Annotated in this window: 54 protein-coding genes and 2 pseudogenes (2 of these 56 only partly in view); 29 read left to right on the top strand and 27 right to left on the bottom strand. The window is 66.4% G+C overall.

Annotation, left to right across the window (positions count from 1 at the left end):
• A protein-coding gene (locus P0Y59_14175; protein ID WEJ98098.1) for an AbrB family transcriptional regulator crosses the window boundary here: on the bottom strand, positions 1-1,028 show its 5' portion. The gene continues 40 nt to the left of window position 1, outside the view; only the first 1,028 of its 1,068 coding nucleotides appear in the window; the start codon lies at positions 1,026-1,028; its stop codon lies off the left edge, out of view.
• A gap of 200 nt (positions 1,029-1,228) precedes the next feature.
• Here P0Y59_14175 and P0Y59_14170 point away from each other — a divergent pair, with 200 nt between their 5' ends.
• The gene (locus tag P0Y59_14170; protein WEJ98097.1) at positions 1,229-2,716 is read left to right on the top strand and encodes a class I SAM-dependent methyltransferase; all 1,488 of its coding nucleotides are present in this window, start codon (positions 1,229-1,231) and stop codon (positions 2,714-2,716) included.
• A 58-nt stretch (positions 2,717-2,774) separates the two neighbouring features.
• On the opposite strand, the gene P0Y59_14165 is transcribed toward P0Y59_14170, so the two are convergent.
• Positions 2,775-4,817 carry a M13 family metallopeptidase gene (locus P0Y59_14165; GenBank protein WEJ98096.1) on the bottom strand — a complete coding sequence of 681 codons (2,043 nt, stop codon included), beginning with the start codon at positions 4,815-4,817 and terminating at the stop codon, positions 2,775-2,777.
• Between the two features lie 73 nt (positions 4,818-4,890).
• Positions 4,891-6,831, bottom strand: coding sequence for an acetate--CoA ligase (acs, locus tag P0Y59_14160; protein WEJ98095.1), 1,941 nt, complete (start codon positions 6,829-6,831; stop codon positions 4,891-4,893).
• Between the two features lie 110 nt (positions 6,832-6,941).
• Here acs and P0Y59_14155 point away from each other — a divergent pair, with 110 nt between their 5' ends.
• Entirely contained in the window at positions 6,942-7,958 is a 1,017-nt protein-coding gene (locus tag P0Y59_14155) for an aldehyde reductase (protein WEJ98094.1), read from the top strand.
• Here P0Y59_14155 and P0Y59_14150 read toward each other — a convergent pair whose 3' ends face one another.
• The 9 genes from P0Y59_14150 to P0Y59_14110 form a co-directional block, all read right to left on the bottom strand.
• Entirely contained in the window at positions 7,959-8,663 is a 705-nt protein-coding gene (locus P0Y59_14150; protein WEJ98093.1) for a Stf0 family sulfotransferase, read from the bottom strand. It abuts the gene before it with no gap.
• Positions 8,664-8,666: 3 nt separating this feature from the next.
• Complete coding sequence (locus P0Y59_14145; protein ID WEJ98092.1) at positions 8,667-9,305, bottom strand: 2OG-Fe(II) oxygenase; 639 nt, start codon at positions 9,303-9,305, stop codon at positions 8,667-8,669.
• Positions 9,302-10,021 carry a hypothetical protein gene (locus P0Y59_14140; protein ID WEJ98091.1) on the bottom strand — a complete coding sequence of 240 codons (720 nt, stop codon included), beginning with the start codon at positions 10,019-10,021 and terminating at the stop codon, positions 9,302-9,304. Before P0Y59_14140 ends, P0Y59_14145 begins: the two co-directional genes overlap by 4 nt.
• Positions 10,018-10,902 carry a hypothetical protein gene (locus P0Y59_14135; protein WEJ98090.1) on the bottom strand — a complete coding sequence of 295 codons (885 nt, stop codon included), beginning with the start codon at positions 10,900-10,902 and terminating at the stop codon, positions 10,018-10,020. The genes P0Y59_14140 and P0Y59_14135 overlap by 4 nt, the downstream gene beginning before the upstream one ends.
• Positions 10,899-11,720, bottom strand: a complete 822-nt coding sequence (locus P0Y59_14130) for a hypothetical protein (GenBank protein WEJ98089.1) — start codon at positions 11,718-11,720, stop codon at positions 10,899-10,901. Before P0Y59_14130 ends, P0Y59_14135 begins: the two co-directional genes overlap by 4 nt.
• Entirely contained in the window at positions 11,704-12,213 is a 510-nt protein-coding gene (locus tag P0Y59_14125) for a hypothetical protein (protein ID WEJ98088.1), read from the bottom strand. Before P0Y59_14125 ends, P0Y59_14130 begins: the two co-directional genes overlap by 17 nt.
• An 11-nt stretch (positions 12,214-12,224) precedes the next feature.
• Positions 12,225-12,536, bottom strand: coding sequence for a pentapeptide repeat-containing protein (locus P0Y59_14120; protein ID WEJ98087.1), 312 nt, complete (start codon positions 12,534-12,536; stop codon positions 12,225-12,227).
• A 210-nt stretch (positions 12,537-12,746) separates the two neighbouring features.
• Positions 12,747-13,673 carry a DMT family transporter gene (locus tag P0Y59_14115; GenBank protein WEJ98086.1) on the bottom strand — a complete coding sequence of 309 codons (927 nt, stop codon included), beginning with the start codon at positions 13,671-13,673 and terminating at the stop codon, positions 12,747-12,749.
• 219 nt (positions 13,674-13,892) lie between these two features.
• Positions 13,893-15,281, bottom strand: a complete 1,389-nt coding sequence (locus P0Y59_14110; GenBank protein ID WEJ98085.1) for a short-chain fatty acyl-CoA regulator family protein — start codon at positions 15,279-15,281, stop codon at positions 13,893-13,895.
• A gap of 212 nt (positions 15,282-15,493) precedes the next feature.
• Here P0Y59_14110 and P0Y59_14105 point away from each other — a divergent pair, with 212 nt between their 5' ends.
• The 12 genes and pseudogenes from P0Y59_14105 to P0Y59_14050 all read left to right on the top strand — a co-directional run bounded on the left by P0Y59_14105 (position 15,494) and on the right by P0Y59_14050 (position 29,856).
• Positions 15,494-17,020, top strand: a complete 1,527-nt coding sequence (locus P0Y59_14105; GenBank protein ID WEJ98084.1) for an acyl-CoA carboxylase subunit beta — start codon at positions 15,494-15,496, stop codon at positions 17,018-17,020.
• An 80-nt stretch (positions 17,021-17,100) separates the two neighbouring features.
• Positions 17,101-17,634: a hypothetical protein gene (locus P0Y59_14100; protein WEJ98083.1), complete on the top strand. Its 534-nt coding sequence runs from the start codon at positions 17,101-17,103 to the stop codon at positions 17,632-17,634.
• Entirely contained in the window at positions 17,631-18,056 is a 426-nt protein-coding gene (mce, locus tag P0Y59_14095; GenBank protein WEJ98082.1) for a methylmalonyl-CoA epimerase, read from the top strand. The genes P0Y59_14100 and mce overlap by 4 nt, the downstream gene beginning before the upstream one ends.
• Positions 18,056-18,838, top strand: a complete 783-nt coding sequence (locus P0Y59_14090; GenBank protein WEJ98081.1) for an enoyl-CoA hydratase-related protein — start codon at positions 18,056-18,058, stop codon at positions 18,836-18,838. The genes mce and P0Y59_14090 overlap by 1 nt, the downstream gene beginning before the upstream one ends.
• Before the next feature lie 88 nt (positions 18,839-18,926).
• Positions 18,927-21,085: pseudogene (gene scpA / locus P0Y59_14085) on the top strand (methylmalonyl-CoA mutase).
• Positions 21,082-22,209, top strand: a complete 1,128-nt coding sequence (gene bioB / locus P0Y59_14080; protein WEJ98080.1) for a biotin synthase BioB — start codon at positions 21,082-21,084, stop codon at positions 22,207-22,209. Before scpA ends, bioB begins: the two are co-directional and overlap by 4 nt.
• Complete coding sequence (locus P0Y59_14075; GenBank protein WEJ98079.1) at positions 22,200-22,556, top strand: lysozyme inhibitor LprI family protein; 357 nt, start codon at positions 22,200-22,202, stop codon at positions 22,554-22,556. Before bioB ends, P0Y59_14075 begins: the two co-directional genes overlap by 10 nt.
• A gap of 150 nt (positions 22,557-22,706) precedes the next feature.
• The gene (locus tag P0Y59_14070) at positions 22,707-24,728 is read left to right on the top strand and encodes an acetyl/propionyl/methylcrotonyl-CoA carboxylase subunit alpha (GenBank protein WEK02579.1); all 2,022 of its coding nucleotides are present in this window, start codon (positions 22,707-22,709) and stop codon (positions 24,726-24,728) included.
• Positions 24,729-24,995: 267 nt separating this feature from the next.
• Complete coding sequence (locus P0Y59_14065; protein ID WEJ98078.1) at positions 24,996-26,414, top strand: efflux transporter outer membrane subunit; 1,419 nt, start codon at positions 24,996-24,998, stop codon at positions 26,412-26,414.
• 2 nt (positions 26,415-26,416) lie between these two features.
• Positions 26,417-27,808, top strand: coding sequence for an efflux RND transporter periplasmic adaptor subunit (locus P0Y59_14060; GenBank protein WEJ98077.1), 1,392 nt, complete (start codon positions 26,417-26,419; stop codon positions 27,806-27,808).
• Positions 27,774-28,505, top strand: a pseudogene (locus P0Y59_14055) (ABC transporter ATP-binding protein). Before P0Y59_14060 ends, P0Y59_14055 begins: the two are co-directional and overlap by 35 nt.
• 142 nt (positions 28,506-28,647) lie before the next feature.
• A complete protein-coding gene (locus tag P0Y59_14050) occupies positions 28,648-29,856 on the top strand; it encodes an ABC transporter permease (protein WEJ98076.1) in 1,209 nt (402 codons plus the stop codon).
• A 28-nt stretch (positions 29,857-29,884) separates the two neighbouring features.
• Here the strand turns inward: P0Y59_14050 and P0Y59_14045 are convergent, their stop codons facing one another.
• The 5 genes from P0Y59_14045 to P0Y59_14025 form a co-directional block, all read right to left on the bottom strand.
• Positions 29,885-30,469 carry a nucleotidyltransferase family protein gene (locus tag P0Y59_14045; GenBank protein ID WEJ98075.1) on the bottom strand — a complete coding sequence of 195 codons (585 nt, stop codon included), beginning with the start codon at positions 30,467-30,469 and terminating at the stop codon, positions 29,885-29,887.
• Positions 30,466-31,404 carry an XdhC family protein gene (locus P0Y59_14040; GenBank protein WEJ98074.1) on the bottom strand — a complete coding sequence of 313 codons (939 nt, stop codon included), beginning with the start codon at positions 31,402-31,404 and terminating at the stop codon, positions 30,466-30,468. The genes P0Y59_14045 and P0Y59_14040 overlap by 4 nt, the downstream gene beginning before the upstream one ends.
• Before the next feature lie 129 nt (positions 31,405-31,533).
• Entirely contained in the window at positions 31,534-33,738 is a 2,205-nt protein-coding gene (locus P0Y59_14035) for a xanthine dehydrogenase family protein molybdopterin-binding subunit (GenBank protein WEJ98073.1), read from the bottom strand.
• Positions 33,735-34,709: a xanthine dehydrogenase family protein subunit M gene (locus P0Y59_14030; protein ID WEJ98072.1), complete on the bottom strand. Its 975-nt coding sequence runs from the start codon at positions 34,707-34,709 to the stop codon at positions 33,735-33,737. Before P0Y59_14030 ends, P0Y59_14035 begins: the two co-directional genes overlap by 4 nt.
• Complete coding sequence (locus tag P0Y59_14025) at positions 34,706-35,227, bottom strand: 2Fe-2S iron-sulfur cluster-binding protein (protein ID WEJ98071.1); 522 nt, start codon at positions 35,225-35,227, stop codon at positions 34,706-34,708. Before P0Y59_14025 ends, P0Y59_14030 begins: the two co-directional genes overlap by 4 nt.
• Positions 35,228-35,371: 144 nt before the next feature.
• Between P0Y59_14025 and P0Y59_14020 the strand changes: the two genes are divergently transcribed.
• From P0Y59_14020 to P0Y59_14005, 4 genes are all read left to right on the top strand, one after another.
• On the top strand, positions 35,372-36,385 hold the full coding sequence (locus P0Y59_14020; GenBank protein ID WEK02578.1) for a glycerophosphodiester phosphodiesterase: 1,014 nt from the start codon (positions 35,372-35,374) through the stop codon (positions 36,383-36,385).
• Between the two features lie 13 nt (positions 36,386-36,398).
• The gene (locus P0Y59_14015; GenBank protein ID WEJ98070.1) at positions 36,399-36,659 is read left to right on the top strand and encodes a hypothetical protein; all 261 of its coding nucleotides are present in this window, start codon (positions 36,399-36,401) and stop codon (positions 36,657-36,659) included.
• Positions 36,660-36,829: 170 nt separating this feature from the next.
• Positions 36,830-37,327, top strand: coding sequence for a DUF2844 domain-containing protein (locus tag P0Y59_14010; protein ID WEK02577.1), 498 nt, complete (start codon positions 36,830-36,832; stop codon positions 37,325-37,327).
• Positions 37,324-38,664 carry a DUF3443 family protein gene (locus P0Y59_14005; GenBank protein WEJ98069.1) on the top strand — a complete coding sequence of 447 codons (1,341 nt, stop codon included), beginning with the start codon at positions 37,324-37,326 and terminating at the stop codon, positions 38,662-38,664. The genes P0Y59_14010 and P0Y59_14005 overlap by 4 nt, the downstream gene beginning before the upstream one ends.
• A gap of 168 nt (positions 38,665-38,832) precedes the next feature.
• On the opposite strand, the gene P0Y59_14000 is transcribed toward P0Y59_14005, so the two are convergent.
• Both P0Y59_14000 and P0Y59_13995 read right to left on the bottom strand, forming a co-directional pair.
• On the bottom strand, positions 38,833-39,528 hold the full coding sequence (locus P0Y59_14000; protein WEJ98068.1) for an alpha/beta hydrolase: 696 nt from the start codon (positions 39,526-39,528) through the stop codon (positions 38,833-38,835).
• On the bottom strand, positions 39,528-40,232 hold the full coding sequence (locus P0Y59_13995; protein ID WEJ98067.1) for a TIGR02117 family protein: 705 nt from the start codon (positions 40,230-40,232) through the stop codon (positions 39,528-39,530). The genes P0Y59_14000 and P0Y59_13995 overlap by 1 nt, the downstream gene beginning before the upstream one ends.
• Before the next feature lie 23 nt (positions 40,233-40,255).
• Here P0Y59_13995 and phhA point away from each other — a divergent pair, with 23 nt between their 5' ends.
• Positions 40,256-41,128 carry a phenylalanine 4-monooxygenase gene (phhA, locus tag P0Y59_13990; GenBank protein WEJ98066.1) on the top strand — a complete coding sequence of 291 codons (873 nt, stop codon included), beginning with the start codon at positions 40,256-40,258 and terminating at the stop codon, positions 41,126-41,128.
• A 28-nt stretch (positions 41,129-41,156) separates the two neighbouring features.
• Here the strand turns inward: phhA and P0Y59_13985 are convergent, their stop codons facing one another.
• Positions 41,157-42,134: a 50S ribosomal protein L11 methyltransferase gene (locus P0Y59_13985; protein ID WEJ98065.1), complete on the bottom strand. Its 978-nt coding sequence runs from the start codon at positions 42,132-42,134 to the stop codon at positions 41,157-41,159.
• 87 nt (positions 42,135-42,221) lie between these two features.
• Positions 42,222-43,091, bottom strand: coding sequence for an SDR family oxidoreductase (locus P0Y59_13980; protein ID WEJ98064.1), 870 nt, complete (start codon positions 43,089-43,091; stop codon positions 42,222-42,224).
• A 102-nt stretch (positions 43,092-43,193) separates the two neighbouring features.
• Here P0Y59_13980 and P0Y59_13975 point away from each other — a divergent pair, with 102 nt between their 5' ends.
• Positions 43,194-43,607, top strand: a complete 414-nt coding sequence (locus P0Y59_13975) for a helix-turn-helix domain-containing protein (protein ID WEJ98063.1) — start codon at positions 43,194-43,196, stop codon at positions 43,605-43,607.
• 46 nt (positions 43,608-43,653) lie between these two features.
• Here P0Y59_13975 and P0Y59_13970 read toward each other — a convergent pair whose 3' ends face one another.
• Positions 43,654-44,352 carry an SDR family NAD(P)-dependent oxidoreductase gene (locus tag P0Y59_13970; GenBank protein ID WEJ98062.1) on the bottom strand — a complete coding sequence of 233 codons (699 nt, stop codon included), beginning with the start codon at positions 44,350-44,352 and terminating at the stop codon, positions 43,654-43,656.
• 297 nt (positions 44,353-44,649) lie between these two features.
• On the opposite strand from P0Y59_13970, the gene P0Y59_13965 reads away from it, so the two are divergent.
• Complete coding sequence (locus P0Y59_13965; protein WEJ98061.1) at positions 44,650-45,720, top strand: phosphatase PAP2 family protein; 1,071 nt, start codon at positions 44,650-44,652, stop codon at positions 45,718-45,720.
• Positions 45,721-45,761: 41 nt separating this feature from the next.
• Here P0Y59_13965 and P0Y59_13960 read toward each other — a convergent pair whose 3' ends face one another.
• Positions 45,762-46,886, bottom strand: coding sequence for an alpha/beta fold hydrolase (locus tag P0Y59_13960; protein WEJ98060.1), 1,125 nt, complete (start codon positions 46,884-46,886; stop codon positions 45,762-45,764).
• Here P0Y59_13960 and P0Y59_13955 point away from each other — a divergent pair.
• Positions 46,873-47,409, top strand: coding sequence for a septal ring lytic transglycosylase RlpA family protein (locus P0Y59_13955; protein WEJ98059.1), 537 nt, complete (start codon positions 46,873-46,875; stop codon positions 47,407-47,409). The two genes, P0Y59_13960 and P0Y59_13955, sit on opposite strands and share 14 nt — an antisense overlap.
• A gap of 77 nt (positions 47,410-47,486) precedes the next feature.
• Entirely contained in the window at positions 47,487-48,353 is an 867-nt protein-coding gene (locus P0Y59_13950; protein WEJ98058.1) for a hypothetical protein, read from the top strand.
• 24 nt (positions 48,354-48,377) lie between these two features.
• On the opposite strand, the gene P0Y59_13945 is transcribed toward P0Y59_13950, so the two are convergent.
• Complete coding sequence (locus P0Y59_13945) at positions 48,378-49,358, bottom strand: phosphoribosylaminoimidazolesuccinocarboxamide synthase (GenBank protein ID WEJ98057.1); 981 nt, start codon at positions 49,356-49,358, stop codon at positions 48,378-48,380.
• Between the two features lie 71 nt (positions 49,359-49,429).
• Positions 49,430-50,131, bottom strand: coding sequence for an HAD family hydrolase (locus P0Y59_13940; protein WEJ98056.1), 702 nt, complete (start codon positions 50,129-50,131; stop codon positions 49,430-49,432).
• Between the two features lie 103 nt (positions 50,132-50,234).
• Here P0Y59_13940 and P0Y59_13935 point away from each other — a divergent pair, with 103 nt between their 5' ends.
• From P0Y59_13935 to P0Y59_13925, 3 genes are all read left to right on the top strand, one after another.
• A complete protein-coding gene (locus P0Y59_13935; GenBank protein WEJ98055.1) occupies positions 50,235-50,549 on the top strand; it encodes an N-acetyltransferase in 315 nt (104 codons plus the stop codon).
• Positions 50,550-50,889: 340 nt separating this feature from the next.
• Complete coding sequence (locus tag P0Y59_13930) at positions 50,890-51,885, top strand: alpha/beta hydrolase (GenBank protein ID WEJ98054.1); 996 nt, start codon at positions 50,890-50,892, stop codon at positions 51,883-51,885.
• 132 nt (positions 51,886-52,017) lie between these two features.
• Positions 52,018-52,254 (top strand): hypothetical protein, encoded by a 237-nt coding sequence (locus tag P0Y59_13925; GenBank protein ID WEJ98053.1) that lies wholly within the window; start codon positions 52,018-52,020, stop codon positions 52,252-52,254.
• Between the two features lie 67 nt (positions 52,255-52,321).
• Here the strand turns inward: P0Y59_13925 and P0Y59_13920 are convergent, their stop codons facing one another.
• A complete protein-coding gene (locus P0Y59_13920) occupies positions 52,322-53,692 on the bottom strand; it encodes a methyl-accepting chemotaxis protein (GenBank protein ID WEJ98052.1) in 1,371 nt (456 codons plus the stop codon).
• A gap of 36 nt (positions 53,693-53,728) precedes the next feature.
• The gene (locus P0Y59_13915; GenBank protein WEK02576.1) at positions 53,729-55,072 is read right to left on the bottom strand and encodes a methyl-accepting chemotaxis protein; all 1,344 of its coding nucleotides are present in this window, start codon (positions 55,070-55,072) and stop codon (positions 53,729-53,731) included.
• Positions 55,073-55,255: 183 nt separating this feature from the next.
• On the opposite strand from P0Y59_13915, the gene P0Y59_13910 reads away from it, so the two are divergent.
• The 3 genes in view from P0Y59_13910 to P0Y59_13900 are tightly spaced (at most 54 nt apart) and all read left to right on the top strand, a layout consistent with a single transcriptional unit that may run on beyond the window.
• Complete coding sequence (locus P0Y59_13910) at positions 55,256-55,570, top strand: metalloregulator ArsR/SmtB family transcription factor (GenBank protein WEJ98051.1); 315 nt, start codon at positions 55,256-55,258, stop codon at positions 55,568-55,570.
• Entirely contained in the window at positions 55,567-55,926 is a 360-nt protein-coding gene (locus P0Y59_13905) for an SRPBCC domain-containing protein (protein WEJ98050.1), read from the top strand. Before P0Y59_13910 ends, P0Y59_13905 begins: the two co-directional genes overlap by 4 nt.
• 54 nt (positions 55,927-55,980) lie before the next feature.
• On the top strand, positions 55,981-56,123 hold the 5' end (the start) of the coding sequence (locus P0Y59_13900) for an ATP-dependent Clp protease proteolytic subunit (protein ID WEK02575.1). The gene runs 490 nt beyond the window's last position; the window shows 143 of its 633 coding nt (coding positions 1-143); the start codon lies at positions 55,981-55,983; its stop codon lies beyond the right edge, outside the window.

Below are 56,123 nucleotides of genomic sequence, written 5' to 3'. Positions count from 1 at the left end.
GCCAGTGCCGGCCCCAATATCACGCAGGCGAAGAAGCGCAGCGCCTGCAGCGCCATGACATAGGGCACGTCGACTTTGGTCGAGGCGGCGATGATCGCGACTGAATCCATGCCGCCCGGGCTGGTGGCCAAATAGGCGGTGATCGGGTCGATCCCGCCGAAATGCGACAGCAGCGCGCCGATTCCGGCCGAGATCGCGATCAGCAGCAGGATCGATGCCAGGATGCGGGGCAGGGCGCGGGCGGCCGCGTTCACGATATCGCGGGTGAAATGCAGCCCGATCCGCCAGCCGACGATTGCGTAGCTCGCCGCGAGCAGCCAGCCCGGCAGGTCGAACCGCACCAGCCCGGCGACGTTGAGCGCCGAGCCGAGCAGCAGCGCGCCGATCATCGGCCCGGCCGGCAGCTTCAGCCTGACGCCCAGCCAGGCGCCCGCCGCGGCGATCGCCAGCGTTTCGGCAAAGGCGACCGGGTCGATCGGCGGGAACCAGTCGGCGGTCGGGCTTTCCATTCCGCCATGCGCGCCGACCAGCGCGGCGACGACGGATGCAGCCCCGGCGACGCATGCCACGCGGCTATAGGTCATCACCGCGACCAGCCGCCATTCCGCGCCATAGGATTGCGCCATCAGCACCATCGCCGCCGCGCCGCCGGGCATGCAGCCCCATATGGCGACACTGCCCGGCAGCCAGCCGAGCCGCCCGATCAGCAGACCGATGCCGACGCCGGCGGAAAGCGTCGCGGCGGTGACCGCGAGGAAGACCGGCCAATGCTCGATCACCGTGCCGATGGTGCCGGCGTTGAACGATCCGGCGATCAGCAGGCCGACAAACGCCTGCGCCGCCTGGAAGGACAGGGGCGGGACCGTGACGCCCTGGCCCCGGATCGCAAGCAGGATCGCCGCGATCATCGGGCCGAGCAGCAGACCGGCTGGCAGCCTGAACGCCTCGAACACTCCCGCGAACGCCGCCGACAGGCCAAGCAGCAACGCCCAGCGAACCAGCGGCGGACGCGCCCCGGCCTCAGCCATGCCGGCCGATCGGCACGGGGGTGGACTGGAGCGAAGGCATGCGGGCCTCATATGCGGGGGGACTGACGCGGCCCCTCTCGCGCCGGCCGTGGCGCTTGTCCAGCCGGTTCGGGTTCTGCCCCGGCGACGCGCTGCTTCAGCTTGCCGTCGACCGTACCGAGCCTATCGCCCGCTGCGCCGATCTGCGTTACCTCCCGCCAATGAGCCGAACCGCACATGGAACCGTGTCCGACTTGCGTGGAGACGCGCTACGTCACGAGGCCATGGGCGATGTGGAACGGGCGATCGAAGCGGCCCTGGCTTCCCTTGCAGCCGCACCCGGGGATGCTCATGCCAAGCAGCTTGTGGCCGGCCTGCTTGCCCTTCCGCACAAGCCGCTGGCGTCGAAGCATCAATCGGTTCTGCTGGCGCTCCTCACTGACCCTGATGTGAATCCGCGCGAGATCGAACGCGCAGGCTGGAAAATGCTGGCCGCTTCCGATCGGATACCCTGCACCGGTTCCGATATGGCAGTCGCCTCCCAGGCGCTTGAGCAGGACGCATTCATTTGTGCCTTGTTGTCGGAAACCCAGGTCACCCTCGCCGAGATCGAGCGCCCGCTGGGATCGGTTCGCAGATGGATGTTATTGTCCGGCCGATGGCGCGAATTCCCGCACCTTGCCGCGGCGCTGGTCGATCAGGCGCGCCACAATGGGGGGGCGTGGCCGTTCGACTCGGAGGAGCGAATGCGTCTTGGCCAGGCCGAGGCGGCGCCGTTCGTGGCGGCCTATCTCCCGCCTCGCCCGGCAGTGCCGGGAAGCCCGGTACCTTGTGAATCGTCGGTGACCGCCGAGGTCGCGGCGCAATATGACCAATGGCCCTATCCTGTCTGGCAACGTGCTGCGGCCGGGACCGGCCAGTCCTTCCGGAAGGTCATCGGCTCGCTCGGACCCGATGCACCACAGGACATGCCTGAAGATGCGGAAGTCCTGGTGGCGGGATGCGCGACGGGCAAGGACCCGATCAGCCTGGCGCGTCGCTTTCCCGGTCTCAGGATAACCGCCATCGATATCAGCGCGGGCGCGATCGCTCTCGCCACCGCTCGAAAGGCGGAAAGCGGCGTCCATAATGTCGATTTCCGGCAGCTCGACATCTACAATGTCGGGTCGCTGAACAGGCAGTTCGATTTCATTGTTTCATCTGGTGTCCTGCACCATCTTCCCGACCCGGAGCTTGGCTGGGCGAGGCTGGCTGAAACGCTGCGGCCCGGCGGGGCGATGCGCCTTATGCTGTACAGCAAATTCGCGCGGCTCCCGGTCCAGGCTGCGCGGCGCAACATCGAGCATCTGCTTTCAGGCGCGACCATCGACGACGATCTGCTACGGGCGGTCCGTGTCCATTTTCTGGAGCGCCCGCCCGGGCCGATAACGCATTCTCCCGATTTCTATCATCTGGCCGGGGTGCACGACATGTTGCTGCACAGGCATGAGGATTCGTTCGACGTACCGCGTATTCGCGAGGCGATCGAAAAGCTGAAGCTCCAACTGCTCGGGTTCGTTCTTCCGACCGCGGCCAGGAGGGCGCGCTATCGCACCGATAATCCCGACGACCCCTGGTTCCGCGACTATGACAAGTGGTTGCGCCTGGAAACGCGCGAGCCCCATCTGTTCAGTTTGATGTACGACTTCTGGTGTCTCAAACCTGCCTGAGAGCTGTCGCTTCCCCCCTTTCCTTGCGGAAAGGGGGGCTCCCCGGAAGGGGGACGGCTTACCAGATATGTACGCGCTGTTCGGGCGGCAGGTACATCTTGTCGCCGGGCTTCACGTCGAACGCCGCGTACCAGGCGTCGACGTTGCGGACGATGCCGTTGACCCGGTAATAAGGCGGGCTGTGCGGATCGGTCAGCAGCCGCTGCAGTGCTGCGCCCTCGCGCACCTTTGTCTGCCACGCCTGGGCAAAAGCGAGGAAGAAGCGCTGATCGCCCGTCAGGCCGCCGATCACCGGCGCCGGACCATGGACCGCGAGATATTTGTGATAGGCGGCATAGGCGGTCTCAAGCCCGCCGAGATCGCCGATATTCTCGCCCATCGTCAGCGCGCCCTTGATGTGCGTACCCTTCACCGGCTCATAGGCGTCATATTGCTTGCCGAGCGCGGCGGTGCGCTTTTCAAACGCTGTCTTCGATGCGGGCGTCCACCAATTGGCAAATTTGCCGGTGCCGTCGAACTGGCTGCCCTGGTCGTCGAAGCCGTGGCCGATCTCATGGCCGATGACCGCGCCGATCGCGCCATAATTCACCGCCGGATCCGCCTTGGGATCGAAGAAGGGCGGCTGGAGGATCGCCGCCGGGAAGGTGATCTGGTTCAGCAGCGGGTTGTAATAGGCATTCACCGTCTGCGGCGTCATTTCCCACAGCGACCGGTCGACCGGCTTGCCGAGGCGCGAAAGCTGCAGATTCCAGTCGAACTCGCTCGACCGGATCGCATTGCCGAGAAGATCGCCCCGATCGACCTTGAGCGATGCATAGTCGATATAATGCACCGGATGGCCGATCCGTGGCTCGAACGCGGTGAGCTTCGCGACCGCGGCTTTCTTGGTCGCGTCGTCCATCCAGGCACTGCCCTTCAGCCGTTCCTCAAGCGCGGCGCGCAGATTGACGATCAGCTCGGCCATTTTGGCCTCGCTCTCCGGCGGGAAATGCCGCGCGACATAGATCTGTCCGACCGCTTCGCCGAGCGCGCCATTGACGAGCTGAACGCCGCGCTTCCACCGGGCGCGCTGCTGCTTCACGTCATTCAGCGTCTTGGAGTAGAAGTCGAAGCGTGCGTCGTCGAAGGCCTTTGGCAGGTAGGTCGCGTGGTCGCTGACGAAGCGGAACGCCATCCAGTCCTTCCAGGTTTCGAGCGGAACGGTGTCAAGCAGTTTACCCGCGCCGGTGATCGCGGTGGTCTGCGTCATGATCACGGTGGGGAAGCCCTTGAGGCCTGCCGTCGCGAGCATCGCATCCCAGTCGAACTGGGGGGCGAGTGCCTTCATCTGCGCCCGGTCCATCGGGTTATAGATCGCCTTCATGTCGCGCGAGCGCTCGGGCGTCCATTGCTCGGTCGCCAGCGCGGTTTCGAGCGCGATGATCCGATCGGCCTTGGCAGCGGCATCCGGGATGCCGGCCATTTCCTGCATATGGATCACATAGTCGCGATAGGCCTTGCGGAAGGCGACATATTTCGCGTCCGGCAGCAGGTAATAATCGCGGCCGCCCATGCCGAGACCGCTCTGTCCGGCGGCGAGGGTATAGCGCGTCGGATCCGCGAAATCGGGCAGCGGCTCGATATCGACCGGGCTGGCATAGCCGATCGTGGAGAACAGGGTCTCCAGTCCGGCGCGGTCCTTCACCCCGGCGATCTTTGCGAGATAGGGCTTGAGCGGCGCGGTGCCGCGTGCCTCGACCCCGGCCTCGTCCATCCAGCTCGCGTAGAAATCGCCGATCTGTTTGCCCTTCACGCCATATTCGGCGGGGTTCTTCGCCAGATCGCTGACGATATCGCGCACCTGCGCCTCAGCCTCGTCAACCAGCAATACGGACGGGCCGGCAGAGGTCCGATCGGCTGCGATCTCGGTGCGCTTGTCCCAGGCGCCGTTCGCATGAGTCCAGAAATCGTCGCCCGGCTTCACCGTCTTGTCGGCAGCGGTCAGGTCGACCCCGAACGTGCCGAAGCGCGGACCGGCGGGGGCCTGCTGCGAAAAAGCAGGAAGGGCAATGGCGAGGGCGGCGGCAGCCGCTGACAGACGAACGAGGACAGAGACGCGCACGGGCAACCCCTAAATATGAGTGTATTGCCGCTGGATAGCAGTGCGCCTGAGGGGTCGCAATCTCGATGTAATATTATTTCACGCGGTTCGCGACCAGATCGTCGACCACCGCGGGATCAGCCAGCGTGCTGGTATCGCCGAGGCTGGATACGTCGCCCTCGGCGATCTTGCGCAGGATTCGGCGCATGATCTTGCCGGAGCGGGTCTTGGGCAGGCCCGGCGCGAACTGAAGCGCGTCGGGCGCGGCGATCGGGCCGATTTCGGTGCGGACCCATTTGACGAGGTCCTTGCGCAGCTCGTCCGAGGCCGTCTCGCCGGAGTTGAGCGTGACATAGGCGTAGATGCCCTGGCCCTTGATATCGTGCGGCATGCCGACCACCGCTGCCTCGGCGACCTTGGGGTGAAGCACCAGCGCCGATTCCACCTCGGCGGTGCCCATGCGGTGGCCCGACACGTTGATCACGTCGTCCACCCGACCGGTGATCCACCAGTAACCGTCCTCATCGCGGCGTGCACCGTCGCCAGTGAAATACTTGCCCGGATAGGTGGTGAAATAGGTCTGGAAGAAGCGGTGATGATCGCCCCACACCGTGCGCATCTGCCCTGGCCAGCTCCTCGCGATGACGAGGTTGCCCTCGGTCGCGCCGTTCAGCACGGTACCCTCGGTATCGACAAGCTGCGGGTCGACGCCCGGCATCGGCCTGGTCGCGCTGCCCGGCTTGAGGTCGGTCGCGCCCGGCATCGGGGCGATCATCGCGCCGCCGGTCTCGGTCTGCCACCAGGTGTCGATGATCGGGCAGCGGCCCTCGCCGACCACCTCGTGATACCAGCGCCAGGCCTCGGGATTGATCGGCTCGCCGACCGTGCCGAGCAGCTTCAGCGACGCACGGCTGGTCTTCGTGACATAATCGTCGCCTTCCTTCATGAGCGCGCGCAGCGCCGTTGGGGCGGTGAAGATGGTGTGGACCTTGTGCCGGTCGACCACCTGCCAGATCCGGCTTGCGTCGGGCCAGGTCGGCAGGCCTTCGAACATCAGGGTCGTCGCGCCGTTCGCAAGTGGACCGTAGAGGATATAGCTGTGGCCGGTGACCCAGCCGATATCGGCGGCGCACCACCACACGTCGCCCGGCCGGTAATCGAAGGCGAGCTCGTGCGTCAGGCTCGCCCAGAGCAGATAGCCGCCGCTGCTGTGGAGCACGCCCTTGGGTTGGCCGGTCGAGCCGGAGGTGTAGAGGATGAACAGCGGATCCTCAGCGCTCATCACTTCGGGCGGGCAGGTGTCGCTCACGTCGCGCGCCGCCTTGTGATACCAGACGTCGCGACCCTCGCGCATCGTCACGTCGCCACCGGTCGCCCGCACGACGATCACGGTCTTCAGCGCCGGTGCGCGTTCGGCGGCGGCATCGACATTGGCCTTGAGCGGGATTCGTTTGCCACCGCGCCGGCCTTCGTCGGCGGTGACGACAAAGGCGCTGTCGCAATCGGTGATGCGGCCCGCCAGTGCCTCAGGCGAGAAGCCACCGAACACTACTGAATGGATCGCGCCGATCCGAGCGCAGGCAAGGATCGCGAACGCCGCCTCAGGGATCATCGGCATGTAGATGGTGACCCGGTCGCCTTTCTTCGCGCCCTGTGCCTTAAGCACGTTGGCGAAACGGCAGACCTCGGCATGGAGTTCGCGATAGGTGAAGCGGCGGGGCTCCTCCTTCGGCTCGTCGGGTTCCCAGATCAGCGCGGTCTGGTCGCCACGCTTCGCCAGATGCCGGTCGAGGCAGTTTGCCGCGACGTTCAGCTTGCCGTCGGCAAACCACTGGATGTGGAAATCCTTCTCGCCGAACGACCAGTCGCCGGCGATCTCGGGCCGCTTGATCCAGTCGAGCCGCCGCGCCTGCTCAAGCCAGAAGCTGCCGGGATCGGCCAGGGAGCGGCCATAGAGCGTCTCATATCCGTCCGCGTCGAAGCGCGCGCGCTTCGCCCATTCGGGTGGTACGGGATAGAGCGTCTGATCGGACATGGCGTTCTCCTGCGCGCTCTCTTTGCCGGGGGGCGAAGCGATTGCAAGCCCGGCTTGGCGCGACTTCCGTTTCAATGTAAAACCCGTTCGAACGACGGTGGAGTGCGGCGATGACGGGCACGATCCTGGTGACGGGCGGCAGCGGCTATATTGCCGGATATCTGATCCGCGAGCTGGCGAGCAAGGGGTGGACGATCAACGCCACCGTTCGCTCGCTGAAGCGTGAGGCGGAAGTGCGCGCTGCGCTCGGCGTGCCCGAAGCGTCGGTTCGTTTCTTCGCCGCCGACCTGATGGACGATGCCGGCTGGGCCGAGGCGGTCGCCGGGTGCAGCCATGTCGCGCACGTCGCCTCGCCCTTTCCCCCGAATGCCGTCAGCCATGAGGACGAGCTGATCGTGCCGGCGCGGGAAGGCGCGCTGCGGGCGCTGCGCTTCGCGTCGGCGGCGGGGGTGAAGCGGTTCGTGATGACCTCTTCCGTGGCGGCCATTGCCTATGGCCGTCAGGGAATCGACCGGCCCTATACCGAGGCCGACTGGACCGATGTGACCGCGCCGGGCCTGGGCGCCTATGTCAAATCCAAGACGATCGCGGAGCGCGCGGCGCGGGATTGGGTGGCAATGAATGGCGGCGCGATGGAGTTCTGCACGGTCAACCCGTCCGCTGTGCTGGGGCCGTTGATGAGCGACGATTTCTCCGCCTCGATCGAATTCGTGAAGCGCCTGATCGACGGATCGATGCCGGGTTTCCCGCGCCTCGGCTTCGCGGTGGTCGACGTGCGCGATCTCGCCGACCTGCATGTTCGCGCGCTGACCGCGCCGGGAATGGCGAACGAGCGCTTCATCGGCGCCGGGCCATTCATGATGATGCGGGAGGTCGGGGAGATATTGCGCGAGCGGCTCGGTTCCGAGGCGCGCAAGGTGCCGAAGCGGGGGATTCCGGATGTCGTGATCAGGCTGATGGCCCTGTTCGATTCGAGTATCAGGCAGGTCACCGGGGAGCTGGGCAGGAGCCGGGCGGTCGATTCGGGCCACTCGCTTGCGACGCTTGGCTGGAAAACCCGGCCGGCGGCGGACTCGATCGTCGACACCGCGCGAAGCCTGATCGACCGCGGCATCGTCAAGGTCTGATCAGGCCGCATTCTCGATGAGGAAGCGGTCGCGCCACGCGCGCGACTGGTCGTCGGCCTGACGCTTGAGCCGGGTGGCATGGGTTGGCCGGTCCGGCGCCTCCACTCCCAGAAACGGGAACAGCGCCGCGACGTCGCCCTGCGCCACATCCTCATAGAACAGGCGCAGCGGATCGATCGCGTGGCGGGCGAAGAAGCTTTCCCATTGACGGCGATTTTCTCCGATCACCTCGATGGCGTCGGCGATCGCGGCGCCGCTATAGGCCAGTGGTGGCGGCGGGAGGGTCCGATGGGACGACCAGATGTTGGTCTCCATCGCCCGTACCAGCGATATCGCCTGCATGACGGTATCGCGTCGGTCGAGGAAGACGAGCCTGATCGGTCCCGTCATCGCCTCGATCGGCTCGAGGCCCTGTCCTTCGATGCGGGTATAGCGCCTGATGTCATGGTGGAGGCCAGCGAACTGCGACCACATCAGCTTGCAGCCGAACACCCCGTTGGGCGTCGAGCAGAAACGGAAGAAGTCGTAGAAATAGGAAAGATGGCTGGCATGGCCGTGATGGCCGGACCATGTCGCCTCATCTTCCGGCAGGCCATATTCCTGCGGATAGCCGACCGACCCGAGCCTCGCCAGCATGTCGCAGAGCAGGAAGCTGCCCGTGCGGGGCAGTGCCGCGATGATGTAGCCCCGGCTGATGCCGTACATCCTTCAGATCCAGCTGGTGAGGGCGAAGCGCCGGTCGGCGAAGCAGGCGGTGGGTAACGCCACCGGCAGGATCTCGTGCAGGGTGTTCGACGGGAAGATCGCCGCGACATTGTGGCGCGGCGCGATGGTCTGCACCGGGCCGAAGCGTTGCCGCGCCGTATTCTGAAAACCGTGCAGGGTGAGCTCGCCACCGGCAAACCGGCAGGGAAAACGATGAAGATAGACGACGATGGTGAACGTCCGGTGCGCGACGGGCGCGGCGCCGTCATCGCGGTGCGGGCCGAACCAGTCACCGTCACCGCTCGCGGCGAGCTCGGATTCCTCGACCGCCGCCGTCACGATCCGGTCGCCGAAGCGTGCGCGAAGCGCGTCGCCGTGCCTAAGGGCGATCCTGGCCACCAGGTCGCGATGCGCCTCGTGCTGCGCCAGCGTCTTCGCGCTGCGATGCCGTCCGGCATGCAGTTGCAGGTGTGTCGACAAGGTCAGCGCATCGCCGAACATCGCCTCGCTGGCGATCGCGAAGGCGAGCAGCGCCGCCGCATCGGCTTCGGGCAGCGCGTCGGGCAGGACGAGTGCCGGGGGGGCGGGCATCGCCTCGGCCATTGGCCGCGCCGGATAGGCCGATCTGCGGAGGTCGCTCACCAGTAGAGGTTCCAGCGGCCGGCGATGCGCAAGGCGTGCCCTTGCAGCGTAATCCGGCGATCGTCGCCATGGATGGTGCCGGGCGACGATATCCGGTGAAGCCACAGCCCGCGATGAATCAGCAATCGCCCGACCGAATAGGGATGATAGGCAAGGGTCCGGCGTCGGGCCATGTCGTCGAGCGTCGCGACTCGGCCGGCCTTGAACGCCCGGTCGAAATCCTCGACCGTGACGTCCCACAGGTCGAGGCCGCTGCCTTCCGCCGGCAGTTCGAGCGCCAGCGTGAACGATACCGGATCGTCCTCGACCGGGCCGGGCGGGAGGCGCAGGCTTTCATACTGGATATCGAAATGCCGGCCGCTTTTCCCGGCGCCAAGGATGCCGCTGCCCAGGAAGATGTGGAACCCGGGAATGGCAAGCCCGTCGGCCAGCACCGCCTCCCCCTGCAATTCGACGGACAGCCGGTCGAGCAGGGAGGTGTAGAGATCGCCGAACAGCGCCATCAGGTCGCCGTTCGCGGCGTCGATCCTGCCGTAATAGTTGCGGTCCGGATCGGCGTCCGGCGGGCACGCGTCGAGATAGCTTGCCCGCCCAAGCGTGAAGAAGGTCGAATCGCCGCGCGGGCTGCGGTCGATCCAATTGTGCCGGTTGCCGGCCACGCGTTCGACCACGGAGCGGCAGCCTTCGGCATCGAGCAAATCGGTGACGGCGATCATCGCCGCACCTCGGTCAGCAGCGCGACGAGCGCGGCGGTGATGCTGCCGTCCAGCCGCTTGTCGTAGGAATTATAGCCGGGCATCGGATTGGCTTCGAGGAGCCAATATTGCCCGTCCCGGTCGACCTTGAAATCCCAGCCGGAAAAGATCAGTCCCATGTCGCGCGCCGTGCGCGTCATGCGTTCGGTCAGCGCATCCGGCAGCGTGACCGGGGCATAGGTCGCCTCGCCATCGATACGATAGTCGGTCGCCTCGCTGTCGATGCGCAGCGCGAGCACGGTATCGCCGACGACATGGGCACGCACGTCGGCGCCCTCCACCCGTCGCTGCAGGTGGACCGGCCCGCTTTCCGGCCGGAAAGTCGCGAAGTCGTCCGGCGTCACGCCCCAGCAATCGGCACGGGCGCCGGAAATGGTCTTCACGATCGACGGCGCTCGGGCAAAGGCGGACAATGTCGCTGCGTCGGAGCTGGTGAGTGACGGGGGCACCAGGAAACCGCTGCGCGCCAGCAGCGCCTCGTGCAGCGGCTTCGACCCATTGTCCTGGAAATGGCCCGGCCGGTTGATGACGATCGCCTCGCCGATGCTTTCAAGCCACGCGTTCAGGGCCTGGACCATCGACTGCCACGACAGGCTGTCGCGCCGCGACTCGACTACCGACGACAGGTCGATCGGGCGGACATAATATCGGCCGCGGGCGGGCAGGTGCCGCTCCGTCCCGCCGTCACGCCAGATCGCGTCCTGGCCGGGCAGCGGGAACATCCAGTCGGCCAGCGCCAGATCATGCAGGTCGACAAGTTCCACCTCGGTGCCGCTTGCCCGGCATTGCGCCACGAAATGGCGGATGGTCGGATCAGTGCCCAGGCCGATCGCGATGATCATCGGGTCAGGTGCGCGACGGCGGCGGCGGCAAACGCGTCCCAGGCGAAATCGATGTCCTCGCGGTGCGGCCATGGCGTGATGCGCGCGAGATAAGGGTCGCTCAGATCCTCCGACAGCGCCCAGATGACGAGCGCCATGTCGAGCCCGAGCCGATCGGCCAGCGTCACGCTGTCCGCCGACAGGTCATAGCCGGCGACCTGCTGTCCGCTCCGGCACCAGGCGTCCCGGCCAAGCACCAGCACGACCTCATATTGCTCCCCCGGCCTGACATGGCGTCCGCGTTGCGGCCCGGGATAGGCAGCATGCTGATCATGGCTCAGCGGTTCAAGGGAATCGGGCGATTTGAAATACCAGCCCGTGTCGCGTTGCGGCCATGTCGCGCCTTGCAGGAATATCTCCATGCGATCGGTAGGCAGGCCGCCGCGCAACTCGTTCACCGAGGCCGACAGGCTGCAACCGCCGCCAAAGCCCATCGGCCCCGGGCGACCGAGTACCGGTGCGCTACTCAGCGCGCCGATCGCCCACAGCGCCGCCAGCGCCTCGCCCTGCAGGAAGCGCGCATCGGCGCTTTGCGTCGCTGACAGGCGTGGCGCGCGGATGACCATCGGCACGCGCGGCACGACCGTCGCATCGCCATCCCGCACCATGACCGAGAAGCGTCGTGCCGCTGTTGTCGCATCGAGGCGAACCGGGGTCCGGCCGGCCGCTGAAATCGGGCCGGCCAGCGCGTCGGCGAAACTGTCGCCCGGTTCGCTCACGATCAGCACTGCATTGTCAAGGGCGTCGTGCGCTTCCCCGGCGTCAGAACAGCTGGACACTCTTGACGAACCCCCGGACGGCGTTGGCCTGCTGCTGCGCAACCCGGTTCATCAGCGTCCAGTTCAGCACCTCCACCTCGCCGAAGCGGCTGAACGGGTCCGATGCCTCGCTTCCCGCCATCTTGCCGCCGTCGGAGGTCTCCTTGCCGGCTTCCTTGGAATCCTTGGATTCCTTGCCCTCCTTGCCTTCCTTGGAGTCTTTCTGCTCCTTGCCTTCCTTGCTCTCCTTGCCTTTGGGGAATTTGGGCGGCTGCCAGGGAGAAAAGACAGTTTCGTCGGCGACCTCGATGCCGCCAAGGCTGACGGCGATGCCGTCCATGCCGCCATTCTTGCCGTCGAGCTTGGCCTTTTCCGGGGCGCGGATTCCGTTGGCGACGGCGTCGTTAACCGCGCTGTCGAACGCGCGGATACGGGTTCCCGCGAGTTGCGCCAGCAGGTCGTGGCGATGCGTCGCGCCGATGAACGGGGTGGGCTCTGACTGTTCGTTGGACATTGTTTCGCTCCTTATTTCACGAGCAGAAGTTTAAGCAGCGAGCCAATGTTGATGCCGTCGATCACCAGCCCATCGACATCGCAATTCTTCAATTGCACGGCGCGCAGCGAGCAATTCTCAATGACGGCGCCGTCGAATTCGCAGGCGCTGAAATGGGCGCTTTCGAAATTGCTGCGATGAAAGGCGGAGTTGAAGAAGCTTGACGCTCCGAAAATGGAGTGCCCCGCCGTGATGTTGCTGAAGGTAGAGCTGGTTGCATCCTGTGCAATGCAGATCATATTGGGGGATAATAAAGGTTTTTGCCGGGTGTCGCTTTTTTGCATTCGAGCCTCCGCTGCCTCTGCGTGCAGAGGCGATTGTTTGGCGCGGCCCGAATCGTCAGATCTACAAGCGGGTGATCTGTTGCGCGCCCAATGCCACAGGCGGATGACTGGAGTCCAGACTGTCAGGACACTCGTAGGTGCCTGTACGGGCTGACAATTTGCACCATAGTGGTTTTAATCATGTACGCGGTTCGATAGACTGTGGGATCGTCAGTCCTTGACCGGGCCGCCTCGTCCGGCGATCGCCGAGAGCAGGATGCCGGCGACGATGAACGCCATGCCCCAGAAGTGGAAGGCGTGGAGTGCCTCGCCGAGCAGAAGGGCGGCGAGCAGGGCGCCGAACAGTGGCATCAGCGCGATCATCTGTCCGGCCCGGCCAGCGCCGAGCGTGCCGACCGCTCGATTGTAGAGCGAATAAGCGATCAGCGACGGCAGCACCGCGACATAGGCGAAGGCGCCGATCGTCGAGGGACGCCAGGTGACCGAGGCGCCGTTCAACCATTCCTGCGCCGCCAGCGGCAGCATGGTGAGCGTGGCGATGACGAAGGTGGCCGCGAGGAAGCTCAGCGGATCGACATCGGGCCTGAGCCGCAGCAATACGGTATAAAGCGACCACGCCACGATCGCGCAGAGGATCAGCAAGTCCCCCGTGCCGAGCTGGAGATGGAGCAGGGTCGCGAGGTCGCCCCGCGAGACGACCCAGCCTACGCCGATCGTCGAGGCGATGACGCCGAGAACCTGAAGCAACGCCGCCCGTTCACGAAAGATCAGGCGTGCGAACAGCACGACCATTGCCGGGATACCTGCCTGGATCAGCATCGAATTGGTCGCGGTGGTGTGGCGCAGGCCGGAATAGAGGAAGGCGTTGAACGCGGCGACGCCGAGCAGCCCGAGGACCAGCACGATCCGCCAGTTCGCGCGCAGCACGGGCGCATCGGCGCGCAGCCGTTGCCAGGCGAACGGCATCAGGATCGCGGTAGCCCCGGCCCAGCGCACCAGCGCGAGGGTGAAAGGCGGGATATCATCGCGCACGGCGCGCCCGACGATCGCGTTCCCGGCCCAGAACAACATGACGATGGCGAGGAAGAAATAGGCGTTGAGAGTGGCGCGCGAGGTCGGGGCGGGGTTGTCTTGCATGCTGTCTTTTCCGCCCGGTCGTGAAGGGTGAGCGGGTTACCGCACGCTGGGCGGTTCGGCCAGCCATGGCGGCCGGAGTCGCTTTTTCGTGCTTTGCCTGGACGACATCCATCCAACGCCGTTCGTTTCGAGCGAAGTCGAGAAACCTGCGCTGCGGCCAGTCAAAATGTCTCGACTTCGCTCGACACGAACGGAAACAGGGGAACGGATTTCGAAGCGCTAGACCACCCGGTATGGCACCGTCCCGCGGAGATCGGGGTCGACCGCGATGTCGCGGTCGGCTGGCGGGAAGGCGCGCTGGTCGCAATCGTCGCGCGGGCAGAGCCGGCAGGAAATGCCGATCGGGATCGGTGGCGCCGTCCGGTCGAGCGCATCGGCATAGACGAAGTCGGCGGCATGCTCCGCTTCGCAGCCGAGCGTTACTGCGTAGCGGCGCGGGCTGCGGGTGAAGCTGCCCGATGGCTTCACCAGGCCCTTCGCCATCGAGACATAGCGCACGCCGTCGGGCGTCTCGGCATGCTGCACCACGATCCGGTCGGGGATGGCGACTGCTTCGTGCACGATCCACAACGGGCAGGCGCCGCCGAAGCGGGCGAATTGCAGTCGTGTCGCCGAATGCCGCTTGGTGATGTTGCCGGCCATGTCGACCCGGCAGAAATAGAAGGGGATCCCCTCGGCCCCCGAGCGCTGCAACGTGGAGAGGCGGTGGCAGGCCTGTTCGAAACTGACGCCGAAGCGGCGGCACAGGCGGTCGATATCGTGGCGCATCTGGCGCGCGGTGGAGCGAAAGCGGCCATAGGGCATGGTGAGCGCGCCGGCGGCATAATTGGCAAGGCCGATGCGCAGCAGGTTGCGCGCCTCCGAACTTGATACCGACGCGCCGTCGACGATCTCCTGGATCGTGCCGGCGAACTCGATCGCGACGAGCTGGTGCGCGATCAGGAAGCGGCGGCTCTCGGGCGGCATCGCGCCGTTGAGCGACAACGTGCCGCGCTGCCGGTCGAGCGCGCGGAGCGGCGCCGCCTCGTCGGGCGCCGCGACGATGGCGATGCCGTGGGTGGCGAGCCGTGCGATGAACGCCGTCTCGTCGGGCCCCAGTTCCTCCGCCAGCGATTCGGCCGCGCGGTCGAGCGGATCGACATAGTTGCCGGCGAAATGGAACCAGTCGCGCACCGCCTCCCACGGCATGCGGGCCCCCGCGCCGGAGATGCCCGAGGTCATGCTCTCCTCGACCATCTGAAGCCGCTCCTCGGCGGCGCGGACGGCGGCGTGCAGCGTGATGATCCGGTCGGCGATCTCGGGCCGTTCCTCGGCGAGCCGCTCGATCGCCTCGGGCGGTGGTGCCGGGGGAAGGAGCGGGTCGGCCAGTGCCGCGGCCAGGCCGCTCAGGCGCATGGCCGGCGCCTCGCTTTCGATCAGCGCGCCGGGGTGGCGGCGGCGCAGGGCGGCGGTCACCGAGGGGGTGAGGGGGCGATCGCCGCTTTCGAGCTGTGAAAGATAGCTGACCGAAATGCCGAGCCGCGCCGCCATCGCCGCCTGGTTGAGCCCGGCGCTCCGCCGAAGGGCGCGGAGCTGTTCTCCGGCATAGAGGCGCGGGGTGCGGGGCATGCTGCTTATCCTGCTTCCCCGGCAAAGGCCGGGATCCAGTTGGGACGGTCGAAGTGGTGATATGCGCGGCTACCGAGGCAACGGCTCCCGACCGAACTCCGACCTTTGTCGGGAACTACTTCGCAAATCATCTATTCGCAACTTTGCAAATTCACATTTGCAAAACGCCCCGCAGCTTGAAAGAGAAACGCTCCCCAGTACCGGAGTACCCCATGTCGTCGACGATCGAGGAGCTTGAGCGCCGTCGCGAGGCCGCCCGCATGGGCGGCGGCGAGAAGCGGATCGCGGCGCAGCATGCACGGGGCAAACTCACCGCGCGCGAGCGGCTGCAGGTTCTGCTCGACGAGGGGTCGTTCGAGGAGCTCGACATGTATGTCGAGCATAATTGCGTCGATTTCGGCATGCCCGACCAGGTCATTCCCGGCGACGGTGTGGTGACCGGCTCGGGCACGATCAATGGCCGGCTGGTCTTCGTCTACAGCCAGGATTTCACCGTGTTCGGCGGGTCGCTCAGCGAGCGGCATGCGCAGAAGATCTGCAAGATCATGGACATGGCGATGAAGGTCGGCGCGCCGGTGATCGGCCTGAACGATTCGGGCGGCGCGCGAATCCAGGAAGGCGTCGCCTCGCTCGGCGGCTATGCCGAGGTGTTCCAGCGCAACGTGCTGGCCAGTGGCGTCGTGCCGCAGATCTCGCTGATCATGGGGCCTTGCGCCGGCGGCGCGGTGTACAGTCCGGCCATGACCGACTTCATCTTCATGGTGAAGGACAGTTCCTACATGTTCGTCACTGGGCCGGATGTCGTGAAGACAGTGACCAACGAGATCGTCACGCAGGAGGAACTGGGTGGCGCGGTGACTCATACCACCAGGTCGGGCGTCGCCGACATCGCCTTTGATGACGATATCGAGGCGTTGCGCGCGGCCCGCGACTTCGTCGATTTCCTGCCAGCCTCCAATCGCGAGGCGGTGCCTGAACGGCCTTGCTCCGATCCGTGGGACCGGATCGAGAACAGCCTCGACACGCTGGTGCCCGCCTCGGCCAACCAGCCCTATGACATGCACGAGCTGATCCGGAAGACGGTCGACGAGGGCGATTTCTTCGAAGTCCAGCCGACTCATGCCGGAAACATCATCATCGGTTTCGGCCGGATCGAGGGCCGCACCGTCGGCGTGGTCGCCAACCAGCCGATGGTGCTGGCCGGCTGCCTCGATATCAATTCATCCAAGAAGGCTGCGCGCTTCGTGCGCTTCTGCGACGCGTTCGAGATCCCGATCGTCACTTTCGTCGATGTGCCGGGCTTCCTGCCGGGGACGGCGCAGGAACTGAACGGCATCATCAAGCACGGCGCGAAGCTGCTCTTCGCCTATGCCGAGGCGACCGTGCCCAAGATCACCGTTATCACGCGCAAGGCCTATGGCGGCGCCTATGACGTCATGGCGTCGAAGCATCTGCGCGGCGACCTCAACTATGCCTGGCCGACCGCCGAGATCGCGGTGATGGGCGCGAAGGGCGCGGTCGAGATCATCTTCCGCGGGAAGAGCCCGGAAGAGATCGCCGCGCGCACCGCCGAATATGAGGCACGGTTCGCCAACCCGTTCGTGGCGGCGTCGAAGGGGTTCATCGACGAGGTGATCCAGCCGCATTCGACCCGCCGCCGGATCGCGCTCGGCCTGCGCAAGCTGCGTGGCAAGAGCATCGAGAATCCGTGGAAGAAGCACGACAACATACCGCTTTGAGGCGTGTCGTTGCGCGAGGCTGTTGCGCTCAATGCCGGCTTGGGCGCAGGTAAAGGTCCTCAACAGATGACAGGTGATGCATGATCCTTTTCCTGACCATGGCCCTTCAGGCAGCCGCGCCGGCTGCCGCTGCACCAGCGCCCGCCGCTCCCTGGACGCCGCGCCTGCAGTCCGACCCAGCGACCGGCGCGAAATCGGGCAAGGTCTGGGCTGCCTCGCGGGAGGGCAATGGCCAGCTTGTCGTTCGCTGCGACCGGCGCACGGAGAATATCGTCTCGATCCAGTTCATCCCCAGCCTACCGTTCGCCGCCGCGACGCCGCGACCGGTGTCGATCCAGGTCGATGGCGGATCGCCGCTCGGCACCAACTGGGAATTTCCGGGCAAGGGCACCTATGTCGCCGACGATCAGGTGGTCACCACGCTTGCCTCGGCGATCGCGCATGCCAAGGAGATCAAGCTGCGCGTGATCGATCCGATGAACAATGCGGTCGACGCGACCTTCGCCGGTCCGCCTAGCGACACGCCGATCAAGCAGGTGCTCGAGACCTGCGGCTATGTGCTCGGCCAGGTCCCGACGCGAACGCCTGCTGCCGCCCCGGCTGCGTCGAAATGATCATCGGTCGCCTCAACCATGTCGGCGTGGCGACGCCGTCGATCGCCGACGCGATCCCCTTTTATCGCGACGTGATGGGGGCGACCAGGATCCACGAGCCGTTCGATCTGCCTGCGCAGGGTGTGAAGGTGTGTTTCGTCGACACGCCTAACACGCAGATCGAACTGATCGAGCCATATGACGCGACGTCGCCGATCAACGGCTTCCTCGCCAAGAATCCGGCCGGCGGGCAGCACCATCTCTGCTACGAAGTGCCCGACATCCACGAGGCAAAGGCCTGGTTCGAGGCCAAAGGCGCGCGCGTGCTGGGCGAGCCGCGCATTGGCGCGCACGGCACGCCGATTTTCTTCGTCCACCCGAAGGATATGGGCGGGGTGCTGACCGAGATCATGGAAACGCCCAGGGGCGAGGGGAGCCACTAATGGCCTATGAGCATATCCTGAGCGAGCGGCGCGGCGACGTTCTTGTCCTGACGCTCAACCGGCCGGAACGTCTCAACGCGGCACCCCCGGCGATGTTCGACGAACTGCGCGATGCGCTTGGCGCGCTCGACGGGGCGCGGGCGGTGCTGTTCGCGGGGGCGGGCCGGGCCTTCTGCTCGGGCGCCGACGTCGCGGGTGGCGCGCTGGGGTCCGACAATCCGGGCGAGGCGACCTATCAGGCGCTGACCAACCATTATAACCGGACGATCGAGGCGGTCGCCGATCTCGGCGTGCCGGTGGTCAGCGCGGTGCGCGGGCCGGCGGCGGGGATCGGGTGCAGCCTGGCGCTCGCCGCCGATTTCTGCGTGGCGAGCGAGACCGCCTATTTCCTCCAGGCCTTCGTCAATATCGGGCTCGTGCCCGATGGCGGCGCAAGCTGGATGCTGCCCCGGCTGATCGGCAAGGCCCGCGCGACCGAGATGATGATGCTCGGCGAGCGGGTTCCCGCGGCAAAGGCGCTCGACTGGGGCATGATCCACAAGGTTACGGCTGATGACGCACTCGATGCCGAGGTGTTCGCGCTGGCGGAGCGGCTTGCGGCGGGGCCGACGGTCGCGCTCGGCCTGATGCGGCGCGGCCTCGCCCATGCGCTCGAGGTCGATTACGCCACTGCAATGCTGCGCGAGGCGGAGAACCAGCGCGCGGCGCGCGGATCGGCGGATTCGATGGAGGGCGGCATCGCCTTCCTGCAGAAGCGCAAGCCCGAGTTCCGGGGCGCGTGATGACAAGCTATTCTTGTTCCCCGGCGAAGGTCGGGGTCCAGGCACGAGCGGCCCGATACTGGGCCCCGGCCTTCGCCGGGCAACAGCTATGACCGACAAGCCCACCCTGGACGCCTGGAGCGCCGCCGCCGCGAAGGAGGTGAAGGGCAAGGACCTGACCTGGCACACGCCCGAGGGGATCGCGGTCAAGCCGCTCTACACCTGCCGACGGACCTTGCCGTTCGTCGACGACGCCTGCCCGGGCTCGCGCCCTATCTGCGCGGGCCCTACCCGACCATGTACGTCAACCAGCCCTGGACGATCCGGCAATATGCCGGCTTCTCCACGGCCGAGGATTCGAACGCCTTCTACCGGCGCAACCTCGCCGCCGGGCAGAAGGGGCTGTCGGTCGCCTTCGATCTGGCGACCCATCGCGGCTATGACAGCGATCATCCGCGCGTCGCGGGCGATGTCGGCATGGCCGGCGTCGCGATCGACTCGATCTACGACATGCGCACGCTGTTCTCCGGCATCCCGCTCGACCAGATGAGCGTCTCGATGACGATGAACGGCGCGGTGCTGCCGGTCCTGGCGCTCTATCATCGTCGCGGCGCGAAGAACAGGGCGTGCCGCAGGCCAAGCTCTCGGGGACCATCCAGAACGACATCCTCAAGGAGTTCATGGTCCGCAACACCTATATCTACCCGCCCGCGCCCTCCATGCGGATCATCGGCGACATCTTCGCCTATCACCTCGCGCGAACATGCCGAAGTTCAACTCGATCTCGATCTCCGGCTATCACATGCAGGAGGCCGGAGCGACGCAGGATCTCGAGCTCGGCTATCACGCTGGCCGACGGCGTCGAATAATCCGCGCCGGCGCGCGAGGGCCTCCGGGCTCGATCGTCGATGCGTTCGCCGCGCGGCTGTCCTTCTTCTGGGCGATCGGCATGAACTTCTTCATGGAGGTCGCGAAGCTGCGGGCGGCGCGCGCTGATCTGGGCGAAGCTGGTCATGACGGATTTCGGCGCGAAGAACGAACGTCCGCTGCCCTGCGCACGCATTGCCAGACCTCGGGCTGGTCGCTGACGGCGCAGGACGCGTACAACAATGTGCATCCGCACCACGATCGAGGCGATGGCAGCGATGCACGGCGGGACGCAGAGCGCTGCACACCAATGCGCTCGACGAGGCGATCGCGCTTCCAACCGATTTCTCCGCCCGGATCGCGCGCAACACGCAGATCGTGATCCAGGAAGAGACGGGGATGACCAACGTCGTCGATCCTCTCGGCGGCAGCTATTATATCGAGAGCCTGACCCAGGAACTGTACGACAAGGCCTGGGAGATCATCGAGCGGGTCGAGGCCGAGGGGGGCATGGCGAAAGCGGTCGCCGCCGGCTGGCCCAAGGCGATGATCGAGGAAGCCTCGGCCGGGCGCGCGGCGCGGGTCGACATGGGCGAGGACGTGATCGTCGGCGTCAACAAGTACAAGCTCGCCGAAGAGGATTCGATCGACATCCTCGACGTCGATAACGTCGCGGTGCGGGAATCGCAGATCGCGCGGATCAGGAAATCCAAGGCCGGGCGTGACGAGACGAAATGCCGGGCGGCGCTCGATGCGTTGCGCGAGGGCGCAGCGGGTAGCGAAAACGTCCTCGGCCTCGCGGTCGAATGCGCCCGCCAGCGCGCGACGCTCGGCGAGATCAGCCAGGCGATGGAGGATGTGTTCGGTCGCTACGGCACCAAGCCGACGCCGGTTTCCGGCATCTATGGTGGCGCGCACGAGTTCGACCGGCGCTGGCTGGGCCTGCTCGACGGGGTGAATTCGCTGACCCATCGCATGGGCCGCAAACCGCGCCTGCTCGTCGCCAAGATGGGGCAGGACGGGCATGATCGCGGGGCGAACCTCGTCTCGTCGGCATTCGGCGATCTCGGTTTCGAGGTGGTGCCGGGGCCGTTGTTCCAGACGCCGAAGGAAGCCGCCGATCTGGCCATCGCGTCGGACGTCGACGTGGTCGGGGCTTCGTCGCTGGCGGCCGGGCACAAGACATTGATCCCGGAACTGATCGGCCATCTGCGCGAGGCTGGCCGGAGCGACATCAAGGTGATCGCCGGCGGGGTTATCCCGGCGCAGGATTATCAATATCTGCGCGACGCCGGCGTGCAGGGGATTTTCGGCCCCGGGACCAATCTGGTCAACGCGGCCGGCGAAGTATTGAAACTGCTGGGGCATAACCTGCCTCCGATCGAGGAAGCTGCTGAATGAGTGACACTTTTGAACTCCCCTCCCGCTTGCGGGAGGGGCCGGGGGTGGGCTCGCGCGATCCTCAGACGGAAGATTCGTTGAAGCCGGGCGCCCACCCCCCAGCCCCCTCCCGCAAGCGGGAGGGGGAGCCGCTTCGTACCGACTGGACCCGCCAGGAAATCGCGGCGCTGTTCGATCTCCCCTTCACCGAGCTCGTCTTTCGCGCGGCGGAGGTGCACCGCGCGCATCATGCGGCGGGCGAGGTGCAGCTCTGCACATTGCTGTCGATCAAGACCGGCGGCTGTCCCGAGGATTGCGGCTATTGCTCTCAGTCGGCCTCGGCCGATTCCGAGCTCAAGGCCGAAAAGCTGATGGAGGTCCAGGCGGTCCTCGCCGCCGCCGCCGAGGCCAAGGCAGCGGGCTCGCAGCGTTTCTGCATGGGTGCGGCGTGGCGCAACCCGAAGGACCGCGACATGGGCGCGGTCGTCGCGATGGTCGAGGGCGTGAAGGCGATGGGCCTCGAGACATGCATGACGCTTGGCATGCTGGAGCCGCACCAGGCGCACCAGCTCGCCAGGGCAGGGCTCGATTACTACAATCACAATATCGATACCTCGCCCGAACATTATGGCGACATCATCACGACGCGGACCTTCCAGGACCGGCTCGATACGCTGGAGACCGTGCGCCAGGCCGGCATCAATGTCTGCTCCGGCGGCATCGTCGGCATGGGCGAGACCCGCGCCGACCGGGTCGGCTTCGTGCATGCGCTGGCGACCCTGCCACGCCATCCGGAGAGCGTGCCGGTCAATGCTCTGGTCCCGGTCAAGGGCACGGTGCTGGGCAACATGCTTGCCGACACGCCGCTGGCGAAGATCGACGATATCGAGTTCGTCCGCACCGTCGCGGTAGCGCGCATCACCATGCCGTTGTCGATGGTCCGCCTCTCGGCCGGGCGCGAGAGCATGAGCGACGCGACCCAGGCGCTCTGTTTCATGGCGGGCGCCAACTCGATCTTCACCGGCGAGAAGCTGCTGACCACCGGCAATGCCGGCGGCGGTGCTGATGTTGCACTGTTCGCCAAGCTCGGCCTCGTGCCGATGGAGGGCGAGGAGCCGATGCGGAAGGAAAAGACATGCTGCTGACCATCGCGCTCCTCGTCGCGGCCCCGCAGACCCAGACGCAGATGACTCAGTCGGCGGGGACTGCCTATGCTCGGGCTGATGCCGAGATGACCCGCGTCTGGCGAGCGACCCTCGCTTATATGAAGGGCCGGGACGCGCAGAACGGCTCGCGCGGCGGTGGCTTCGGCTATGCCGCGGCGCTTCTCGAAAGCCAGCGTGCCTGGCTGAAATTCCGCGACACCGAATGCGTCATCGAGGGCGGCGAGTTCGCCGGCGGATCGATGCAATCGATGACGGTCGCGGGCTGCCGGACACGGCTGACCTCGGAGCGCACGGCGCAACTCAAGTCGCTGATGTGGCGAGGGTGACGTTGCGGAAGACGCCACGATACACACCGTCATGCTGAACGTGTTTCGGCATTCAGGCGCGGTCACCCGCCTGAAGAGCGACGGTCCCGGGTCAACTGACCGCGCATGGACCCTGAAACAGGTTCGGGGTGACGAAGGTTTTTGGGGTAGCTGATGTTCAAGAAAATCCTGGTCGCCAATCGCGGCGAGATCGCCTGCCGCGTCATGCGCACCGCCAAGAAGATGGGGATCGCGACGGTCGCCGTCTATTCCGATGCCGATGCCCGCAGCCCGCATGTGCTGATGGCGGACGAGGCGGTGCGGCTCGGGCCGCCGCCGGCTGGCGAGAGCTATCTGCTAGCCGACCTGATCCTGCTCGCCGCGAAGCAGACCGGTGCCGACTGCATCCACCCCGGCTACGGTTTCCTGTCGGAGCGCGAGAGCTTCGCGAAGGCCTGTGCCGAGGCTGGTATCGCCTTTGTCGGCCCACCGCCCAAGGCAATCGCCGCGATGGGCGACAAGATCGAATCCAAGAAGCTGGCCAGGGCCGCGGGCGTCAACGTCGTGCCCGGCTTCCTCGGCGAGATCGACGATACCGAGCATGCGGTGCGCATCGCGTCGGAGATCGGCTATCCGGTGATGATGAAGGCCTCGGCCGGCGGCGGCGGCAAGGGTATGCGGCTTGCCTATTCGGAGCAGGATGTCCGCGAGGGTTTCGAGGCGACCAAGCGGGAAGGACTTGCGTCCTTCGGGGACGACCGCGTGTTCATCGAGAAGTTCATCGAGAGCCCGCGCCACATCGAAATCCAGGTGATGGGCGACCAGCACGGGAACATCGTCTATCTCGGCGAGCGCGAATGCTCGATCCAGCGCCGCCACCAGAAGGTCGTGGAAGAAGCGCCGTCGCCCTTCGTCACGCCCGAGATGCGAAAGGCGATGGGCGAGCAGGCCGTCGCGCTGGCCCGCGCGGTCGGCTATTATTCCGCCGGCACGGTCGAACTGATCGTCTCCGGCGCCGACAAGACCGGCCAGGGTTTCTACTTCCTGGAAATGAACACCCGGCTCCAGGTCGAGCACCCCGTCACCGAATGCATCACCGGCCTCGACCTGGTCGAGCTGATGATCCGAGTCGCGGCGGGCGAGCCGCTCGGTTTCACCCAGGACGATGTGACGCTCACTGGCTGGGCGATCGAGAACCGGGTCTATGCCGAGGACCCCTATCGCGGCTTCCTGCCGTCGATCGGGCGTCTGGTGCGCTATGATCCGCCCGAGGATGCGCGGCCTGCCTATGGCCCGGTCGCGACCGACGGCGACGCCTATGTCCGCGTCGATGACGGCGTGCGCGAGGGCGGCGAGGTCTCGATGTTCTACGACCCGATGATCGCCAAGCTGATCACCTGGGCGCCGACGCGCGAGGAGGCGATCGACACGCAGATCGCCGCGCTCGATGCGTTCGAGATCGAGGGGCCGGGCAACAATCTCGATTTCGTCTCTGCGCTGATGCAGCATCCGCGTTTCCGCGAAGGCGCGCTGACCACCGGCTTCATCGCCGAGGAATATCCCGACGGCTTCCACGGGGCGCCGGCATCGCGGGATCTGGTCCGCAGCCTTGCCGCGATCGCTGCCTTCGCCGCGACCGCCGAAGCCGATCGCGCACGGCGCATCGACGGACAACTCGGCAGGCGCCTTCAGCCGCCGTCCGACTGGGTGGTGAAGATCGGCGATGCCGACCATGCGGTGGCGATCTCGACCGACGGCATCATCGTCGATGGCGAGGAGCTTGACATCGCGCTCGAATATACGCCGGGCGACCGCGTGATCGAGGCGGAGATCGGTGACGCGCTGCTGATCGTGAAGATCGTCCGTGCCAGCGCCGGTTTCCGCCTGACCACGCGCGGCGCCTCGCATCGTGCCCGCGTGCTCCCAGCGCATGTCGCGCCCTTCGCGAAGCATCTGATCGAGAAGATCCCGCCCGACCTGTCGAAATTCCTGCTCGCGCCGATGCCGGGGCTGCTGATGCGGCTCGACGTCGCGGCCGGCGACAAGGTCGAGGCGGGCCAGCCGCTCGCCGTGGTCGAGGCGATGAAGATGGAGAATATCCTGCGCGCCGAGAAGAGCGGCACGGTCAAGTCGATCAACGCGGCGCCGGGTGACAGCCTGGCGGTGGACGCCGTGATCCTGGAGATGGAATAGCTATTCGCGATCGCCTGTCGAAGTCCCGGTGCCGCGCCGGGACTGTTCAGGCATCCGTGGCTCCATAGTGTCATGAATTCGTGATGCGCGGTGTGGCCGATCCCGGAACAAGTCCGGTCATCGGTCGCAATGATGTGAATTCATGTCGATTCTATTGCCGGAAAGCGCCGTGTTTCGCGTACTTCGATCCACGAGATCGTATCTGGACGACAAATTGCGACAATATTTCGATGGACCCAAATCGGGACCGCAGCCATTTGTGTCGTTATGTTTCGCAAGCGCATCCTTCTGCTGCTCACTGTCGCCCTGCCGCTCCAGGCGTGCGTGGTCGGGCCGGACTACGCCCCGCCCGTGCCCGGCGCGCTGGGGGTGCCCGGGGGCTATTCGACCCCGGCGCCGCAGGGCCAGTCGGCGGATCTTTTGGCCTGGTGGACCAGCTTCAATGATCCGCTGCTGACCTCGATCGTCGACCGCGCGCGCGGCGGCAACCTGGATATCGCCCAGGCCGTGTCGCGGCTGCGCCAGGCGCGCGAATCCCTCGTTCAGGCGCGCACCCAGCGGTTGCCGACGGTGACCGGATCGGCTGGCTATCGCCGCAATGGGTTCGACACGATCGGCGCGCGGGACAATTTGTCGGTCGGCGCCGACGCTTCCTATCAGGTCGATCTGTTCGGCGGCGTCAGCCGCTCGATCGAGGCGTCGCGCGCCAGCTATGCGGGCAGCGGCTACGATCTTGCGACGGTGCAGACATCGATCGCGGCGGAGGCGGCGCGGAACTATATCCTTGCCCGGCAAGCCCAGGCGAGCCTTGCCATCGCGCGGGGCTCGCTCGGCATCCAGGACGACAATCTCGAGATCGCTGGTTTCCGCGTGCAGGCGGGACTGGTCTCGTCGCTCGACGCCGAACAGTCGCGCACGCAGCGCGCGCAGACGGCGGCGACCATCCCATCGCTCGAGCAGAATTACCAGTCGGCGGTGAACCGGCTCGGCGTGCTGACCGGCCAGGCGCCGGGTGCGCTCAAGGCTGAGCTTGAGGCGACTGCGCCGATCCCCGCCGGTCCGGCCTCGATCGCGGTCGGCATCCCGGCCGATACGCTGCGCCAGCGTCCCGACGTGCGGGCGGCGGAGCGCCGCCTCGCCGCCGCCACCGCGCAGATCGGCGTGACCGAGGCGCAGCTTTACCCCGCGCTCGGCATCACCGGGAATATCGGCACCGCCGCCGCCTCGTTCGGCGGCCTCGCCGATATCGTCACCGGCAGCCTGTTCGCCAGCCTGAGCCAACTGATCTTCGACGGCGGGCGCGTTCGCTCGCAGGTCCGCGCGCAGCGGGCGGCGGCCGAGGGCGCGCTGGCCGCCTATAAGCAGACGGTGCTCACCGCGCTCGAGGATGTCGAGAATGCGCTGACCGCGCTCCAGTCGGCGAAGGATCGGCAGGCGCAGTTCGCCATCGCGCTCGACGCAGCAGCCAACAGCGCGATCCTGTCGCGCAGCCAATATCGTGCCGGGCTGACCGACATCACCACGCTCAACACGAATGAAAGCGCCCTGCTCTCAGCGCAGAACGGGCTTTCCAACGCCAGGGCCGATCAGGCCCAGGCGCTCGTCCAGCTCTATCTCGCCCTTGGCGGCGGCTGGGACAGCAATGCTGTTCCCCAGGCGCCAGCGGCGCAACTTCCCCGGGAATGACCATGGCCGATCCGAACAGCAACGATATCGACGAGTTCCTGGGCGTGAAGGCAACCCCGGCATGGCGCCGCTACGTCAAATGGGTGCTGGTCGGCTTCGGCGTGGTCCTGCTGCTGCTGCTGGCGAAGAGCTGGTTCGCTGGCCCGGCCAAAAGCACCTATGCCACTGACGAGGTGCGCCGCGGGGCGCTGTCGGTCACTGTGTCGGCGACTGGCAAGCTTGCCCCGACCAACCAGGTCCAGGTCGGCTCGGAGCTTTCGGGTCTCGTCACCAAGGTGGTGGCCGATGTGAACGACCGGGTCGTCGCGGGCCAGCCGCTCGCTCTGGTCGATCCGTCGCGCTTCCAGGACAGCGTCAACCAGAGCAAGGCGGCGCTCGACGCGGCGGCGGCGACGGTCGGCCAGAACCAGGCGACGCTTGCCCAGTCGAACGCGCAGCTTGCGCGCCTGCAGGAGGTCAGCCGGCTATCGGGCGGGCGCGTTCCTGCCAAGACGGAGATGGAGCAGGCGATCGCCGATCGCGACCGCGCGCTCGCCAATCTGCGCGCGGCCCAGGCGAATGTGGTGTCGGCGCGTGCGGCGCTGTCCTCGAACGAAACCCAGCTCACCAGGGCGGTGATCCGATCGCCGGTCAATGGCGTGGTGCTCGCCCGCCAGATCGAGCCGGGCCAGACCGTCGCCGCCTCGTTCAACACGCCGACCCTGTTCGTCATTGCACAGGACCTGTCGACGATGAAGCTCGAGGTCGCGATCGACGAGGCGGATGTGGGGTCGGTCAAGCAGGGCCAGCAGGCGACCTTCACGGTGGACGCGTTCCCCGGCAAGACCTTCCCTGCCGCGATCACCCGCGTCGATCTCGGCTCGAACCTCAGCGCGCAGACGACAACGACCACCACCACGACGACGGCGCAGGTCGTCTCCTATGGCGCGACGCTGAGTGTCGCCAATGCCGACCAGCAGCTCCGCCCCGGTATGACCGCGACCGCTGACATCGTGACCAGCGCGCGCGCCAATGTGCTGCTCGTGCCGAACGCGGCGCTGCGTTTCAAGCCGGCGGCGACCAGCCCGAATGCGGCGGCCAGCGGCGGGATCACCGGTGCGCTCGTGCCGACGCGGCCTCGCCGTGGCGGTGGCGGCGCGCCACGCACCGCGACGCTCGGCGCTGGGGCGAAGCAGACGGTCTATATCAAGGGCGAGGACGGCCAGCCAAAGCCGGTCGAGATCACCACGGGCGTGACCAACGGCACCGTGACCGAAGTGGTCGGCGGCGACCTGAAGCAGGGTGACGATGTGATCACCGGCCAGCTCAACGGCGACAGCACGAAGAGCAGCGGCCAGCGGCGTCGCTCCGGAGCGGGCGGTGGAGCCGGGGGCGGGCAGCGTGGTGGCCAGTAAGCCTCTTCCGGCGGCAAGCCAGCAGCCGCTGATCCGGCTGCGCGACGTGACCAAGATCTATGGCGAGGGCGCGACCGCGTTCAAGGCGCTGAAGGGTGTCGATCTCGACATCCAGCAGGGCGATTTCGTCGCGGTGATGGGGGCGTCGGGATCGGGCAAGTCGACCACCATGAACATCCTCGGCTGTCTCGACGTGCCGAGCTCGGGCACTTTCCTGTTCCGCGGGCATCATGTCGAGCGGCTCGGCCGCGACCAGCGCGCGTTGCTCCGGCGCCGCTATCTCGGCTTCGTCTTCCAGGGCTTCAACCTGCTGGCGCGCACCACCGCGCTTGAGAATGTCGAACTGCCTTTGCTCTATCGCGGGGACCCCAAGAAGCAGCGCTACGAGGCGGCGATGGCGGCGCTCGACAAGGTCGGGCTGGCCAAATGGTGGGATCATACGCCGGCGGAACTGTCGGGCGGCCAGCAGCAGCGTGTGGCCATCGCCCGCGCGATCGTGACTTCGCCCGACGTGCTGCTCGCCGACGAGCCGACCGGCAATCTGGATTCGGAGCGTTCGGTCGAGATCATGGAATTGCTCAGTGGCCTGAATCGCGATGCCGGGATCACCGTGCTGATGGTGACCCACGAACCCGACATGGCGGCCTTCGCGCGGACCATCGTCCATTTCAAGGATGGGCTGGTCGAGCGGATCGATACTAAACATCATAGCGGGGAGCGGGTGTCATTCGACGAGCCCCTCCCCTTCAGGGGAGGGGTTGGGGTGGGGAACTCCGGCCAGCGTTCGAGTGACTCCCCCACCCCCAGCCGCTCCCCTGAAGGGGAGGGGAGCAAGTAATATGCTCGCCACCACCTTCCTCCTCGCGATCCGGTCGATCCTGCGGCACAAGCTGCGGTCGTTCCTGACGACGCTCGGCATCATCATCGGCGTCGGCGCGGTCGTCACCATGGTCACGCTCGGCCAGGCGACCACGGCGGCCGTGCAGAAACAGATCTCGGCGCTCGGCACCAACGTGCTCCAGGTCCGTCCGGGCCAGGGCTTCGGCCGGGGCGGCGGCGGGCCGCGTCCGCCCGATTTCAAGCCCGACGACGTTCAGGCCATCGCCGACCAGATCGCCGGCGTCACCGCCGTCGCGCCCCAGGCCCAGTCGACCGCGACCGCCATCTATGAAGGCGCCAACTGGTCGACCACGATCAACGGCACCACCTCGGCCTATTTCCAGGTCCAGCCCTGGCCGCTGTCCGCCGGCCGCGGCTTCACCGAGCCCGAGGAGCAGGCGGGCAAGGCAGTGTGCATCATCGGCAGCACCGTCGCGCAGAATCTGTATCGCGGGGGCGAGGCGGTTGGCACGCGGATGCGCATCGGCGGTATTTCCTGCGACGTCATCGGTGTGCTCTCGACGCGCGGCCAGGCCGGCTTCGGCGGCGACCAGGACGATGTCGTCATCATGCCGCTCAAGGCGGTGCAGCGGCGCTTCACCGGATCGACCGATATCCGGCTGATGCTCGTCGGCGTCGACGAGGCCTATTCGACCGCGACGGTGCAGTCGGGGATCGAGGACCTGCTGCGCGAACGCCGCAACATCACCGGCAGCAAGACCGACGATTTCAACATCTTCGACACCAAGCAGATTTCCGACACGCTGACTGGCACGACCACCCTGCTGACCAGCATCGTCACCGCGGTGGCGGCGATCTCCCTGCTGGTCGGCGGGATCGGGATCATGAACATCATGCTCGTCTCGGTGACCGAGCGGACGCGCGAGATCGGCATCCGTCTCGCCATCGGCGCGGTCGCGCGCGAGGTGCTGCTCCAGTTCCTGGTCGAGGCGGTGGCGCTATCCTGCCTCGGCGGGCTGATCGGCCTGGTCGTGGCGCAGATCGCGATCCTCTCGCTCGCGCCGCTGATGCAGGTGACGTGGATCTTCGTGCCGGAGATCAACGTGCTCGCCTTCGGTATCTCGGCGGTGATCGGGGTCGTGTTCGGCTATTTTCCGGCGCGGCGGGCTGCGTCGCTCAACCCGATTGACGCTTTGCGGCACGAATGAATCTCGTCCTCTCCTTCAGCGGAGGGGTTCAAAGAGGTCGGACAAGTGCCCGCAGCCTTTCGAGATCCGCTGGCGTATCGATGTCGATCAGTTCAGCGGGCGACGTCACCACATGCCTGCCCGCGCGCACCAGGTCGCGCGCGCCGGCATCGCCTTCGAGGTTCAGCAGGAAATCGAATTGCCCCGCGCCGAACACGGCGGGCGGGCAGGGGTTCACCCCGTCGCTCGAGGCGACCACCGAATGGCGCGAATCCACTGCCTCGATCAGGTGATAGAGGTGCGAGGCGGTGACGCGCGGCATGTCGGCGAGCGCGATCACCACCGCATCCGCACCGTCGTCGCGCGCATTCTGCACGCCGAGCTTTACTGAACGCGACATGCCGATCCCCGGATCGTCATTGTGGATCACCCGGTACCCCCGGCTCGCGAAATCGAGATCGGTGCCGTTCTTCACCACGAAGCGCGCCTGGAAGGGGATATCCTCGAACGCCGTCACCACATGCATCGCCAGCGGCTGGCCCAGGAAATTCTGCTCCAGCTTGTCGATGTCGCCGAAGCGTTCGGAACGCCCCGCCGCGAGCAGGATCAGCACGGTCTTCTCGACATGGATCATGATGCGTTCTTGTCGTCCCGGAAATTGAAGGCGCCCACCATCGCCGCCGCGATCGACAGCGCGATTTCGGCAGGCCCGATCGCGCCGATGTCGAGGCCGACCGGCGCATCGATACGGTCGAGCGCCGCTGCTCCAACCCCTTGCGCGGCGAGCCGTTCCCGCCGCGCGGCGTGGCTGCGGCGGGAGCCGAGCGCGCCGACATAGGCGGTGGGCGCGGCCAGCGCGGCGATCAGGGCGGGATCGTCGATCTTGGTGTCGTGGCTCAGCGTCACCACCGCCGTCGACGGGCCGGGCGCATAGGCCGCAACCGCCTCGTCGGGCCAGCGATCGTCGAGGGTCACGCCGGGGAATCGCTCCCCGGTCAGGAAGCGGGCGCGGGGATCGATCACCACCGTGTCGATGCCCAGTTCGCGCGCCAGCCCGGCAAGCGCCTGAGCGATCTGCACCGCGCCGACGATCAGCAGGCGGCGTGGCGGATCGTATCGGTTGAGGAAGGCCGACCCGGTCTCGAGCGGGCGTGCGTCGCTGTGTCCGGTGTCGAGGCTGGTCGACACGGTAAGCGCCTTGCCTGCGTCGCGCGCCTCGGCGATCCGGTCGAACAATTCGGGGTCGAAGCCTTCAGCCGAGACCGGCTGCACCATCACCGCGATCTCGCCGCCGCAGGGCAGGCCGACCTCCCAGGCCGCGGCGTCGGCGACGCCATAACTCTTCACCTGGAACGGCGCGCCCGCGATCACCTCGGCGGCGGTGGCGAGGATGTCGCTCTCGACGCAGCCGCCCGAGACTGAGCCTTCGAACCGGCCATCGGCGTGCACCAGCATATGGCTGCCGCGCGGCCGGGGCGCCGATCCCCAGGTCGAGACGACTGTGGCGATCGCCATCGGCGCGCCCTTCCAGGCCTGGGCCGCGGCGAGGACGGTGTCGTTATCGGCCATTCAACAACACTCCGTCATGCTGAACTCGTTTCAGCATCCATGCGCGGACAGGTGCACCACGAGTGACGCCTGCGGGGGGATGGCCGCGCATGGACCCTGAAACAAGTTCAGGGTGACGAGCATATGGCCTCATACCGGTGGCAACCCCGCCAGCACCTTGTCGAGCGTCATCGGAAAATCCCGCACCCGCACGCCACATGCATTGTAGATAGCGTTGGTCACCGCCGCGCCAGCGCCGGAAATGGTCAGCTCGCCGAGACCTTTCGCCCCGATCGGATTGGCGTGATGGTCGAGGTCCTCGATGAAATGCACGTCGAGATGTGGCACATCGGCATGCACCGGCACATGATATTCGCCGAGATCGTGGTTCACGAAATGGCCGTGGCGCCGGTCGAGCTCGGCACCTTCCATCAGCGCATAGCCGATGCCCCAGATCATCCCGCCGATCGCCTGGCTGCGCGCTGTCTTGGCGTTGAGGATTCGCCCCGCCTCGAACACGCCGAGCATGCGCCGCACCCGCACCGCGCCGGTGACGGCATTGACCGCCACCTCGGCGAACTGAGCGCCGTGCGCTGCCTGGCTGTAGGTGCGGGCGTTCCTGCCCTGGCTGATCTTGCCCGTCGCCACCAGCGGCGCGGCGCCGACCAGCTCGCCCAGTGCGACGCGGCGGTTGCCCGCGATCGCGTGGCCGTCCTTCAGCGTCATGTTCTCCGGCGTGGTGCCCATGCGCCCGGCCAGTTCGGCGACCAGATCCTCGCACGCCAGCGCCACCGACGATCCGGCGCTGGCCGCGCCGAACGATCCGCCCGATCCTGCGCCCGGCGGCAGATCGGTATCGCCCAGTCTCACGTCGACGCACCGGATCGGCAGGCCGAGCGACTCCCCCGCGATCTGCGCGAGGATGGTGTAAGTGCCGGTGCCGATATCGGTCATGTCGGTCTCGATCGTCGCGTGGCCATCGGTGCCGAGCGTCACGCGCGCCTGCGAATCGACCAGCAGGTTGATCCGCACCGCCGCCGCCATGCCCATGCCGATCAGCCATTCGCCCTCTCGCATCGATCCGGGCGTCGGCTGCCTGCGTGCCCAGCCGAACATTCCAGCGCCCCGGTCGAGGCATTCGACGAGGCGCCGCGTCGAGAAGGGTTGGCCTGTCGTCGGATCGGCCGCGGGTTCGTTGAGCTTGCGGAAATCGACCGGATCGCGGCCGAGTTGTTCGGCCAGTTCGTCCATCGCCGTTTCCAGCGCGAGCATGCCGACCGCCTCGCCCGGCGCGCGTACCGCGCCCGCCTGGACCATGTCGAGCGTCACCACCTTGTGGCTGAAATGCCTGACGGGCGCGCCGTAGAGCGGGATGGTGCCGAGCGCGACCGGCTCCATGAAGCCGCCGTCCGGGCCCTGGCTCACCACGCTGTCATGCCCGATCGCCATCAGCCTGCCATGCTCGTCGGCGGCGAGGCGGATGCGCTGGTGCGTGTCGGTGCGGCGATAGACATTATGGAAGAGCTGCGCCCGCGCCATCGCGATCTTGACCGGGCGGCCGATCCGCCGCGCCGCGATTGCCGCCATCACCGCCTCTGGCCCGAGCAGCTTCCCGCCGAACCCGCCGCCGATATAGGGCGAGACGATCCGGACGTTCCGGGCCTCGATGCCCACCGCCGCGGCGAGGATCTGCTTCGCCGCGTGCAGAATCTGCAGGCTTGAATAGAGGGTAAGTTTCTCATCCTCCCACACCGCGATCGAGGCGTGCGGTTCCATCGCGGCATGGACCTGGTTGGGCGTAGAATAGAGCTGGTCGATGCTGGCGGCGGCCCCGGCCATCGCCGCATCGATGTCGCCGATCGTCAGGTCCTGAAGACGCGAATCCTTCGGCGGTCCGCTCGCTTCGGCGACATCGGCCATCGTGTCGAACCGGCCCGGCTCGGGTTCGATCGTCACCCGCACCGCGCGCGCCGCATCCCGCGCCGCCTCGAAGCTGGTCGCGATGGCGGCACCGAGAACCTGGTCCCAATGATCGATCTCGCCATTGCCGCTATGCGCCGGCGAGAAACCAGCCGCCTGGCGCGCGACGCGCTGATCGTCGACGATGACGTCGATCACGCCGGGCAGCGCGCGGGCTGCCTCGATGTCGAACCCGGTCACCTTGCCCTTGGCCGCGGGCGCGGTGATCAGATACCCATAGGCGACATTCTCGATCTGGTGCTCATAGCCATAGGTCGCGGCGCCCGTGACCTTGAACACGCCGTCGACCCGGTCGAGGCCCCTGCCCAGCACATCCTGCACCCCCCGATCGAGCGCGAGGCCGGGATGATCGGCGTCCATCCGGTATTCGGTCATGCCGCCTCTCCCGTCAGGTCGCGCAGGCACGCGATCAGCACGCGGCGGGTGAGGGGGATCTTGAAATCGTTCGACCCGAAGCCCCGGGCGTCCGCCAGCAGGACATCCGCCGCCGCCTCGAACACGGTGGTTGAGGGCGCCTTGCCGACCAGTGCCGCCTCGACCGCCGGGTCGCGCCATGGCATCGGCGCGAGCCCGCCAAAGGCGAGGGCCGCTGAGGCGATCCTGCCGTTTTCGACCGCGACGATCCCGGCGACCGAGACAAGCGCAAAGGCATAGGAGGCCCGGTCGCGCACCTTGCGGTAGAGCTGCGTGCCGGCGGAGGGCGGGGGCAGGTCGATATGGGTGATCAGCTCGCCCGGCTCGATCACGGTCTCGATATGCGGCGTGTCGCCGGGCAGGCGATAGAAGTCCGCGAGCGCGATTCGCCGCCGGTCTCCGTCCGGTTTGAGCGTCACGATCGTTGCGTCGAGCGCGCGCATCGCCACCGCCATGTCGCTCGGGTGAGTCGCGATGCACTGGTCGCTCGTGCCGAGCACGGCGAGGATACGGTTGAACCCGCCGATCGCCGCGCAGCCCGAACCCGGCACGCGCTTGTTGCAAGGCATGGCGGTGTCGTAGAAATAATAACAGCGAGTCCGCTGGAGCAGGTTGCCCCCGGTCGATGCCTTGTTGCGCAACTGCCCGGACGCCCCCGCCAGCAGGGCGCGACTTAATACCGGATAGTTGCTGATGACACGTGCATCGGCGGCGAGATCGCTGTTCGGCACCAGCGCGCCGATCGTCAGTCCGCCATCGGCGCGTTCCTCGATCCGCGCCAGGTCGAGCCGGCTGATATCGACCAGCTTCCCGGGCGCCTCGATCTGCAATTTCATCAGGTCGAGCAGATTGGTCCCGCCCGCGATGAAGCGCCCGCCGGCGGCGACGGCTGATTCCGGGCTGGCGGCTTTCACATAGTCGAACGTCTTCATGCCTCGGCCACTTCACGACCGGTGGGCGCAAGCGCTGCGACTTCGGCAATCGCGTCAACGATGTTGGGATAGGCCGAGCAGCGACACAAATTGCCGCTCATCCGCTCCGATATCTCCGCATCGGTCAGTTCGACATCGCTGAGCGACCCGCTGACATGGCTCGGCCAGCCCCTCGCCACTTCGTCGAGCATGCCGACCGCCGAGCAGATCTGGCCCGGCGTGCAATAGCCGCACTGGAACCCGTCATGCTTCACGAACGCTGCCTGGAGCGGATGAAGATTGTCGGCGCTCCCCAGTCCTTCGATCGTCAATATGTCATCATCCTGATGCATCACCGCCAGCGTGAGGCACGAATTGATCCGCCGCCCGTTCACCAGGACGGTGCATGCGCCGCACTGGCCATGGTCGCACCCCTTCTTGGTGCCGGTCAGGCCGAGATGCTCGCGCAGCAGATCGAGCAGGGATGCGCGGATATCGGGCTCGGCCTTGCGGGTCTCGCCGTTGATCGTGAAGTGCATGGGGTCGCCCCTCCTGGCTGACTGGGGTAACGCGTTTGGGAAGGATCGTTTCCGGTAATGGATAGCATAGTGAAACTTTTTCGTCTGTCGTTGCGCAAGCGAAATCTCTTCGGCGCGTTGCTGGCACTGGTGCCCGGGGCGGCGATCGGGCAGACCGCACCAGTGACACCGCCTTCGCCTCCGCTGTCCCCCGTGATCGTGATCGCGCACCGCGGTGTCAGCGGCCTGCGCCCGGAACACACGCTTGCCTCGTACCAGCTCGCGATCGAGCAGGGCGCCGACTTCATCGAGCCCGATCTGGTGCCGACCAAAGACGGCGTGCTGGTCGCCCGGCACGAGAATGACATCACCGAGACGACCGATGTCGCGAAGCATCCTGAATTCGCCGCGCGCAAGACGACCAAGGTGATCGACGGCGAGAAGCACACCGGCTGGTTCACCGAGGATTTCACGCTGATCGAGCTGAAGACGCTGCGCGCGAAAGAGCGCCTGCCGATGCTCCGCCCCGACAACGCACAATATGACGGCCAGTTCGAGGTGCCGACCCTGGCCGAGATCATCGCGCTGGCGAAGAAGCATTCGGTCGGTGGCCGGATCGTCGGCATCTATCCCGAGACCAAGCACCCGACCTATTTCGCCTCGATCGGCCTGCCGCTCGAGAAAAGGCTCGTTGCGCAACTCAAGGCGGCGGGCTGGCACGATGCGAGCGCGCCGGTCTTCATCCAGTCGTTCGAGGTGAACAACCTGAAGGCGCTGCACAAGCTGACCGGTATCCGCCTGATCCAGCTGATGGATGGGAACGGGGCGCCGGCCGACAATGCCGCGCCAAGCTATGCCGCGATGGCGACGCCGGAGGGGCTGAAAGCGGTCGCCGCCTATGCCTGGGGCATCGGCCCCAACAAGGACATGATCATCAAGGGCGATGCCGCGCCGTCGACGCTGGTCGCCGACGCCCATGCGGCGGGCCTGCGCCTCCACCCCTGGACCTTCCGCGCGGAGAATTTCTTCCTGCCGCCGTCGATGCGCGTCGGCATCAATCCGCGCGCGCATGGCCGTCTTTCGGACGATATTCGTCGCTATCTGGCGCTTGGCATCGATGGTTTCTTCACCGATTTCACGGCGATCGGCGTCGAAGCACGGGGCACCCGAGTCAATTGAGAAGAGACGATCGATGCGCAAGATCCTGATTCCCGTCGCCCTGGCGCTGCCGCTTCTCGGCGGCGGCTGCCTGGTCAAGACGGCAGCCAATGTCGTCACCCTGCCGGTCAAGGCGGCGGGCCAGACCGTCGACTGGGCGACGACCAGCCAGGACGAGGCGGACCGCAACGCCGGCCGCAAGCTGCGCAAGGAAGACCAGAAGCGCGCGAAGGAAGAGCGCAAGGCGCGACGCGAACAGGCGCGGCAGGAGCAGGCGCAGCAGGACCAGCGCTGAGACCGGCGCCCGCGTTTTCACGAGAAGGACATTCCTGAGACTCGACGCCGCGCACCCGGTGCGCGGCGTATCCGCTTGACTTGCCCTCAGCGACAGATACCTTCCCTCTTGGTCGCAGCGGTCGGGAGTACGCGGCGTAACCGGGCCATAATCCGGAAAGTTTGCCGACCGTGTCACATGTCCGTCCGCGCCGTATCGCGCTCCCCCTCGTCACCGCCACATTCCTCGTTGCGTCCAGTCTTCTGGCGTCCGGCGTTCATGCCGAGCTTGGGGGGACGGTTTCGGGCGTGAAGTCGGACAGCGCGCGCATGGCGGCGCAGATGGCCTCGGTGACGATGGGCAGCTATGCCCGTCACGACCTGACCCGCGCCAATGGCGGGGCCGTGCATGAATTCACCAACGCCAATGGGCAGGTTTTCGCGATAACCTGGTCGGGACCGGGCAAGCCTGATCTGCGCGCGCTGCTCGGCCGCTATTTCACGACATTCCAGGCGGCCGGTGGCGCGACCGGCCGGGCGATGCATTCGCTGCGCCGTCCCCAGCAGGTCAACCAGGCCGACCTGCAAATCCAGACCGGAGGGCATATGGGCTGGTTCAGCGGTGTCGCCTTCATCCCCTCGCTCGCGCCGGCCGGCTTTTCGCCCGCCGACCTGCCGCAACAGCCATGATCGGAGCTCGCCCGTTCCTTGCCCTGATCGCCGCGCTGGTCCTGACTGGATGTGGCGGTTCCGATTCGTCGACCCCGGTCGCCATGGTGACGCCGGCACCGACCCCAACGCCCACCCCGACCCCCACGCCAACGCCCGCCGCGACCGCGAACACGGCGACCGTCACGCTCGATGCGGGTCCCGCCGCGCTCGGCGTCGGTTCCAACGCATACACTGCGTTCAACGAACCCTATGTGACGGTCACCATCTGCGCGCCGGGGTCGACCAGCAATTGCCAGACGATCGACCATATCATCCTCGACACCGGATCGGTCGGGCTGCGGATCATCCAGCCGGTGCTCAACGCGAGCCTCCTGTCAGCCTTGCCGACTGAAACCGACGGCGCCAGCAATCCGGTCGGCGAATGCTATCAATACGTCAATTCCTACGCTTTCGGCTCGGTGCGCACCGCGGATTTCTCGATCGCGGGGGAGAAGGTCGCCAACATGCCCTTCCAGGCGATCGGAGATTCCGGCAGCTTCGCCGCCGTGCCATCGACCTGTTCGGCGGGCGGCGGAAGCGCGGTCACGACGGTGCAGGATTTCGGCGCCAACGGGATCATCGGTGTCGGCACGACCACCACTGACTGCGGCGCCTATTGCACAAGCGCGGGGGGATCCTCGGCGGCGATCTATTATGATTGTCCGTCCGGCGGATGCAGCGCGATCATCGGTCGCGCGTCGAACGCGGCGGCGCCGTTCGAGCAACTGCCCAACCCGGTGGCTGCCTTCCCGGTCGACAATAACGGCACCATCCTCACCCTGCCGTCGGTGCCGCAGGCCGGGCTGGCGAGGCTGACCGGCACGGTGACCTTCGGCATCGGCACCCAGGCCGACAACGCACTGACCGCCGCCAGCGTGTTGCCGGTGACGACCACGTCGAGCCGGCTCGGGCCGGGCGTGCTCACCGCCACCTATAACGGCAAGCAACTGACCCAGAGTTTCCTCGATAGCGGCAGCAACGATTATTACTTCATCGATACGGCGCTCAGTCCCTGCACCGACAAGAGCCTGATCGCCTTCTACTGCCCGGCGTCGCCGACGTCGCTGTCACCGATGCTGACCGGGACCAACGGAACGACCGCAAGCGGCATGTTCACCCTGTACAGCCCGCTCATGGTCGCCGGCTCCTCGACCGTGGCGCCCGGGCTTGGGGTGAACCCGACACTGGTCACGCCGCCGCTGCCCTTCGCCAACAGCTTCGATTTCGGCATACCCTTCTTCTTCGGCCGTACGGTCTATACCGCGATCGAGGGTCGTCCGGCGGGCGGGGTGCAGGGGCCTTATTTCGCCTTCTGACGCGCGACGGCCGTTTGGCCGGGGATTCCGAGAGGTGCGCAATCACATCCGTCATGCCGGATCTGTTCCGGCATCCACCGGCCCGTGGGAGTCGAAACCCGTTGGCACGTGGCACGGTGGACCCCGGAACAGGTCCGGGGTGACGATCTAAGCGAGATGAATCTGCCTCTATTCGCCGCCCAGCACCGCCGCGATCGCCAGCAGCACTTCGGGCCGCACCTGCACGCCGATATGGCTGCTCCGCACGCGGATGTGCCGGCGTCCCGGCTCGCGGCAGATCGCGCCGTTGACCAGCCCGTCGCTCGCGCTCCAGATCGCCGTCGCGGGGACGGGCAGCGGCCGCGCCACTTCGGCCGCCATCGCCTTCACCCGGGGATCGTCGATCCGGTCGCCCGTCAGCCATTCGAACGCGCGCCACACATTGGTCGCGCGCGGGCTGCCGGCGAAGGGCGAGCTGACCGTGATCACCTCGCGGACCAGATCTGGCACGCGGTGCGCCGCCATCCGCGCCATGATCCCGCCCAGGCTGACCCCGATCAGCGTCACCTTCTCGCCCGTCTCGCCATGGATCTCGCTGATTCGCTCGAACAGCTTCTCGCCCTCGGGCCCGATCGCACGTGCGCCGAAATTGCGCCCAAGGCCCCAGCCATAGGCGCGGTAACCAAGCCGGTTGAGATAACCGCGCATCGCGAAGTTCGACCGGTCGGCATTGACCAGCCCGGGCAGGATCAGGACCGGACGCCCGTCGCCCCGCGGCGCCGCGGCGAGCTTGCGCCGGCCCCAGAGGAATTGTCCCAGCCCAAGCGCGCCGCGCGGCAGCTCCATCGCCCAGAGCAGCAGGGAAGGGGCCTTCGCCTCGGCCATCATTCGAACCATCCAAGCACCGTCACGGGAAAGGGCGTCCAGGCGCCGACCCGCACGCCGGCATGGCGCAGCGCATCGCCAGTCCAGGCATTACAGGTCCGAACCGCGCTGTACCGGCCCCGCGCCTCGTAAAAGGCGTCATAACCGGCATAGCCGAACTGGTGGCCCGGCCGTTGCCCATCGTGGGTCCGGAAGCTGGAGCGGATGAACGCGGCAAGGCGGCGATACTCGTCGGGGCGCAGTACCACGCTACGTATGTCCCCCTCGTCATCGACGTCAACGCGCGGCTCGGGCACATGGTCGACATGAATCACCGTGCGGTCGCTGCCCATTGCCGCGCCGAGGATGGTCAGCGGCTTCACATCGGCCCAGGTCGGCGTTTCGAGATAGAAGGTCCGCTCGCCCCAGCCGATCGAGACATGGCTGTACCCGGCATAGCGCGGATCGCGCAGGTCTTCGGCACGAAGCAGGTCGCGCCAGTCCTCGCCCCCGCCGACCATGGGCACGACGATGCCGGTGTGGATGCCGTTGCTCTCGATATAGATTCGCACGCCTGTTTCAGGCTGCGTCCAGCCGGGATTGGACGGGATCGTCCCGCCGACCATGCCCGCCGCGCCATAAGCAAGGAGGATTGCGACCAGCGCGGCGACGGCCGCGCCCAGCAGCCTTGCGCCGTTCCGCAGCGGGTGGATTTTCGGCGGCATCGCGAGTGTGATATGGTATTTCAATGACGGACGAAACGCATGTTCTCGACTGCCCGCCCGAGGGCGCGTCTCCCGACTGGACGATTCCGCAGGACTGGTCGCACTATACGCCCGGGGAACATGCGGTGTGGGACACGCTGTTCGACCGCCAGGCAAAGCTGCTCCCCGGCCGTGCGTCGGAGGCCTATCTTCGCGGTCTCGACGTGCTCAAGCTCTCCAAGCCCGGCATCCCCGATTTCGAGGAACTGTCCGAGCGGCTGATGGGCCTGACTGGCTGGCAGGTCGTCGCGGTGCCCGGCCTGGTGCCTGACGACGTGTTCTTCGATCACATGGCCAACCGGCGCTTCGTCGCGGGCAATTTCATCCGCCGGCCCGACCAGCTCGATTATCTGCAGGAGCCCGACGTCTTCCACGACGTGTTCGGCCATGTGCCGATGCTCGCCGATCCGGTGTTCGCGGATTATCTTGAGGCCTATGGCCGCGGCGGGCAACGCGCGCTCGAGCTCGGGGCGCTCAAGCATCTCGCCCGGCTCTACTGGTACACGGTCGAATTCGGCCTGATCGCGCAGCCCGAGGGCCTGCGCATCTATGGTTCGGGCATCGTCTCCAGCTTCGCCGAAAGCCGCTTCGCGCTTGACGATCCAAGCCCCAACCGGATCGCCTTCGACCTGAAGCGGGTGATGCGGACTGAATATCGGATCGACGATTTCCAGCAGAATTATTTCGTGATCCAGAGCTTCGACGACCTGCTTCGGCTGACGGTGGAGACCGATTTCGCGCCGCTCTACGCCGAGATCATGGCGCAGCCGGATGTGCCGGTGGCGGAGATATTGCCCGGGGATGTGGTGCTGACTCATGGCACGCAGGACTACGCGCGGGGGAAGGCGGCCCGCTAAATTCCTCCCCGCTCCGGGGAGGAATAAATTACCAGCTTCCGAAACCCGGGGTCTCAGCTTCCTTGCCGCTGTTCCGCACCGGCCTTCTCCACCCGAGGCGCTGCCGTTTGCGCAGCCTCAGCGTCGGCCAGTCCCCGATCTGCGTGCGTCCGGCGAGGAACAGACCTTCGCGCCGATAGGCCCGGGCGACCGCTGCGGCCTGGGTGTCGAGCAGCCCCGCCAGCACCAGCGTCCCGCCCGGTTCGAGCGCGGCGCCGATCGCCGGGGCCAGGGCGATCAGCGGACCCGCCAGGATATTTGCGACGATCAGGTCATAGGGTGCGCGTCGTGCGATGAGCGGATGGTCAAGGCCGGAAGCGACAGCAAGCGCGAGTTGCCCTTTGCTGTGTCCCAGCGCGATGCCGTTGAGATCGGCATTGTCTGCCGTCACCTCGATCGAGGCCGGGTCGATGTCGGACGCCGTGGCATAGGCCCGTGGCCAGAGGTGCATCGCGGCGAAAGCGAGCAGCCCCGTTCCCGTGCCCACATCGATGACATTGCGGAACATCGCGCCGCGCTGCTTCAACCCGTCGAGCGTCATCAGGCAGCCGCTGGTCGTCTGGTGCTGCCCGGTGCCGAACGCGCGGCTCGCCTCGATCCGGAACGCACGGGTGCCGGGCGGCACCGTGCCGCGATTGGCCTCGGTATGGATATAGAATCGTCCGGCATGGACAGGCTCGATCCCGGCCTGGCTCAGCGTGACCCAGTCCTGCTCGACCACGCGCTCGGGCTTCGCCTTGCTCGCCGCGCCGCTCGGCACCAGCGCGCGCACCACCGCAACGGTCGCGGCATCGGGCTTGCCGTCGAAAAAGGCGTCGAGCCGCCAGCTGTCGGGATCGTCCTCCACCTCCTCGCTGGTCAGCAACACCGGCGCTGGATCGAGCGCCGCCAGCGCCGGTGACTCGAAATCGATCGCCTCCGCTTCGTCGCGGGTGCAGGGCAAGGTGAGCTTCCAGCTCTCGGCCATCAGGTTTCTCCGTTCGTACGGAGCGCCAAGCAGAAGAACCGGGTTTCGACAAGCGCCGCCGCCCCGAAGAGCGGCGGCGTGAAGCGCTTATGCCCTGAGCGCTTCGGCGATCGACTCGGCGAGAGGCGTGGTCGGCCGGCCGATCAGCCGTGCCAACCCATGCGATTCGTCGAACAGCGCATCATGCGCCGCCGCTGAGTCCGAATTCGCCAGCAGCGCGGCCAGTCCCTCGGGCAGGCCGGCACCGAGAAGCGCCGCGCGATAGTCGACCTCGGGCATGTCGACATAGGGAATCGTACGCCCTGCCTGGCGGGAGAGTTCGGCGGCGAAGCCGGCCAGCGTGTAGGACGTATCGCCCGCCAGTTCGTGCACGACGCGGGGCCCGGTATCGTCGATCAGCGCGGCCGCTGCCGCCACGGCATAATCGGCGCGGGCCGCGCTCGAGATGCGCCCGTTGCCCGCACTGCCAATCAGGGCACCGTGCTGGAGGGCGGATGGGATCGAGGCGGTGTAATTCTCCGTGTACCAGCCGTTGCGCAACAGGGTGAAGGGCAGGCCGCTCGCCGCGACCAGTGCCTCCGTCTTGCGATGTTCCTCGGCCAGGCCGAGCGCAGAGACATCGGCGTGGAGCACGCTGGTATAGGCGATGCGCTTGACGCCAGCGCGCCGCGCTACGTCGATCACCGTGCCATGCTGGGCGACTCGCGCGCCGAGCGCATTGGACGAGATCAGCAACACGCGTTCCGCGCCCGCCAACGCGGCGTCGAGCGTTTCGGGCCGGTCATAATCACCCTCGCGGACGGCAACGCCTTCGGGAAAGAGCCCGGCGGCACGGGCGGGGTCACGGACGATCGCCGCCACCGCGGCGGGCCCGGCGCGCTCGGCAAGTGCTGCGACGACGTGTCGGCCGAGCTGTCCGCTCGCGCCGGTAACGAAGAAACGGGGGGTGGTGCTCATGATCGGTTCCAGTCTCGGTTTGTTGACCAGGTCTCAGATAGAGACCATAAGTCAGGTCCGTAAGACGGCACTTTCCCGTACCCTGGTTACCTGGAGGATACCATGCAAGACCCCCAACCGGCGGCGCATGCGGCGCTTGGCGCCAAGTTCGAGAGCTGGGTCGCGATGGGGTTCGACGACACGCGCTGCCCGGTGCGCAACCTGCTCGACCAGATCGGGGATCGCTGGTCGATGCTGCTTCTCTCGGCGCTGGCGGCCGGGCCGAAGCGATTCAGCGCGCTTGCCCGAGCCGTGCCCGACATCTCGAAGCGGATGCTCACCCAGACGCTGCGCACGCTCGAGACCGACGGCTTCGTCCACCGCGACGTTCAGCCGACGGTGCCGCCGAGCGTCACCTATTCGCTGACGCCGCTCGGCCGGAGCTTCGCCGCGCCACTGCTCGGGCTGGTCGAATGGGCCGAGGCGAATTTCGCGACCGTGCTTGAGGCCCGTGGACGGATGGCACGGGCGGCATAGGGTATTCGGCGTTCAGCGCGGGGCGCCGAACGTCGAATACCGATCGTCAGCGGACGTAGCTCGCCCCGTTCACGTCGATCACGCCGCCAGTCATCGATGGCGGCGCGTCGAGCGCCAGGAAGCGCGCTGCCTCGGCCACTTCCTCCGGCATCGCGACCCGGCCGAGCGGGATGTCGGCGAGCAGCTTGTCGCCGCCGCGGCTCGCCAGATATTCCTCGGCCATGCCCGTCATGGTGAAACCGGGACACACCGCGAAGGCGAGGATACCCTGGGCGGCATAGCCCCGCGCGATCGACTTGGTCATCGCGACCATGCCGGCCTTCGACGCGGCATAGTGCCAGTGCGCCGGTGAATCGCCGCGATAGGCGGCGCGGCTGGCGATGTTGACGATCCGGCCGCCGGACTCGCGTTCCTGCCAGTGACGCACGGCGAGCCGGCAGAGCTCGGCCGACGCGGTCAGGTTGATGCGCATCGTGCGCTCCCAGTCGGCGACCCACTCGTCATGCGGCCGGTCGACCGGGTTCGCCTCGAACACGCCGGCATTGTTGATCAGGACGTCGACCCGCCCCTCGAACAGCTCGAGCGCCGAATCCCACAATGCCTGTGGGGCTGCCGGATCGGCGAAGTCGGCGGGAATGCCGCTCGCCCTGCCCTGGCCGATGAGATGGATGCCAGGGCGGGCAAGCGCGACGGCAATGGCCGCCCCGATCCCGCGGCTGCTGCCGGTGAGGAGGATGTTGGTCATGGCGCGGGCCATAGCCGCCGCGCACGGCCGCCGTCACCCCCGCTTCGGACACGAACGAAGGTCGTAACCTTCTCATTTTCCTGGACTGGCCGGAAATGACTGGCGGCCATGTGGTGATCCGCGGCCATCGCCTGGCGTGCGTATTCGGGATTATGCGATCCGGTCCAAGTGTAGAGCGCGGCGCATTGAGTAATGCTGCGAATATCACCGATCCGGATCTAATATTCTTTCTCGAGGAGGCGCTACACTCTTCTTTCATTTTTGGGAAATAGCAGGCGGAAAGGGGGGCTACAGTCAATGATTTCGAACAGTTCGACATCAGGTGGCATGTTCCGCGCGTCGATCCACTGGTGCGGGATGACCGACGCGGCGGCGGTCGGGACGATGCTGGCCATGGTTGCCGCGACCGGGCTGGTCTTGACCTGGGTTACCGGGCTTCCTTTCGTCGACGTCATTCCTGTCGTGCTGAAGTTCGTCGCTGTGGCGCTGTTCATCGGCACCCTGCTCGGGGCCGGCCTGCGTTTCACCCAGCGCGACCTTCCCCCACAGAATCGCTTTGGTGGCGATCGGGCGAGGCTGCTGTTCCTCGTTTCGCTGCTTGTCGGACTGACGATACCCGTTTTCGGCATCTTCAAGCAGATGGTGCTGCCGATGCGCGGTTTCCCGCTCGATCCGCTATTGGGCGCGATCGATCGCATTCTGTTTCTGGGCAATGATCCCTGGCGCTTGTCGCATGCGCTGATGCCCTCGCTTTACGCCACGATCGTGCTCGACCGGCTTTATTCCTTGTGGATGCCGATGATGGTCGCGTTCCCGATGATCGCCGCGATCGGCGCGCGAACCTCCCTCGATCGCCTCCGGCTCGTCTCAAGCTGGCTGCTGGCCTGGGTGATCGTCGGCGGACTCGCCGCCTGGCTGCTGGGATCGGCCGGCCCGTGCTACTACACCGATGTGGTTGGCCCTCACCCCGGGTTCGGGGCACTTGATCTGTTGCTTGGCAAGCAGGACCAGCGTGCCGAGGCGATCGGCTGGCCGATCGCCGCGCTCGATTTCCAGCCGATGCTCCTGGATGCCTACCGGCTCCGCGATTATGCCCCGGCCGGCGGCATCTCGGCCGCCCCGTCGATGCACGTCGCGATGGCCACGTTGTTCGCCATCGGCGGGTTCAATGCGCACCGATGGCTTGGCTGGGCGATGTCCGTTTTCGCGGCGCTGATATGGATCGGGTCGATCCACCTCGGCTGGCACTACGCCGTCGACGGACTGATCGGCATCATGCTGACGATCGGCATATGGCGGACCACGGCGCTGATGGCCCCGATCCTCGCACCCGAGTCCGGCGAGAGGCTATTTCCCCCTCAGGGTTGAAAGCGATCGATCTCTCTTCGGGTGACGCCCGATCTGCTGGCCTAACGCTGCGTGCCACGGCGGGCGACCCGTTCCACCGCATCGGCGACCGTCCGGTACAGGGCAGGCGGCAGATCATGCCCCATGCCGCTGACCAGCATGAACTCGGCCCCCGGAATTGACGATGCCGTATCCTCGCCGCAGGCTGGAAGGATCAGCGGGTCGTCTGCCCCGTGCACCACCAGCGTCGGCGCGGTGATGCTGGCCAGCCGCGTCCGGCGGTCGCCGGTGACGGCGATCGCGGCGATCTGTCGCCCGAAGCCGCCCGGATCATGGGCCCGCCGCAGTTCATCGAGAACCAGCGCCCGTTGCGCGTCCTCGTCGAACGGATAGCCGCTGCCGGCGATGCGCCGCGCAAAAGCCAGGCTGTGGGCCAGGAATCCTGCCTCGTCGGCGAAGGGGTCCGGCGCGCGTGTCGTCATCATCGCCATGACATCCGGCGCGGCTGGCAGAAGGGAAGGGTTGCCCGAACCGGACATGATCGAGGTAAGCGACAGGACCCGATCCGGATGCTCGCTTGCGACGATCTGCGCGATCATGCCGCCCATCGACCTGCCGACGAGATGGGCCCGGTCGATCGACAGCGCATCGAGCAGGCCGATGGCGTCGCTGGCCATGTCGTGGAGGGTATAGGGCACGTCGGGCCGCTGACCGGCCATGAGCATGGCGGCGAGCGTGCCGAAATCCGGGATCGGCCGATCGGCGAAATGAGTCGAACAGCCCGCGTCGCGATTGTCGAAGCGGATCACGCGATAGCCCCGCGCCGCCAGATCCAGGCAGAACGGGATTGTCCAGCGGATCATCTGAGTCCCGAGCCCGGCGATCAGCAGGATCGCCTCGGCATCGTCGTCACCGAAACTCTCATAGGCCAGATCGATGCCATTGGCCTTCAGCATGTTCATGGTCGTTTTCCATTTGCGCCGGTTCGCCGCGTAGCGGCTGGACGCCGGTACACACGAAACCTTGTGCAGCGCCACCTCGATCGGCCTCCTGCGGCCGCGCGTGATCTTTCGGCGCGAAAAACAGGCAGGCGCACATCGGGGCTTTGTGATCGCCCGGCTTTTTTCTAGGGTCCGGCGCATGCGGAGACGTTGCGCGACGCGGATCATGACCATGGCGGCCGCCATTCTTGCGCTGTCGGCCTGTGCCGGCGGCAATTTCCGGCCCGTCGCCGATCTGCCGGTCAAGATCGGGCAACCCTATCAGGTGCGGGGGACGACCTATGTGCCGGCTGTCGATCCCTCCTATGACATGCTCGGCTATGCGAGCTGGTACGGACATGAGTCGGGGGATCGCACCGCCAATGGCGAACGCTTCCGCCCCGATTGGGTGACCGCTGCCCACACGACCCTGCCATTGCCCACCTATGTCGAGGTGACCTCGCTCGATACCGGACGGCGGATCGTCGTGCGGGTCAATGATCGCGGGCCGTTCGTGCCGGGCCCGCGCATCATCGATCTGTCGCGCGGCGCGGCGGAACTGCTCGGCATGAAAGTGCAGGGTCGCGCGCCCGTGCGGGTTCGCCGGGTCGAGCCGGCGGAGAAGGATCGCGAACGCCTCCGCCACGGCAAGCCCGCGCGCGGCCTGCCGCCCGTATCGGAACAGGTGCTGCAGAATCTGCGCGGACAAATGACCGCGGCGGGCCAGTAACGAACGCACCGCGCCGCATCATCGGCAACGGTTGCGATCGCCCGGGTTGGCAGGCAGACGGGGGTCCGAGGGGAAAGATGCAGGCACTCTTGATACTCGTGGCGGCGGTCGGGCTCGCGCCGCTTGTCCTCGGCATGGCGCGTCTTGGGCGTCCGGCGCCGGGAATCTCGCTCCGGCCGGGCCTGAGCTCGATCCTCCTGTGCGTGCTTGCCTTCAACCTGACCTTCTTCTGGCAGGAACTCTGGCTGGTCGTCCCGAAGGCCCTGACGCCGGGTCTCGCGCCGGTGCTGTATCACAACGACCATTCCTGGACGGGCGATGCGCCGGTCGCTGAATTGCTCCAGGGAACTGGCGCGCTCGCCACGCTGGCAAGCGGCCTTGCCTCGCTGGTCATCCTGCTTGTCCGCCCCCGCCTTTCCGGCACCTGGCGCCTTCTCCTGTTCTGGATGGCGTTCCAGGGGCTGTTCCAGTCGCTGAGCCAGTTCGCGATCGGGACGGTGCTGCCCGGCAACGACATGGGACGCGCGCTCGCCTTTCTCGGGGTGAGCGAGGTGGGGAAGGGCGTGCTCCTGCTGGCGGTGACTCTTGCGATGGGCCTAGCGGGGATTGTCCTCGCGACCCTCGCGACCCTCGCGCCTGCGGGCCTGGCGAGACCTGAAGCGTTTCGGACCCGGGCGTTCGGCGTGGCGATGCTCCTCACCGCAGTCGCCTGCGTCCTGCTCGTCGCGCCCTATCGCATGCCGCGGAATCCAGTCGAGGTGGCGCTGGTTCCGGCAATCGTGAACCTGATCGGCATTGGCTGGCTGGTTCTCGGCGCGTCCTTCTCGCGTCGACGCCGCAGGATAGACGACGACGGGAGAACGAGCCTCGCGGGTCCGGGCATCGCCCTGATCGCGCTGCTGCTCTTTTTCCAGATCGTCCTGCGGCCCGGCGTTGCTTTCTGACGGCTGGTCCGCTGGCGTTTCCGGTCAGCCGGGCTCGAAAAAGGGGGCCAGCCGCTCGACGATCCGGTCGAGCACCGTCGCGCCGGCTAGGTCGGGCTCGAATGTCTTTCCGGTGATCGTTTCGAACGCTTCGACATAGATTGCCGAGGTCTTCAGCACGAGGTCCTGCGGGATGGCGGGGATGGCGTCCTTGTAGGGATCGCAGCGCGCCGCCACCCAGGAACGGATGAAATCCTTGTCGAAGCTTTCGGGCCGCTCGCCAGCCTCGAAGCGCCCGGCATAGCTTGCCTGCTTCCAGTAACGGCTGCTGTCCGGCGTGTGGATCTCGTCCGCCAGGATGATCCTGCCCTCCGCATCGACACCGAATTCATATTTGGTATCCGCCAGGATCAGGCCGCGCTCTGCCGCCAGCTTCTGCCCGCGCGCGAACAGAGCGAGCGCGGTGGCGCTCAGCTCCTCCCATTGCGCCGGTGTGACGAGGTTGCGATCGAGGATTTCGGTCGGCGTCAGCGGCTCGTCATGTCCGCCGTCGAATTCCTTGCTGGTCGGGGTGATGACCGGGGCTGGCAGCCGTTCATTGTCCCGCATCCCGTCCGGCAGCGTCATGCCGTACATGCTGCGCTGGCCGGCCTTGTAGAGCGTCAGGATCGACGTGCCCGTCGTCCCCGCGAGATAGCCGCGTACCACGATCTCGACCGGCAGGATGTCGAGCCGGCGGCAGAGCAGGACATTGGGGTCCGGATAACCGAGCACATGGTTGGCGCAGATATCGGCCGTCTGCTCGAACCAGAAGCGCGCGGTCTGGGTCAGGATCTGGCCCTTGAACGGTACCGTGCAGAGAATCCGGTCGAAGGCGCTCAGTCGATCGCTCGCGATGATGATCCGCCGTCCGTCGGCGAGATCGTAATTGTCGCGCACCTTGCCGCGATAGTGCCGGGGAAGCTGCGGGATCGTAGCATCGTCCAATGTTCGCGAGGCGTAGGCGGCAAGATCCTGGGGCGACATGGACGTTCCTTATTCCGGGGCAGGCGTCCCCTAGCTCAGGCCTCCCGCTCGTGCCAGCAGCAGGACGGGATTCAAGCGCTGTTGATACGATCGATCAGCGCCGGAAGCTCGGCCAGGCGGCCGAGCCGGGCGTAACGAGCCGCGTCGTCGGGAGGGGGTGCGCTCTCGTGCTTCCAGGCACCGTCCTGCGGAATATACGCTGCCCAGGCACCGGCCTGCAGCGCGGGCAGCACGTCAGACCGCATCGAGTCGCCCGCCATGATCGTTTCGTCGGCCTTGACGTCGTATCGGTCGAAGAGATGGCTGAACGTGCCGGCGGTCTTGTCGCTCACGATCTCCACGCCGGTGAAGCGCTCCCCAAGACCCGACGCGGCCAGCTTCGCCTCCTGATGGAGCAGGTCGCCCTTGGTAACGAGAACGAGTCGACCGCGATCCTCCAGATCTTCAAGCGTCTGCGCAATGCCGTCGAACAATTCGACAGGGTGCGCGAGCAGCGACCGACCGGCGGCCAGGATGTCAGCGACCATCTTCGGCTTGAGGTCGTTTCCGCACAGGTCGACGGCCGTTTCGATCATCGACAGGGTGAAGCCCTTGGCGCCGTAGCCGTAGAGCGGAAGGTTTCGCGCCTCGCACGCTTCCAGGGTCGGGCGTGCCACGCTTGCGTCAGCGAAGGGGCGAAGCATCTCCAGCAACGCCTCTTCGGTCGCGTTGAAATGGCGCATATTGTGCCAGAGCGTATCGTCGGCATCGAGGCAGATAAGGCGTATCGTCATGGCGCGCGCTTAGCGCGCAGGGCATTGGCGAGCCACGGATATGTTTTGCGCGATGCTCCCCGTTTCCCGCTTTTGCGGTAGCATGCGCGCCGAGGAGAGCAGGATGCAGATCGTTCAGGAACGTCCCGGCGACGAAGCCGCCATCCGCACCGTGACGCAGACTGCCTTTATCGGCCAGCCGCACAGCGAGCAGGCCGAAGCGGCGATCGTCGATGCGCTTCGGGCCGCTGGCGCGCTGACGGTGTCGCTGGTCGCCATCGATGACGGCATTCTGGTCGGGCATGTCGCCTTCTCGCCTATCACGATCGACGGCGCAGATCGGGGATGGTTCGGACTGGGGCCGGTTTCCGTTGCCCCCGGGCGCCAGCGCGAGGGCATCGGCTCCCGGCTCATCGCGGGGGGGGGCTGGACGATCTGAAAGCGCGGGGCGCGCGCGGCTGTGTCGTCCTTGGCGATCCCGGATATTATCGGCGTTTCGGCTTCGAGCCTCGTGCCGGCCTGACCTATGGCGGGGTGCCACCCGAATATTTTCAGGCCCTGGCCTTCAGCGGCGACAATCCTGTGGGCGAGGTCGAGTACCATGCGGGATTCGGGGCCCGGTAAAACGAGACTATGGACCGGACGCACGTCGATCCCGGTGGTGATGCTTCAGGTGCCTCGCGGTCGTCGCGATGGTGTCGGCGAGGGGAGGGCTGTTTCCTGGCGCGAGGGGCGCTAAGCGGAGGCCCTCAACGTGGTCGCGATCCAGGAACAGGCTGATGGAAGAAAATCAAGCGGGCGTAAGGATCGATCACCATATGGTGCCCTTCCCGCAGTCGATCAGCGCGGAGGCTCAGGCTGCCCTCAGGCGTCTCGTGCGCGAAGACGGGGTTCCGCTCAATTCCCTGCACGTCATGCCGCCGCCTGACGATCATGAAGCATGGCTGGGCATGAAGGCTGCGGTCGACCTTCACTACGCAACGGCTGTCAAGGAACTGGCAGGCAGCCTGCGTTCGAGCGTCGAGACGATCGAGCTCGGCGAGGCGACCGTTCATGTAGCCACGCCGGAGACGGCGACCTTCGCCGGGGGTGCCTATATCGATCTCCATGGTGGCGCGCTGATCTTCGGGGGAGGCGAGGCGTGTCGTGCGGGCGCACGGATGCAGGCCGACCAGCATGGCGTGGTTTGCTACGGCGTCGACTACCGGACGCCGCCCGAACACCCATATCCTGCCGCGCTGGACGACTGCATGGTCACCTATCGGCACGTCCTGGATCATCACCGCCCGGAGGATATCGTCATCGGCGGCAGGTCGGCCGGCGGTAATCTCGCTGTCGCCACCGTGCTCCGCGCGCGGGACGAGGGCTTTCCCTTGCCGGCGGCGCTGGTCCTGCTGTCGCCTGAGGTCGACCTGACTGAATCAGGCGACAGCTTCCACGCCAACCGGACCATCGACGTGGTCCTGCCCGGGCCGCTCATGTCGACGAACCTGCTCTATGCCGGTGGCGCCGATCTAACGCATCCCTATCTCTCGCCGCTCTTCGGCGACTTTCAGCAAGGCTTTCCTCCCACCTTTATTCAGAGCGGCACGCGGGACCTTTTCCTGTCCAACGCGGTCAGGATGCATCGCGTGCTGCGCCGGGCGCGCATATCGACCGAACTCCACATCTTCGAGGCGATGCCGCATGGCGGTTTCATGGGAGCGCCGGAGGATAAGGAATTGGCGGAGGAGGTCGCCCGCTTCGTCAAGGAACAGTGGCGGCGGCCGGCTTAGTCTGGAATTGGGCCTGCAACTGGTGAGCCAGCCCAAGGCCGTTACCCTCGCCGAGAAGGTATCCGCTGCCAATGCCGTCTTTGATATCATAGGAGGGTCGGATGATCCTCTCCCTCTCGTTGGAGCAGGCCGATGCAAACGATCGAGCGGACCTCATGCTGGCACGGCCTTCGCGAAGAATTGAAGAAGGCGAAGGCCGCTGAGACTGTCGACGCGCGCGACTTTCATATCGACAAGGCCGGCGCATATGCGGCGCGTCTTGCGGACGGGGCCAGTGGTAGTCCGGGGGAACCGTCCCATGCGGCCTTCTATCTCGACTGCGCGTTGACCGATATCGGTCCCGAAGATCCGTGGCGGGTCCCATTGTAGCAACACCTGCGAAGCGGATCGATTCGGAGCCGCGCTGAGCAGGACTCAGGCCACACCTTCACTATGTCTAAGCCGCGACACTCGCCGAGAACGTATCCGCTGCCCCCTTCAACCCGCTCAGCCGGTCGTCGACCTCGCCGAACTCGCGGCCCAGCGCATCGATCTCGGTGGCTACGCTTTCGGTGTCCTCGCGGATCGTCGCGATGGTGTTGGACATGGAATCGGCCGCAAGCGCCGTTTCATCCACCGCGGCGGTGATTGCCGTCACGGTCTGCGCCTGCGCTTCCATGGCGAAGCGGATTCGGTTGGCGCTGTCCTGCACGTCGGAGACGGTCGACTTGATCGATGCGTTGGTGTCGACGGTCGATCGCGTGGCCGACTGGATCGCGGCGATCTTGGCGGCGATATCGTCAGTGGCGCGGGCCGTCTGGTTCGCCAATGACTTCACTTCCTGCGCGACGACCGCGAAACCGCGCCCGGCATCGCCGGCACGTGCCGCCTCGATCGTCGCGTTGAGGGCGAGAAGGTTGGTCTGGCCGGCAATGTCGCGGATCAGGCCCAGGATCGATTCGATCGACTGCGCATGGACGCTCAGCGTTTCGGACATGCCGACGGCGTCGCCCGCCTGGCTTGACGCACGGGTCGCGATTTCGGCCGCCGCTTCCACTTCGCCGCGGGCATCCTCGATCGCGCGGATCAGGCCGGCGGCGGTCCGCGCGGCCTCGCGCATCGCGATCGCCGATTGTTCGGCGGCGGCAGCAACTTCGGAGGTCTTGCCGAGCATGCCGCGCGCTGAAGCAGAGGCGCGCTGCGCCTGCACCCGGATCCGGTTACCAAGCGTCGCCGTGCCTTCGATCGACTGGGCGATGCTTTCGCTGAACTGGGCGGAGCGGGTCCGCCGCTCCTCGCGCGCACGCTCGACATCGCGCGCGCCAAGGTGCGACGCCATCACATCGGCCTCGACCAGGCCGAGCCGCTGGACCACATCGGAAAGCTCACGCAGCCGGCTTGTGTCGCCGCCCATCTTCCTTTCGATCACCTCGAGCGTGCGGCTGTGCGAGAAGCTCAGCGACGACAATAATGCCTGGAGTGGAATGTTCAGCCGGTGCGATCCATCGGCATGGCGGAAGGCCATCAGCATCCAGGCATCATCGAACGGCCGCTGATATTTGGCGCGGGTATATTCGGCGCTACGGGCGACCCGCCTGGCGATCTGGTCAGGCCCGAGATGCTTGCGCAGGTGCGAGACCACCGGCAGCGCCAGATATTGTTCCCAGAAAGCCGCGGCGATATCCGCCTCGCTGCCCTGGATCAGGCGCGCGATTTCGGCCGAGGCCGGGGCGATCGCGCCGTCCCAGTCATAGTTCGCGACATGCTCTGCGATGGAGCGCGAATCGCCGCTCCAGCCCCCTATACTGCCTGCGCTATTCTGCGCCATTCAGTCACATCCTCCCAATGCCCACGAGTCCTGGGCTCATGCAGCGACTTTGGCGACGAACTCGCCCGCGCTGTTCTTGAGCGTACCAAGCCTACCATCAAGTGAATCGAATCCCTGGCCGACGCGCTCGATGTCGGAAGCGACGGTCTCGGTATCCTCGCGGATGGCGGCGATCGTGTTGGACATTGAATCGGCGGCAAGGGCTGTCTCGTCCACCGCGGCGGTGATCGCCGTCACGGTCTGCGCCTGCGCTTCCATGGCGAAGCGGATTCGGTTGGCGCTTTCCTGCACTTCGGAAACGGTTGCCTTGATCGACGCGTTGGTATCGACGGTGGATCGCGTGGCGGACTGGATCGCCGCGATCTTCGCGGCGATATCGTCGGTGGCGCGGGCCGTCTGGTTGGCGAGGCTCTTCACTTCCTGGGCGACCACGGCGAAACCGCGGCCGGCGTCGCCGGCACGCGCTGCTTCGATCGTTGCGTTGAGGGCGAGGAGGTTGGTCTGACCGGCAATGTCGCGGATCAGGCCAAGGATCGATTCGATCGATTGCGCATGGTCTGACAGGGTTTCGGACATGCCGACCGCAAGGCCGGCCTGGCTCGATGCGCGGGTGGCGATCTCCGCGGCTGCTTCGACTTCGGTACGGGCATCCTCGATCGCGCGGATCAGGCCGGCGGCGGTCTGCGCCGCCTCGCGCATCGCGACGGCTGATTGCTCCGCGGCGGCGGCGACTTCGGAGGTCTTGCCGAGCATGCCGCGCGCCGAAGTGGAGGTACGCACCGACTGGCCGCGCAGGGCGCTCGATTCCTGGGTTGCGCTCTCGACCATCTGGGCGATTCCGTCACGAAACTCGGCGGCGAGCTTGTCGCGGCCGGCCTGGGCGAGATGCTCGCGATAGGCATTGTAGATGGCGACGGTGATCTCGCCCTCGAGCGCGGATAGGCGCATGAGCGTATCGACCAGCACCGGCAGGCGCGCATCGTCGCGGTCGACCTTGCGGGTAATGACGCCAAGCGCGACCCGGTCGCTGGCATTGATCATCGACAGCAGCGCGAGCGGCGAGACGTCGCCGACATAGGCGGCGGCGACGGAGCGTTCGATCGATTCGATCCAGGCCCGGCCGGTCGTGTCGAGGAAGCGGTTGCGCAGGAAGGTGCAGCCGACCTCGATCATCTTCGCGGTTTCGTGCGGTGCCCAGATGCGTTCGTCGGCGAAACAGCGCAGCCATTGCTGCCAATAGCCCTCCGAGATCGCCCGGATTTCGGGCTCGATCACGTTCCACGCATCGCGACTGGCGCCCGCCAGCGATCCGTCGACATCGAAGACGCGAAGCCTGGCCGCGATATCCACCTTGGCGGCAATCGTGCCGGGGGTGGGCAAGTCACTGGGGGTCAAGGGCGGAACTCCGTAGCTGGCGACCATCCGCGTCCAAGCGGTTCTGCAGAGGAGCTATCGGGATAAGGTTAAAGGCGAGTTAGGAAGTGGTGCCGATTTATGCGCAAAACGGTGCCAGTCGGCGCCTGGGGGCTTGCGAATCAGATAAGTGAGTGCTTATGTATCGGCATGATCCAGAATGACATCTTCAAGGCGCTGGCCGACCCGACCCGCTGTGCGATCTTCGAGAAGCTGGCGAGCGGGAGCATGAACGCCAGCGCCTTGCGCGAGGGGATGACGATCAGCCAGCCGGCGATGTCCCAGCATCTTTCGGTCCTGCGCAACGCAAGGCTGGTGCGGGAGGAGCGGCAGGGCCGCTTCGTGAACTATCAGGTCGATCCGGATGGTCTGGCGCTCATCGCCGGATGGCTGACGAAGTATCGCGCCTATTGGCCGGCCCGTGTCGATGCCCTCAAGGCCTTGCTGAAGGATATGGACCAATGAACGACGTGAAGGGCGAGAGCCCGGCGCAGGACCTGGTGCTCGACTACGACCTCGATGCGCCGCCCGAAAAGGTGTGGCGGGCGATCAGCATCCCCGCCTTTCGCGAGACCTGGTTGCCGAAAGGAGATCTGGCCGACATGGAGCCGGTCTCCACCGCGCCGGGCGAGGAAATCCGCTACAGGATGCAGGACGGAGAACCGCCCTTCCTCGAAAGCGTGGTGACGTTCCGGGTCGAGCCCAATGCGGCGGGGGGCACCAGGCTGAGAATCATCCACGGGCTCACGGATGCACGGCTGGGCCGCCGGCCGCCAAGCGCGGCGAACAACAACTGGTCCTGCCTCCTGCGCGCTGCCTGACACCGCCGACCGAAGAAATACCGGAAGAAAAGGAATTCGCCCGTGCGCGAAGCGATGCAACTCGTCCCCATGGTCATCGAGCAATCAAGCCGGGGGGAGCGGTCTTTCGACATCTATTCCCGCCTGCTTCGCGAACGGATCATCTTCCTCAACGGAGAGGTCAACGATACGATTTCGGCGCTAGTCTGCGCGCAACT

The organism is Candidatus Sphingomonas phytovorans, from assembly GCA_029202385.1.
GTDB classification, from domain to species: domain Bacteria; phylum Pseudomonadota; class Alphaproteobacteria; order Sphingomonadales; family Sphingomonadaceae; genus Sphingomonas; species Sphingomonas phytovorans.
Note: the sequence above shows the minus strand (reverse complement) of the source record. Positions and strands in the feature narration are given on the sequence as shown.

What these genes read in the sequence shown, in the direction of transcription:
- P0Y59_13950 (WEJ98058.1), top strand. Translation starts at nt 47,487, where the DNA reads ATGCAGGCACTCTTGATACTCGTGGCGGCGGTCGGGCTCGCGCCGCTT.
- P0Y59_14065 (WEJ98078.1), top strand. Translation starts at nt 24,996, where the DNA reads ATGTTTCGCAAGCGCATCCTTCTGCTGCTCACTGTCGCCCTGCCGCTC.
- P0Y59_14110 (WEJ98085.1), bottom strand. Translation starts at nt 15,281, where the DNA reads ATGCCCCGCACCCCGCGCCTCTATGCCGGAGAACAGCTCCGCGCCCTT.
- P0Y59_13965 (WEJ98061.1), top strand. Translation starts at nt 44,650, where the DNA reads ATGATTTCGAACAGTTCGACATCAGGTGGCATGTTCCGCGCGTCGATC.
- P0Y59_14115 (WEJ98086.1), bottom strand. Translation starts at nt 13,673, where the DNA reads ATGCAAGACAACCCCGCCCCGACCTCGCGCGCCACTCTCAACGCCTAT.
- P0Y59_13925 (WEJ98053.1), top strand. Translation starts at nt 52,018, where the DNA reads ATGCAAACGATCGAGCGGACCTCATGCTGGCACGGCCTTCGCGAAGAA.
- P0Y59_14125 (WEJ98088.1), bottom strand. Translation starts at nt 12,213, where the DNA reads ATGTCCAACGAACAGTCAGAGCCCACCCCGTTCATCGGCGCGACGCAT.
- P0Y59_14050 (WEJ98076.1), top strand. Translation starts at nt 28,648, where the DNA reads ATGCTCGCCACCACCTTCCTCCTCGCGATCCGGTCGATCCTGCGGCAC.
- P0Y59_13985 (WEJ98065.1), bottom strand. Translation starts at nt 42,134, where the DNA reads ATGGCCGAGAGCTGGAAGCTCACCTTGCCCTGCACCCGCGACGAAGCG.
- mce (WEJ98082.1), top strand. Translation starts at nt 17,631, where the DNA reads ATGATCATCGGTCGCCTCAACCATGTCGGCGTGGCGACGCCGTCGATC.
- phhA (WEJ98066.1), top strand. Translation starts at nt 40,256, where the DNA reads ATGACGGACGAAACGCATGTTCTCGACTGCCCGCCCGAGGGCGCGTCT.
- P0Y59_14120 (WEJ98087.1), bottom strand. Translation starts at nt 12,536, where the DNA reads ATGCAAAAAAGCGACACCCGGCAAAAACCTTTATTATCCCCCAATATG.
- P0Y59_14150 (WEJ98093.1), bottom strand. Translation starts at nt 8,663, where the DNA reads ATGTACGGCATCAGCCGGGGCTACATCATCGCGGCACTGCCCCGCACG.
- P0Y59_14140 (WEJ98091.1), bottom strand. Translation starts at nt 10,021, where the DNA reads ATGATCGCCGTCACCGATTTGCTCGATGCCGAAGGCTGCCGCTCCGTG.
- P0Y59_14135 (WEJ98090.1), bottom strand. Translation starts at nt 10,902, where the DNA reads ATGATCATCGCGATCGGCCTGGGCACTGATCCGACCATCCGCCATTTC.
- P0Y59_13905 (WEJ98050.1), top strand. Translation starts at nt 55,567, where the DNA reads ATGAACGACGTGAAGGGCGAGAGCCCGGCGCAGGACCTGGTGCTCGAC.
- P0Y59_13955 (WEJ98059.1), top strand. Translation starts at nt 46,873, where the DNA reads ATGGCGGCCGCCATTCTTGCGCTGTCGGCCTGTGCCGGCGGCAATTTC.
- P0Y59_13930 (WEJ98054.1), top strand. Translation starts at nt 50,890, where the DNA reads ATGGAAGAAAATCAAGCGGGCGTAAGGATCGATCACCATATGGTGCCC.
- P0Y59_13975 (WEJ98063.1), top strand. Translation starts at nt 43,194, where the DNA reads ATGCAAGACCCCCAACCGGCGGCGCATGCGGCGCTTGGCGCCAAGTTC.
- P0Y59_14030 (WEJ98072.1), bottom strand. Translation starts at nt 34,709, where the DNA reads ATGAAGACGTTCGACTATGTGAAAGCCGCCAGCCCGGAATCAGCCGTC.
- P0Y59_14060 (WEJ98077.1), top strand. Translation starts at nt 26,417, where the DNA reads ATGGCCGATCCGAACAGCAACGATATCGACGAGTTCCTGGGCGTGAAG.
- P0Y59_14075 (WEJ98079.1), top strand. Translation starts at nt 22,200, where the DNA reads ATGCTGCTGACCATCGCGCTCCTCGTCGCGGCCCCGCAGACCCAGACG.
- acs (WEJ98095.1), bottom strand. Translation starts at nt 6,831, where the DNA reads ATGTCCGATCAGACGCTCTATCCCGTACCACCCGAATGGGCGAAGCGC.
- P0Y59_13980 (WEJ98064.1), bottom strand. Translation starts at nt 43,091, where the DNA reads ATGAGCACCACCCCCCGTTTCTTCGTTACCGGCGCGAGCGGACAGCTC.
- P0Y59_14015 (WEJ98070.1), top strand. Translation starts at nt 36,399, where the DNA reads ATGCGCAAGATCCTGATTCCCGTCGCCCTGGCGCTGCCGCTTCTCGGC.
- P0Y59_14090 (WEJ98081.1), top strand. Translation starts at nt 18,056, where the DNA reads ATGGCCTATGAGCATATCCTGAGCGAGCGGCGCGGCGACGTTCTTGTC.
- P0Y59_14005 (WEJ98069.1), top strand. Translation starts at nt 37,324, where the DNA reads ATGATCGGAGCTCGCCCGTTCCTTGCCCTGATCGCCGCGCTGGTCCTG.
- bioB (WEJ98080.1), top strand. Translation starts at nt 21,082, where the DNA reads ATGAGTGACACTTTTGAACTCCCCTCCCGCTTGCGGGAGGGGCCGGGG.
- P0Y59_14100 (WEJ98083.1), top strand. Translation starts at nt 17,101, where the DNA reads ATGATCCTTTTCCTGACCATGGCCCTTCAGGCAGCCGCGCCGGCTGCC.
- P0Y59_13910 (WEJ98051.1), top strand. Translation starts at nt 55,256, where the DNA reads ATGATCCAGAATGACATCTTCAAGGCGCTGGCCGACCCGACCCGCTGT.
- P0Y59_13970 (WEJ98062.1), bottom strand. Translation starts at nt 44,352, where the DNA reads ATGACCAACATCCTCCTCACCGGCAGCAGCCGCGGGATCGGGGCGGCC.
- P0Y59_14105 (WEJ98084.1), top strand. Translation starts at nt 15,494, where the DNA reads ATGTCGTCGACGATCGAGGAGCTTGAGCGCCGTCGCGAGGCCGCCCGC.
- P0Y59_13920 (WEJ98052.1), bottom strand. Translation starts at nt 53,692, where the DNA reads ATGGCGCAGAATAGCGCAGGCAGTATAGGGGGCTGGAGCGGCGATTCG.
- P0Y59_14170 (WEJ98097.1), top strand. Translation starts at nt 1,229, where the DNA reads ATGAGCCGAACCGCACATGGAACCGTGTCCGACTTGCGTGGAGACGCG.
- P0Y59_13995 (WEJ98067.1), bottom strand. Translation starts at nt 40,232, where the DNA reads ATGCCGCCGAAAATCCACCCGCTGCGGAACGGCGCAAGGCTGCTGGGC.
- P0Y59_13945 (WEJ98057.1), bottom strand. Translation starts at nt 49,358, where the DNA reads ATGTCGCCCCAGGATCTTGCCGCCTACGCCTCGCGAACATTGGACGAT.
- P0Y59_13935 (WEJ98055.1), top strand. Translation starts at nt 50,235, where the DNA reads ATGCAGATCGTTCAGGAACGTCCCGGCGACGAAGCCGCCATCCGCACC.
- P0Y59_14035 (WEJ98073.1), bottom strand. Translation starts at nt 33,738, where the DNA reads ATGACCGAATACCGGATGGACGCCGATCATCCCGGCCTCGCGCTCGAT.
- P0Y59_13960 (WEJ98060.1), bottom strand. Translation starts at nt 46,886, where the DNA reads ATGGCGGCCGCCATGGTCATGATCCGCGTCGCGCAACGTCTCCGCATG.
- P0Y59_14000 (WEJ98068.1), bottom strand. Translation starts at nt 39,528, where the DNA reads ATGGCCGAGGCGAAGGCCCCTTCCCTGCTGCTCTGGGCGATGGAGCTG.
- P0Y59_14040 (WEJ98074.1), bottom strand. Translation starts at nt 31,404, where the DNA reads ATGGCCGATAACGACACCGTCCTCGCCGCGGCCCAGGCCTGGAAGGGC.
- P0Y59_14155 (WEJ98094.1), top strand. Translation starts at nt 6,942, where the DNA reads ATGACGGGCACGATCCTGGTGACGGGCGGCAGCGGCTATATTGCCGGA.
- P0Y59_13940 (WEJ98056.1), bottom strand. Translation starts at nt 50,131, where the DNA reads ATGACGATACGCCTTATCTGCCTCGATGCCGACGATACGCTCTGGCAC.
- P0Y59_14045 (WEJ98075.1), bottom strand. Translation starts at nt 30,469, where the DNA reads ATGATCCATGTCGAGAAGACCGTGCTGATCCTGCTCGCGGCGGGGCGT.
- P0Y59_14025 (WEJ98071.1), bottom strand. Translation starts at nt 35,227, where the DNA reads ATGCACTTCACGATCAACGGCGAGACCCGCAAGGCCGAGCCCGATATC.